The organism is Paenibacillus marchantiophytorum (genome assembly GCF_014640555.1).
In the GTDB taxonomy this organism is placed as follows: Bacteria; Bacillota; Bacilli; order Paenibacillales; family NBRC-103111; genus Paenibacillus_E; species Paenibacillus_E marchantiophytorum.
In genome coordinates this window covers 32036-89706 of the sequence record NZ_BMHE01000016.1, presented here as the reverse complement: position 1 = coordinate 89706, position 57671 = coordinate 32036, and the positions used below count along the sequence as shown (strand labels likewise).

At 47.3% G+C, this 57671-nt stretch carries 49 protein-coding genes and 1 pseudogene (1 of these 50 cut by a window edge); 24 read left to right on the top strand and 26 right to left on the bottom strand.

Features of this window, described 5'->3' with window-relative positions; genetic code table 11:
• Both IEY34_RS16825 and dgoD read left to right on the top strand, forming a co-directional pair.
• Window positions 1-443, top strand: partial view of a response regulator transcription factor gene (locus IEY34_RS16825; RefSeq protein WP_189013208.1) — the final stretch only. It extends 1174 nt beyond the left edge of the window; only the last 443 of its 1617 coding nucleotides appear in the window; its start codon lies off the left edge, out of view; it ends in the stop codon at window positions 441-443.
• A gap of 19 nt (window positions 444-462) precedes the next feature.
• Entirely contained in the window at window positions 463-1611 is a 1149-nt protein-coding gene (gene dgoD / locus IEY34_RS16820) for a galactonate dehydratase (RefSeq protein WP_189013207.1), read from the top strand.
• Between the two features lie 310 nt (window positions 1612-1921).
• Here the strand turns inward: dgoD and IEY34_RS16815 are convergent, their stop codons facing one another.
• On the bottom strand, window positions 1922-2344 hold the full coding sequence (locus tag IEY34_RS16815) for a hypothetical protein (RefSeq protein ID WP_189013205.1): 423 nt from the start codon (window positions 2342-2344) through the stop codon (window positions 1922-1924).
• A 19-nt stretch (window positions 2345-2363) separates the two neighbouring features.
• The gene (locus IEY34_RS16810; protein WP_189013203.1) at window positions 2364-2942 is read right to left on the bottom strand and encodes a hypothetical protein; all 579 of its coding nucleotides are present in this window, start codon (window positions 2940-2942) and stop codon (window positions 2364-2366) included.
• A 993-nt stretch (window positions 2943-3935) separates the two neighbouring features.
• On the opposite strand from IEY34_RS16810, the gene IEY34_RS16805 reads away from it, so the two are divergent.
• Window positions 3936-4673 carry an ABC transporter ATP-binding protein gene (locus IEY34_RS16805; RefSeq protein ID WP_189013201.1) on the top strand — a complete coding sequence of 246 codons (738 nt, stop codon included), beginning with the start codon at window positions 3936-3938 and terminating at the stop codon, window positions 4671-4673.
• 66 nt (window positions 4674-4739) lie between these two features.
• Here the strand turns inward: IEY34_RS16805 and IEY34_RS16800 are convergent, their stop codons facing one another.
• Both IEY34_RS16800 and IEY34_RS16795 read right to left on the bottom strand, forming a co-directional pair.
• A complete protein-coding gene (locus IEY34_RS16800; RefSeq protein ID WP_189013198.1) occupies window positions 4740-5573 on the bottom strand; it encodes a DUF72 domain-containing protein in 834 nt (277 codons plus the stop codon).
• A 339-nt stretch (window positions 5574-5912) separates the two neighbouring features.
• Window positions 5913-6107, bottom strand: a complete 195-nt coding sequence (locus IEY34_RS16795; protein WP_189013196.1) for a DUF4177 domain-containing protein — start codon at window positions 6105-6107, stop codon at window positions 5913-5915.
• Between the two features lie 1932 nt (window positions 6108-8039).
• On the opposite strand from IEY34_RS16795, the gene IEY34_RS16790 reads away from it, so the two are divergent.
• The 6 genes and pseudogenes from IEY34_RS16790 to IEY34_RS38135 all read left to right on the top strand — a co-directional run.
• A complete protein-coding gene (locus IEY34_RS16790; RefSeq protein WP_189013194.1) occupies window positions 8040-8267 on the top strand; it encodes a hypothetical protein in 228 nt (75 codons plus the stop codon).
• 179 nt (window positions 8268-8446) lie between these two features.
• Window positions 8447-9184, top strand: a complete 738-nt coding sequence (locus IEY34_RS16785; RefSeq protein ID WP_189013192.1) for an ABC transporter ATP-binding protein — start codon at window positions 8447-8449, stop codon at window positions 9182-9184.
• Between the two features lies 1 nt (window position 9185).
• Window positions 9186-10742: a permease-like membrane multi-spanning protein gene (locus tag IEY34_RS16780; protein ID WP_189013190.1), complete on the top strand. Its 1557-nt coding sequence runs from the start codon at window positions 9186-9188 to the stop codon at window positions 10740-10742.
• Window positions 10743-10775: 33 nt separating this feature from the next.
• The gene (locus IEY34_RS16775; RefSeq protein ID WP_229757691.1) at window positions 10776-11681 is read left to right on the top strand and encodes an ABC transporter ATP-binding protein; all 906 of its coding nucleotides are present in this window, start codon (window positions 10776-10778) and stop codon (window positions 11679-11681) included.
• Entirely contained in the window at window positions 11678-12667 is a 990-nt protein-coding gene (locus IEY34_RS16770; RefSeq protein WP_189013186.1) for a DUF2705 family protein, read from the top strand. Before IEY34_RS16775 ends, IEY34_RS16770 begins: the two co-directional genes overlap by 4 nt.
• A 519-nt stretch (window positions 12668-13186) precedes the next feature.
• Window positions 13187-14017 (top strand): annotated as a pseudogene (locus IEY34_RS38135) (transposase family protein); the annotation flags it as partial.
• Window positions 14018-14190: 173 nt separating this feature from the next.
• Here IEY34_RS38135 and IEY34_RS16760 read toward each other — a convergent pair.
• Window positions 14191-17568 (bottom strand): S-layer homology domain-containing protein, encoded by a 3378-nt coding sequence (locus IEY34_RS16760; protein WP_189013182.1) that lies wholly within the window; start codon window positions 17566-17568, stop codon window positions 14191-14193.
• Between the two features lie 193 nt (window positions 17569-17761).
• On the opposite strand from IEY34_RS16760, the gene IEY34_RS16755 reads away from it, so the two are divergent.
• On the top strand, window positions 17762-18859 hold the full coding sequence (locus tag IEY34_RS16755) for a winged helix DNA-binding domain-containing protein (RefSeq protein WP_189013180.1): 1098 nt from the start codon (window positions 17762-17764) through the stop codon (window positions 18857-18859).
• Window positions 18860-19252: 393 nt separating this feature from the next.
• Here the strand turns inward: IEY34_RS16755 and IEY34_RS16750 are convergent, their stop codons facing one another.
• The 4 genes from IEY34_RS16750 to IEY34_RS16735 form a co-directional block, all read right to left on the bottom strand.
• Window positions 19253-19993: a hypothetical protein gene (locus IEY34_RS16750; RefSeq protein ID WP_189013178.1), complete on the bottom strand. Its 741-nt coding sequence runs from the start codon at window positions 19991-19993 to the stop codon at window positions 19253-19255.
• 62 nt (window positions 19994-20055) lie between these two features.
• Window positions 20056-21474 carry a sensor histidine kinase gene (locus IEY34_RS16745; RefSeq protein ID WP_189013176.1) on the bottom strand — a complete coding sequence of 473 codons (1419 nt, stop codon included), beginning with the start codon at window positions 21472-21474 and terminating at the stop codon, window positions 20056-20058.
• Window positions 21468-22172: a response regulator transcription factor gene (locus tag IEY34_RS16740; RefSeq protein WP_189013174.1), complete on the bottom strand. Its 705-nt coding sequence runs from the start codon at window positions 22170-22172 to the stop codon at window positions 21468-21470. Before IEY34_RS16740 ends, IEY34_RS16745 begins: the two co-directional genes overlap by 7 nt.
• 235 nt (window positions 22173-22407) lie before the next feature.
• Entirely contained in the window at window positions 22408-24069 is a 1662-nt protein-coding gene (locus IEY34_RS16735; RefSeq protein WP_189013172.1) for a glutamine--tRNA ligase/YqeY domain fusion protein, read from the bottom strand.
• Between the two features lie 84 nt (window positions 24070-24153).
• Here IEY34_RS16735 and IEY34_RS16730 point away from each other — a divergent pair, with 84 nt between their 5' ends.
• A complete protein-coding gene (locus IEY34_RS16730) occupies window positions 24154-25383 on the top strand; it encodes an aminopeptidase (protein WP_189013170.1) in 1230 nt (409 codons plus the stop codon).
• A gap of 155 nt (window positions 25384-25538) precedes the next feature.
• Window positions 25539-26048: a hypothetical protein gene (locus IEY34_RS16725; protein ID WP_189013168.1), complete on the top strand. Its 510-nt coding sequence runs from the start codon at window positions 25539-25541 to the stop codon at window positions 26046-26048.
• Window positions 26049-26123: 75 nt separating this feature from the next.
• Here IEY34_RS16725 and IEY34_RS16720 read toward each other — a convergent pair whose 3' ends face one another.
• Window positions 26124-26936, bottom strand: coding sequence for a YybI family spore inner coat protein (locus tag IEY34_RS16720; RefSeq protein WP_189013166.1), 813 nt, complete (start codon window positions 26934-26936; stop codon window positions 26124-26126).
• 133 nt (window positions 26937-27069) lie between these two features.
• Here IEY34_RS16720 and IEY34_RS16715 point away from each other — a divergent pair, with 133 nt between their 5' ends.
• A complete protein-coding gene (locus IEY34_RS16715) occupies window positions 27070-27621 on the top strand; it encodes an NAD(P)H-dependent oxidoreductase (protein WP_189013164.1) in 552 nt (183 codons plus the stop codon).
• Between the two features lie 59 nt (window positions 27622-27680).
• Here the strand turns inward: IEY34_RS16715 and IEY34_RS16710 are convergent, their stop codons facing one another.
• Entirely contained in the window at window positions 27681-29123 is a 1443-nt protein-coding gene (locus IEY34_RS16710) for an amidase family protein (RefSeq protein WP_189013162.1), read from the bottom strand.
• 114 nt (window positions 29124-29237) lie between these two features.
• Between IEY34_RS16710 and IEY34_RS16705 the strand changes: the two genes are divergently transcribed.
• The 5 genes from IEY34_RS16705 (at window position 29238) to IEY34_RS16685 (ending at window position 33967) form a co-directional block, all read left to right on the top strand.
• Window positions 29238-30164, top strand: a complete 927-nt coding sequence (locus tag IEY34_RS16705; RefSeq protein WP_229757690.1) for a helix-turn-helix transcriptional regulator — start codon at window positions 29238-29240, stop codon at window positions 30162-30164.
• A gap of 95 nt (window positions 30165-30259) precedes the next feature.
• Complete coding sequence (locus IEY34_RS16700) at window positions 30260-30760, top strand: DinB family protein (RefSeq protein WP_189013158.1); 501 nt, start codon at window positions 30260-30262, stop codon at window positions 30758-30760.
• 170 nt (window positions 30761-30930) lie between these two features.
• Complete coding sequence (locus IEY34_RS16695) at window positions 30931-31773, top strand: SDR family oxidoreductase (protein WP_189013156.1); 843 nt, start codon at window positions 30931-30933, stop codon at window positions 31771-31773.
• A 62-nt stretch (window positions 31774-31835) separates the two neighbouring features.
• Window positions 31836-32657 carry an SDR family oxidoreductase gene (locus IEY34_RS16690; RefSeq protein WP_189013154.1) on the top strand — a complete coding sequence of 274 codons (822 nt, stop codon included), beginning with the start codon at window positions 31836-31838 and terminating at the stop codon, window positions 32655-32657.
• 251 nt (window positions 32658-32908) lie between these two features.
• Window positions 32909-33967 (top strand): ATP-binding protein, encoded by a 1059-nt coding sequence (locus IEY34_RS16685; protein ID WP_189013296.1) that lies wholly within the window; start codon window positions 32909-32911, stop codon window positions 33965-33967.
• A gap of 30 nt (window positions 33968-33997) precedes the next feature.
• On the opposite strand, the gene aroA is transcribed toward IEY34_RS16685, so the two are convergent.
• A complete protein-coding gene (aroA, locus tag IEY34_RS16680) occupies window positions 33998-35359 on the bottom strand; it encodes a 3-phosphoshikimate 1-carboxyvinyltransferase (RefSeq protein ID WP_189013152.1) in 1362 nt (453 codons plus the stop codon).
• A 111-nt stretch (window positions 35360-35470) separates the two neighbouring features.
• Here aroA and IEY34_RS16675 point away from each other — a divergent pair, with 111 nt between their 5' ends.
• A complete protein-coding gene (locus IEY34_RS16675; RefSeq protein ID WP_189013150.1) occupies window positions 35471-36370 on the top strand; it encodes a LysR family transcriptional regulator in 900 nt (299 codons plus the stop codon).
• Here the strand turns inward: IEY34_RS16675 and IEY34_RS16670 are convergent.
• The 7 genes from IEY34_RS16670 to IEY34_RS16640 form a co-directional block, all read right to left on the bottom strand.
• Entirely contained in the window at window positions 36367-36954 is a 588-nt protein-coding gene (locus IEY34_RS16670; protein ID WP_189013149.1) for a TVP38/TMEM64 family protein, read from the bottom strand. The two genes, IEY34_RS16675 and IEY34_RS16670, sit on opposite strands and share 4 nt — an antisense overlap.
• 316 nt (window positions 36955-37270) lie before the next feature.
• Entirely contained in the window at window positions 37271-39007 is a 1737-nt protein-coding gene (locus tag IEY34_RS16665; RefSeq protein ID WP_373291264.1) for a glycerol-3-phosphate dehydrogenase/oxidase, read from the bottom strand.
• Between the two features lie 133 nt (window positions 39008-39140).
• Complete coding sequence (gene glpK, locus IEY34_RS16660) at window positions 39141-40649, bottom strand: glycerol kinase GlpK (protein WP_229757688.1); 1509 nt, start codon at window positions 40647-40649, stop codon at window positions 39141-39143.
• An 18-nt stretch (window positions 40650-40667) separates the two neighbouring features.
• A complete protein-coding gene (locus tag IEY34_RS16655) occupies window positions 40668-41231 on the bottom strand; it encodes a glycerol-3-phosphate responsive antiterminator (protein ID WP_189013148.1) in 564 nt (187 codons plus the stop codon).
• Between the two features lie 159 nt (window positions 41232-41390).
• Window positions 41391-43367 carry a GTP-binding protein gene (locus tag IEY34_RS16650; protein ID WP_229757687.1) on the bottom strand — a complete coding sequence of 659 codons (1977 nt, stop codon included), beginning with the start codon at window positions 43365-43367 and terminating at the stop codon, window positions 41391-41393.
• 421 nt (window positions 43368-43788) lie between these two features.
• The gene (locus tag IEY34_RS16645; RefSeq protein ID WP_189013147.1) at window positions 43789-44355 is read right to left on the bottom strand and encodes a TetR/AcrR family transcriptional regulator; all 567 of its coding nucleotides are present in this window, start codon (window positions 44353-44355) and stop codon (window positions 43789-43791) included.
• A gap of 15 nt (window positions 44356-44370) precedes the next feature.
• Window positions 44371-45102 carry an MBL fold metallo-hydrolase gene (locus IEY34_RS16640; RefSeq protein WP_189013146.1) on the bottom strand — a complete coding sequence of 244 codons (732 nt, stop codon included), beginning with the start codon at window positions 45100-45102 and terminating at the stop codon, window positions 44371-44373.
• A 165-nt stretch (window positions 45103-45267) separates the two neighbouring features.
• Between IEY34_RS16640 and IEY34_RS16635 the strand changes: the two genes are divergently transcribed.
• Window positions 45268-46341 (top strand): M42 family metallopeptidase, encoded by a 1074-nt coding sequence (locus IEY34_RS16635; RefSeq protein ID WP_189013145.1) that lies wholly within the window; start codon window positions 45268-45270, stop codon window positions 46339-46341.
• 170 nt (window positions 46342-46511) lie between these two features.
• On the top strand, window positions 46512-46949 hold the full coding sequence (locus IEY34_RS16630) for a GNAT family N-acetyltransferase (RefSeq protein WP_189013144.1): 438 nt from the start codon (window positions 46512-46514) through the stop codon (window positions 46947-46949).
• Window positions 46950-47459: 510 nt separating this feature from the next.
• On the opposite strand, the gene IEY34_RS16625 is transcribed toward IEY34_RS16630, so the two are convergent.
• Entirely contained in the window at window positions 47460-48602 is a 1143-nt protein-coding gene (locus IEY34_RS16625) for a sensor histidine kinase (RefSeq protein ID WP_229757686.1), read from the bottom strand.
• Window positions 48599-49276: a response regulator transcription factor gene (locus IEY34_RS16620; protein WP_189013143.1), complete on the bottom strand. Its 678-nt coding sequence runs from the start codon at window positions 49274-49276 to the stop codon at window positions 48599-48601. The genes IEY34_RS16625 and IEY34_RS16620 overlap by 4 nt, the downstream gene beginning before the upstream one ends.
• A 228-nt stretch (window positions 49277-49504) precedes the next feature.
• Between IEY34_RS16620 and IEY34_RS16615 the strand changes: the two genes are divergently transcribed.
• Window positions 49505-49990 carry a hypothetical protein gene (locus tag IEY34_RS16615; RefSeq protein ID WP_189013142.1) on the top strand — a complete coding sequence of 162 codons (486 nt, stop codon included), beginning with the start codon at window positions 49505-49507 and terminating at the stop codon, window positions 49988-49990.
• 39 nt (window positions 49991-50029) lie between these two features.
• Complete coding sequence (locus IEY34_RS16610) at window positions 50030-50503, top strand: dihydrofolate reductase (protein ID WP_229757685.1); 474 nt, start codon at window positions 50030-50032, stop codon at window positions 50501-50503.
• A gap of 80 nt (window positions 50504-50583) precedes the next feature.
• On the opposite strand, the gene IEY34_RS16605 is transcribed toward IEY34_RS16610, so the two are convergent.
• A complete protein-coding gene (locus IEY34_RS16605) occupies window positions 50584-51123 on the bottom strand; it encodes a PadR family transcriptional regulator (RefSeq protein ID WP_189013140.1) in 540 nt (179 codons plus the stop codon).
• Window positions 51124-51239: 116 nt separating this feature from the next.
• Between IEY34_RS16605 and IEY34_RS16600 the strand changes: the two genes are divergently transcribed.
• On the top strand, window positions 51240-52721 hold the full coding sequence (locus tag IEY34_RS16600; RefSeq protein WP_308423028.1) for an MDR family MFS transporter: 1482 nt from the start codon (window positions 51240-51242) through the stop codon (window positions 52719-52721).
• Between the two features lie 607 nt (window positions 52722-53328).
• Here IEY34_RS16600 and IEY34_RS16595 read toward each other — a convergent pair.
• The 4 genes from IEY34_RS16595 to IEY34_RS16580 form a co-directional block, all read right to left on the bottom strand.
• Entirely contained in the window at window positions 53329-54123 is a 795-nt protein-coding gene (locus IEY34_RS16595) for an ABC transporter ATP-binding protein (RefSeq protein ID WP_189013138.1), read from the bottom strand.
• The gene (locus IEY34_RS16590) at window positions 54123-55037 is read right to left on the bottom strand and encodes an ABC transporter permease (RefSeq protein ID WP_189013136.1); all 915 of its coding nucleotides are present in this window, start codon (window positions 55035-55037) and stop codon (window positions 54123-54125) included. Before IEY34_RS16590 ends, IEY34_RS16595 begins: the two co-directional genes overlap by 1 nt.
• Before the next feature lie 71 nt (window positions 55038-55108).
• The gene (locus tag IEY34_RS16585; protein WP_229757684.1) at window positions 55109-56167 is read right to left on the bottom strand and encodes an ABC transporter substrate-binding protein; all 1059 of its coding nucleotides are present in this window, start codon (window positions 56165-56167) and stop codon (window positions 55109-55111) included.
• 213 nt (window positions 56168-56380) lie between these two features.
• Window positions 56381-57367 carry a Gfo/Idh/MocA family protein gene (locus tag IEY34_RS16580; protein ID WP_189013134.1) on the bottom strand — a complete coding sequence of 329 codons (987 nt, stop codon included), beginning with the start codon at window positions 57365-57367 and terminating at the stop codon, window positions 56381-56383.
• Window positions 57368-57671 lie beyond the last annotated feature (304 nt).

Below are 57671 nucleotides of genomic sequence, written 5' to 3'. Positions count from 1 at the left end.
GCGGCGACTACGAGAAAATGACAGAGGGGATTCCTTTTCGCACCGTCAACCAACTTCGCGATTGGTCTCTCCGCTCCTTGCAGCGCATGCGAGAGGACATGGACCAAGAAAGGCAGGACAGCCGGACTACCCTGATCAATGACATCCGTTCCTTTATCGAACAGCATCTTGCCAGCGATGTTTCTTTGCAATCCATAGCCGATCATGTTTATCTGCATCCGGTCTATGTATCGAAGATTTATAAAGTGGAAACCGGCGATAATCTAAGCGATTACGTGAGTCGTGTGCGCATGGACAAAGCCGCTTATCTGCTGAAAAACGGTCAGGAGAAAATATACGAAATCGCTACACAGCTTGGCTATCAGCGACCGCACTCTTTTAACCATGCCTTCAAAAAGCATTATGGAATGACCCCTCAGGAGTATCGTGACCACTATTCGTAACATGGAGAGGAAGAATCTGATGAAAATCACCAAACTGGAATTGTTTAAAGTACCGCCGCGTTGGTTGTTTCTGAAAATCGAAACCGATGAAGGGATTACCGGATGGGGAGAGCCTGTCGTCGAGGGCAAAGCCGATACCGTTGCTGCTGCCGTAAGAGAAATGAGCGACTATCTCATAGGCACAGATCCGATGCGGATCGAGGATATGTTTCAAGTGCTATACCGCGGGGGATTTTATCGGGGCGGACCGATTCTGTCGAGTGCCATCTCCGGCATCGAGCAGGCGCTGTGGGACATTAAGGGCAAGTTCTACAATGCCCCTGTATATGATTTGCTGGGCGGGGCGTGCCGCGATCGCACGCGTGTCTACTCTTGGATCGGCGGAGACCGTCCAAGCGACGTGGGGCAAGCCGCCAAGCTGCAGGTTGAGGCCGGTTTCACGGCGGTGAAAATGAACGCCACCGAAGAGATGCACTACATCGATTCCATCAGCAAAGTCGATGAAGCTATAGCCCGCATCGCAGCCGTACGTGAGGCCGTCGGCAAAGATGTCGGCATTGGCATTGATTTCCACGGGCGTGTCCATAAGTCGATGGCCAAAATCATCGTCAAAGAGTTGGAGCCTTACCGCCCGATGTTTATTGAAGAGCCTGTGCTTCCTGAGAATAATGAAGCGCTCAAAGAAATTGCCCGCTATACCTCGTGCCCTATCGCAACCGGCGAACGCATGTACACACGCTGGGGCTTCAAAGAGCTGCTCGCGCAAGGCATCGTCGACATTATCCAGCCAGACCTCTCCCATGCTGGAGGTATCCTCGAAACACGTAAAATCGCAGCCATGGCCGAAGCTTACGATATTGCAGTTGCTCCGCACTGTCCGCTTGGTCCTATCGCATTGGCTTCGTGTTTGCAGCTCGACATTTGCTCCCCTAACGCCTTCATTCAGGAGCAAAGTCTGGGCATTCACTATAATCAGGGCAGCGACTTGTTGGATTACCTGAAAGACCCTTCCGTGTTCCAGTATGAGGAAGGCTTCGTGAAGAATCTGACTGCACCGGGCTTGGGTATCGAAATCAACGAGGAGAAAGTCCGCGAAATGGCCGCAATCGGACATAACTGGAAAAATCCCGTTTGGCGTCAAGCGGACGGCACCGTTGCTGAGTGGTAGGTTATAACTTTGTGTGAAATTCACTTATTGTAAGTACACTCTACATTGGATCCAATTCCCCCAAATACATATTGCTTGAAATAGATCATTTAATAAAAGAACTCTTTGAATTATATTGATAATAAATTTTGTTAAAATGCATTTTCATTCATATTTACGCATAAATTGCACACAAATAAATCAATCGCATGTATTTACGGCAGATTACATTCGGGTGCAGCGGTTTTGAGGCATTTCTTTCAGCTACACTAAACAGCCTTTTCGCAATTATCACGAAAAGGCTGTTTGGTATTTATTTAGAAAAAACCTTTTACTCAAGATTTGTAAAACTGTCTAGACTTGGAGCTAATTTTACTGCCTTTTCAAGCGCATGTCCAAACTTTACTAGCTCACTTTTGCTAGTTTTTAACGGAAATAATATACCTTGATCTTCAAGAACCAGCAAGTATAGATCAGTACTGTACTCATAAATCCAGTGAAATTCAAGATGTTTTTCGAAGTGATGATAGTTTCCATTTGGTTTTTCTAATGGAAAATTTTTCATCAAATTAATAAAGCGAAAGAGAACTATATTTGTCCAGCCCATATCAATAGTTCTTTCAACTAGTTTATTTCTGTAGAAAGTAACACGAATTCTACTTCCCTCATACTCTCCAGGAATATGGTACAAAAACTCAAAATGAATATCAATTTCGGATGTATTTTCACGACCTCTAAGATAAACAACAGCCATTTTAGGTTGCCACCTTTTCCTATTCAAACATCCAATATCCAAATTTCCACCTGCCAGCTTTTATTCTACTGGCAGCTCCATCAGTGGATGTATCTTTATACACTGTAATAATGGTATTGTCAGTCTTAGCTAGTATTATTACAGTTTTAGTACCATAATCATAAAAAACTCTTGAGTCTCCTAAAGCATCATCAAATTTATCAACTTTAAATGGCCCACCTGAAGCACTTACCCCATCTAAAATTGTGTCAATCATAATATTTGTAATACCATCTTTAAGCGCCTCTTTAATAGCATGTGAAGTAATAGTTGTAGCAACACTTCTACTAGTAGCTACAACGCTAGTAGTTTTTGTTGCTTGAGTGAAAATCAATTGGATTAATTTGATAATCGGATTTCGGAGCTGAATTTTTTCATTTGAATTCTTCTTATCTTCTGAATCCTCTGACTTTTTCTCATCCTCTAATGCTTTCAATCCTGCTTCCAGTTTCTGATCGTGGAAGTCTTTTGTTGATGAATCCGTAGTTGCTCCTGCTGCTGGTAAAATAAATGTTACCATCATAGCAATAGTTAGTAATAGTGTAATTAACTTTTTCATAGTAATTATCCTCCTCTAAAACTCTAATAGTCAACTACTATATATTAACTTTATTTATATTTATTCCCAATAGTGCTATAGATTCATATTTTTCATATAACATATCGAATAAAGTCATATTACGTCGAAATAGTATGACCAGATTGAAGTATCATTACCTTCCATAATAGAGTAGAAGAAGGTGGTCTCACCCTCCATTGGGATGTTAAGGGGTATTTTGTAAACAAGAGTCATGATGGCTATGATTCTAATGGCAAAGAATTTTATAATCGTTATATGAAGAATTTTGAAAGTGGATATAGAAGAGATTAAGCCTTAAGAACAGTAAGACCCCACAATAAAATAATAATGATACGGCAAAACGGGGAATATAAGCGCGCAATTATTCTCCGAGCGCTATAGCAAGCTCAAACAAGAAATTGATAATATGAATAACGTGAGCGGACACGGGTCTTTTTCTACTGCGCAATTTTTTTTGCTAGGTTTGAAAAATCGGGAATTGTATAAAAACACGGTACTAAGAGGACAAGAGAAACTCTCCTATATGGTGTTTTTAGATGATTCCTTGTTCCATAGCACGAAGATCAAACTGGATTCAGGAACCACCTTTTCAAAAACAGATTTCATGCTTGGCCCCACTGACACAATCCCCTTGGAATTATAACCTCTAGTCTATCCTCCATCCGAGCCAGATTTTATGAATTTGGAGAAAGGAAAGTTTATGGTGAATCCATCATTCGTATAGCCAGAACGATCATAACCGAAGTGTTCGTCCATTATGCTTAGTGCTATTGTGGGGGGAATTTGGAATTATTACTCTAATAGCATATGGAGTACTATTTACAATTCATCAATATTGGAATTATTTGGTATTGGCATTGTCTTTAAATTGCTTGTTATTGCCTCAAGCCTTACCTTATTTTCCGTTATATACCCGATCTGGTTTATCTATAAAAGGTCACCATACACGTTAATTCAAGGAGGAGAAGCCTAATGGCGGCAATTGAACTTGTCCACGTATCTAAGATATACGGCAATTCCCAGAATTCCTTGACGGCCCTTGATGATTTTGTTGCTGTCATAGGCCCTTCCGGTTCAGGGAAAACAACACTTCTTAACATTATGGGCTGTATGGATACAACAACAAAAGGTGAATGCAAAATTCCAGGAAAATCTACGGTTGGTTTAAAAGATAAACAGCTTGTCGAAATTCAAAATCGCGTTGTGAGTTTTATCTTTCAGCACTATGCGTTGCTTACAAACTATAGCGTATACGATAATGTAACGCTTCCTTTTATAGAACTGAATATGAGTAAAAGAGAATGCAAGGAGAAAGCGCGGCATTATTTAAACAAGCTAGGAATCGAAGAACTTCTTCATAGCAAGGTTAAGCATTTATCCGGAGGACAAAAACAACGACAATTCAAAGTAATAGAGAAAAGTATCTCGGTAGACCGGACTTTTTTCTTTCATTTAAAAACCAATTTTCTGATCGAGTTGCAATCCGGAGATTTAATGGTTGAGATTTGGAATCCCAAAGGGAAACGTGTCTTTTATGATAAAGCTACTAGCGAGAAAACTTACATGAATGAATTTATAAGCAAGCCTCTAGAGGGAGTCTCGAAGGTAAAGTTTATCATTAATCCTCAAACGGAAGGAACATATCAATTTTTGTTTCGCAGTACTTCTGCTTCCTTGCTTGATGGGGGTAGGGATGATTGGTTTAAATAAATGAATTTGTTTGGTCTAGCCAAGAACCTTAAACTTAAATTTAAGGTTCTTGGCTATTTCTACTCATCAAAACAAATCCAGCTGCCTCGGCGCCAAGCCCTCGTAATCAACCCCCAGCATCTCCATGAGTTCCTTCGCATTCCCAGCCGCATGTCCTCCGGAATTGTTATTGAAGATCACACAAACCTCCCGCGTTTGCTTTTGCAGCTCCAGCAGCCATCCCTTCCATTCCTGCAATTCCCGCTGATTGTAGTTATACAAATACCTGACCTCACGCCAATTCGTCTCGCTATTTTGCACCCAGCCGCCGACATTGCGGCCATGGAAACGAACCATCGTCATCTCCGGATGCGTCACCTCAAGCACGGTCGGCACCGAGCCAATCCCTGCCTGCGGCTCATCGCAGATGCTGTGCATCCAGCCCTCACTGCGCATAAAGCTCAGAGTCTTCTCCCGCATATCTTCCGTGAACCAACTCTGATGTCTAAATTCGAGCGCTAAAGGAACATCGCCCATTCTCGCTTTGGCGTCGCGAAGAACAGCCACATTCGGCTTCGTGCAATCGAACCAAGGCGGGTACTGGAACAGCACAGCCTTGAGCTTGCCCGCTTCTTGAACCGGCCGAATAGACTGCATGAACACCTCAAACATCTGATCGATCCCGCCTTCAAAAGGGCTCTCGCCCCGCAGATGCCCGGTCATGCCTTGGTAGGCTTTAATAATGAAGCTGAAATTATCGGGTGTTTCTTGCAGCCATTTGAGATAGTTGCGTTCTGGCTGTATCGCGTAGAATGAACTATCTAGCTCCACGATTGGATAATGAGCGCCGTATTCACGCAGCTTGCCTCTGCTGCCGCCTAGTTCGTGGTCGCCCCAGCCGGATAGGCCGATGTTGATCATAATGAATCCTCCTCCCAAATCTCATCTATTTCTCAGAAAAGTAAGATATATAATTCCTATCTTGACAAAGGAGGGGTTCAAAATGCAATTCTTTAACTCATTAACAAAAAAACAGCATCGGTCCCTAAAAAAGAACGTGTCTGGGTCCTTGTTGGAGCCTGCTGCTATAATTCCTAAACTCGGATAGTAATAAATGTATTGGGGTCATACACAATTGAGTTGGCCAAACAGCAGACGCCGAAAGCCTATGCCGGAACAGGCACGTATGGGCTCTCGGCCTTACTTATCCACCATTAATCCACTATGAAGATGAAGAGCAGCTATGATGGAACCCTGATTTCAAATTTTCCTTTGAAAAACAGCGATAACCAATCTAGAAGCTCCTTGAATCATGTTAGTATCGAAGCATGAAATTAAACTCCATCCGAGCTCGCCCAATTTGTTTAACTCTAAATCGAATTTCCCAATCTCCAAGTCCCCTCCAGAAAATCCTGTTGTTGCAAATTTTAAAGTTTTGTATTCATATTTGTCCATAGGGATCCTCCATACCAAGACGCATCTTACATGGCAATAACTGTCGATAACAAGATGTGTTTTCGTGTAAGAGATCTTTGCAATATTTTTTATTACCACTTTAGCATACATTTATTTGACAAGGAATTCATTATACAATATCGCAACTACTATCCTCTCAATAACAGTGGTAGAGTTATCGGATTCGGAAACGAAAAAGGGAGTATTAGGGGAGAATTGGCTATAAACTACTTTTGATTTCCCCTGTATAGGTGAATGCTGTTAGTAAAATTCAAAGGTGTATGAAAGGAAATGATGCATCCGATGGATAAAAGATGACAGCACCATTTACTCCCAAAGCAAGTTAGACTTTGACCCTACCGAAACCTTTCGCAAAGACAAAGTGTTCCCGGTCTACTTGCAGACTCGAGGGTTCCATCCAGCCCCACACTTTTCCAGCACCCAGATACAGCCCCATATCACCTCAGTAGCAACCAATTCTTTTGGAAGAAACACCTGATCCCGCACGCCAACTGCAAGCTACGATAGCTAAACTTACCATAGATGTTCTTTCCTAAGTGACATTGGATATCTATGTATCGTCTTTTGACGACTATTAATAGAGGTTGTTGTCTCTCTTACTCTCTTGGGCAGAGACTGCTACAATCCTATCTTTCCTCATCCGGGCCAAGAAGGGTATGGTGTGATCGTTGGATTACGCGAAAGCAACTAGTAGTTGATCCTGGAGATAACGAAACTGTAAGTTACCCTTCCAAACCGTATTTCTGGCGAAAAGTTACAGGATCCTCGTTGACTTCTTTGGGGTAAAGTTCAATCTATTGTTTGAGTTCTACTTTCGATTTAACCCTAAGATAGCGAAGCATTTGTTTTGTCATTTCTTCAAAGAAGGAATCAATGACATTCCTCTAAACCCTTGCTTGGGAGCAAAAGTAAGATCAAACCGATCTGGAAGGTCCTCTAAGTAATCATTCGTTTTTTGGGAGATATGTGGGAGTGGTTATCCAAGATAATCTGAATGCGCAATTCAGGCTTATAGTTAGAAAATTGAAGAACTCACAGCTCCGGTGACGTTCCTCTGCGGATCCAATAACTTCACCTGTGACTAAATCAATGCCTGCAAGATGACATAGTGTGCCGTGATGCTTATATTCAGGATCATGGCCATTCTTCGGATGTTTTCCAGTTACTGGTGGTAAATCGTCCGCTTTACTCTCGATCGCTTGAATGCCTGTCCTTTCATCGTAGGGCAAATATACATCACAAAGGGGCTGCAACTCTTGCGCCATTAGTAGCCGGGATACGCTGATTGATGACATCGGACCAAACAATCATGTCTCTCTTTACATGCATTCTCTCGAACATGATTGGCCATGAGTTTCAGGCAGGCAAAAGAGAACGCTCAGGTCCAACTGGGGTATGCTCAGGCCATCTGCATAGCTAAGCAGCATGCGCGCTCTCAACAAGTCGGTTTTCTTCTGTTCGTGCCTAGCTGATTTTCTGGAGCATGCCAACAGTAAGGATCAGTTTCTCTTTTTTTGATTGAAATGGCATCGTATCTCTCCGTTGGAATATGTCTATTGTGAGTATGCCATAATCACACTTTTAGCAGCTATATTATTTCAGGATCGTATACTAGCATGAATTTGGAACTATATAAGATGAACTCATAATATTTCTCACAGAATCAGGTTCAAACACTTAATATACAAAAAATACATTATTTTGAAATAAATGAAATTTAAAGGAAACCAAAGATAATTAAAGGAAAAATAAGGAAACTATTGAAATATCCGATAAATCTACGGATTTCGACCTTTTACTTGAGTTATAAATAGGATTAAAATTACATTTGTCGAGACAATGCCCAAAAATTGGGATATTCAACTAATTGTGCACAATTACTGAATCTAAAAATGGAAAAGGGTGAGCGCATTGGTTGCAGCATTAGCAGCACTACTTAGATTCATTTCAGGTGCAGGTTCAAAAGCCATCAGTTTTATTACTTCTGCCTTTAGTGTCATTTGGAAGTATGGCAGTGCAGGGGTGCAATGGGTAAAAGATAATTGGTTGAAAATCGCTACAGTACTTGCTCTATTTAACGATGTTGTTGATTTTATCAATTGGATAACTGACGAATTAAAGGCGTTTTTCGGTTACTAAATCAATTTTTTAAAAACGAAAGAGCGAGAAATTCCTAAAAAAGAATTTTTCGCTCTTTTGTCATTTTATAGTGTATAATCTAAATTATACCTAAAGTTTGCTGTTGAACCGAAAGAATTAAACAGTGCAAAATCTAGGTTTAAATTAATTATTTTAAATAATAGGTGGGACGATCTAATATGTTAACAATAGAAAAAGTTACAAAAATATATGATAAATTTAAAGTAGTAGATATAGATAAGCTTAATGTTCCGAGTGGTACTATTTTGGGATTTCTCGGAAAGAATGGAGCAGGGAAAACAACTACAATTAAGTTAGTTACTGGCATGCTTAGACCGAATACGGGATATATAAAAATCAATGGATTCGACGTACACACTCAACCTATGCACGCAAAAAAACTTATTGGTTATTCCGCAGATAAAGCTAATGTCTACGAGAAACTAACATGCAGAGAGTTTTTAAGATTTATGGCAAACTTATATGGAGTAAAAAACTCATCTAAACTTGAAGATGAGATTTGTGAACTTCTTGAAAAATTTGACTTAACTGAAAAAGCGGATAATTACATTCAAAGTTATTCTCACGGAATGAAAAAAAAAGCATCCTTACTAGGAGCGTTGATACATAAACCTAAAGTACTTATTCTTGATGAGCCAACTGACGGCCTTGATCCACAATCAATTAAAGTTTTAAAGGACATCATACTAGAAAGAAAGCAAGCTGGTGCCACTATTTTTTTATCTACACATATTCTGGAGGTCGCTGAAAAGCTTTGTGACTTAATTACTATAATTAACAAGGGGAAAATATTATTTACTGGTACCCTTTCTGAACTGAAAGAAAGTATGGGGAAAGATTCGTCTTTAGAAGAAGCTTTTTTGGAAATAACAGCGGATTTGCAGGAGGGCAAGTGAAGTGTTAATAAGTTATTTAAGGTTAAGAGTAAGTTTGCAAATAAACCGTCTTAAGCAGAATAAAATTGAAGAAAATGCCGGCACTGTTGCTGGCTACATGATACTTTTTTTAATTGTATCCGTTTGTTCTTACTTTTTACTAAAGTTTTCAGCGCAGGATAATAAAACAATTGTAACTCTTAGCGTTTTTTCAATCCTAATGATAATAAGCATTCCCAAGACTTTTAATGTAATATATCAGCAATACTTTGAATCATTAGACAGGGAGATACTCCTTTATATTCCTATATCACATAGTGCTGTTGTATTGATTAGATATGTTGAAGCTCTGTTGAATTTATTTAAGGTATATTATTTGCTGTACCTTCCCCTACTTGTTACGCTTGTTTTCTCAGGAAATATTACTATATTATCCTTACTGTTCTGTATTATTGGATTACTTCCAATAAATATTATTATTGTTTCTCTTCTGAAAATTCTTATAGTTATTTCATTTTGGGTGTCCCGTGGTAAAAATATAAAGAGCACTGTACTAACGTTATCTGGAGTTATTACTGCAATTGTTTATATAATAATAATTTTCTTTTCATCACAACTGACTCAGATTTTCGAGACAAAGACACCTATTTACAAGTTTTTATTAATTCCCATTGAACTATATGCTAATTTTTTGTCTGAGTCAGAAATTCGGTTTTATATAACATGTTTTTTAAAGATTTCGTTAATAAGCATAGCAATATTTGGAATTGCATACTTTTTAACTATCAAGGCATTAATTAATGGCATGTTGGTGGAATCGAAAGAAATAGGGAAAGAAGACAGTAGAATATCAAGTAAAAAGAAATTACTTTCTCAATTATTCATTCAGTATCTCCCTAGCATTTCACAAAAAGATATACGCTACTTGTTCAGAAGTTTCGAAAATTGGAAAGGAGTAGTATTTCCTATATTCCTTTGTTTGCTCTACGAGTATAAATTCGATTCCATACAAAGTAAACTAGGAGTTTATTCCTTACTTGCATTTCTGTTAATTTGGATTGCACTTTCATTGTCTTTCAGGGTTATTGTTTTAGAGGGTGGTTGCTTTTATTTACTGTATAACTCTCCAATTAAGTATATAGATATATTAAAAGAAAAGGTCTTAACAGTGTTATTAATAACTTTTCCTATTTTGTTTTTGGTTGAAATTACGTTATTTATCGTTCATAAGTGGTCGCTAATAGATATTTTATTTTCAATACTATGGTCGTTAATAACGCTAGTATTGTGCTCGGTGTTTTGCATTTCTACTCTGTTGAAAGAAGCCAGATTTGAAACTTCGGGGATACAAGTGGATTTTCGTATAAGTTTAAAGATATTTCTTTTGCTTATCTTTTCTCTTTCGCTTTGGAGTCTATTACTTTATGGAGAATATTATGTAATGTTTAATATTTCTGGATATTTAGTTTTAAGATTCATATTGTCACTGTTATTCTTGATAACTGGGGCAAAGGCTTGGAAATTATTTGTAAAGAAAGTCTCTCTGGGTATTAGCGAAATTAAACATGATATTTATTAAAGGGTAATGTTAATGTGGGAAGGAGGAAATACGATGATTGAAATTAAAAATTTAACTAAAATTGTGGGTAATCACAAAGTTATAAAAAACTTAAATTTGGAAGTTAAAAAAGGTGAAGTATTTGGACTATTAGGGCCTAATGGCGCTGGCAAAACAACTATTATAAGAATGATTGTTGGCTTGGTAAGGATTACTTCAGGTGAAATAATTTTGAATGAGAAGAATATAACTACTGAATTTGAGGAGGCCATAAGGGAAATAGGTGCAATAGTCGAAACTCCTGATTTATATAAATATCTAAGCGGTTATAAAAATCTTGAATTATTCTCAAGAATGTACAATACGCTACCAAAGAATTGTATTCATGAGGCGGTAAAACTGGTCGGGCTTGATAATAGAATTCATGATAAAGTAAAGACATATTCTTTAGGGATGCGTCAACGACTAGGAATCGCTCTGGCTTTACTGCATAAACCCAAAATACTTATACTTGATGAACCAACTAATGGGCTTGATCCTGAAGGCATTCATGAAATGCGAACTTATTTGAAGAAGCTGGCTATTGAAGAAGGAGTGACTATTATTGTTTCAAGTCATCTTCTTTCAGAAATGGAATTAATGTGTGACAGATTTGCTATCTTAAAGCAGGGTGAGCTTATTAATATCTATTCAATGAATGAAAAAAGCGCTCAATCAAGATATTTTTATGACATGGGAAATCATGAGAACATTAGTAAAGCTAGGGTTCTACTACGAGAGCGAGGATTTTCTTTTGACGTGGAGGGAAATGGTTTGTATGTCAATGTAAAACGAGAAGAAATACCAACAATTAACGAGATTCTCTTTTTGGAGGGAATACAGGTATTTGAAATAATTGAACAAAGAAGGACTCTCGAAGACCATTATTTAAGTTTAGTAGGAGGGAATACAATTCGATGATGAGGATTCTCAGTTTAATTAAGCTTGTACATAATGAGAATGTTAAGATCATCTATCAGTTTAAAACAATTGTTATGCTTATATTACTGACTGCATTGGTTGGAGGTTGTGCAGTATTTTCAAACACTGAAACAAATCACGATTGGAGAAAGAATGCAAGGGAACAAATTGAGCGGGCAGAATCAAATAAAGAAAAAGCAATTAAAGAAATTGATGAAAATAGAGAAGATGAAAAAAAAAGGAAAATAAACGAAGTTAATCTATCAATCTATGAAGACAATTTAAAGATACTAAATTATTCAATTGAAAGAAATATACCTTATGGAGTACAAACAACGTGGAAGTTTGCCTACGATGCTCAAATTTTTATAGGTTTAATTATAGTATTTATGGTTATACAGACAGCAAATATAATTGCAAACGAATATTCATTTGGCACAATAAAGCAGTTGATGATAAGACCTTTTAAACGTTGGAAAATACTCCTATCTAAATATCTCACCATAGTTGTTATTAGTACTGGTTTTTTATTATTCTTATTTGCAATTTCTTTTGGTGTTGGATATATAGCTTTTTCTGGAAATGGTCAAGGTTCTGTTGAACTTGTCTTGAATAGTGTAGGAGAAGTAGTAGAAAGAAATGTCATGGAATATACGCTTACAGCATATTTATTTGGTTTAATTGAGATAGTACTGCTAACTTCACTTTCTTTCATGTTTGCGGTGCTTTTCAAAAATGTTACCATATCCATTACGTCGTCTATCGTTCTTTGGCTAGGTGGTTCAGTGGCGAATAACTTTCTAGCAAAGTATTCTTGGTTCAGGTTTCTTTTATTTCCACATCTTAATTTAAAGCAGTACTTACCCGGTCAAATTCCAATTATTGAGGGAATTACAATTACTTTTTCAATTTTTATATTATTTCTTTATTTTCTCATATTCATCACAACAGCTCTAATTGTATTTTCAAAAAGAGATATCTACTAACCCAATTTCTGCTGCATAACTAGTATATCTTGGTACAGCAAAGTAATCTACTTAGATAATGTTGAATTTGAAGTTAACTTGAAGTTGGGATTTTCTTTCCAAAATTCGTCGTTCTTCATTGTTGTGCAAGTGAAAGGTCATTTCGTTGTGCTATTGAAAAACAAGCCAAAGTTAGTCAATCGTTTAAAACGCACCCGGGAGCAACTTTTTTATTGAAAGGAACATGCTTGTATGAAAAATAAAAATTTTATGTCGAACTTACTCACTTTTATTATTGTAATTGGAGTTATTTTAGTCCTATTGCGGATAATAGCTGGATTTTTCGGGGTACGTGTACCCTGGGATAAATAATGTCAACTGACGCTTCGCCCCCTGAAATGCTGTCGTATACGATTGTTATTGCTATTTAAACCTGAATTTCGAAAGTATCACTCTATAAAAAATATGAAAAGTGCTCCAAATCTTTGGTAGGAAGGTGTTTTCCAAGACAACATCGCCAAAGAGAGGAGCACCTTTAATGTGAAGTGTACCACTCCTATCAACAAACTCAAGTCCAAATTTACGCTACAACATGCAACTAGCTTCGGTAGAATGAAAGTGTTCTTAGTATACCTCGAAAAATCAATCTTTCCTCGGCGCTTCAGCGCATTTCCGGTGTTGAGAAGAATAACTCCCTATTCCGGCACACCACATCCTGCTTTATACAATCGCCGAATGGATTGTCGGCTGCGAGCGACTCTTTTACTTTCGCAAGCTACAGCACGATCCGCTTATCAAACGCCTTCTAGGTGGACGCTGTCCCCACCATTCTTTGCTGTACAAGGAACTCGTACATTTACGCAAAACTGTCCCACCCTGCGTTTGGGCTTAAGGAGATTAAATCATTAAGGCATTCGTCCCGTCCTACCTTCAGAGCTCATTGTCGATTTAGACTCAACATTGGAAACGGTCTAAGGTCATCAAGCCTATGCCGCAAAGAAACGACTTCTCACAAACCTGGCCGTAAAAGTTAACATCCGTTACTGGCTTTTAAAGGGCAGTCCCAGATTTGTTTAAATGCGGTTCTCCGAGCCGGTAATACTCACTCTTCGACGGATGCCGCCTGCTTCAAGACAACCTCTTGGAAGACACCTCGCCGCGTTGCCGTTATTCGTAAAACATAGGTGGTCGAGGATGGTCAATCCCGTATGGTTCTGGATACCGCAGGCACTACGAGGCCATTGTGACTAATCTGGAGTGTGGCGGTTCAATAATCAACGCTGTTGCATGGAAAACCACTTCAAGCAAGCGAACGAGATTGACTTTCTCGTTAAACTGCTCGCCTACAACTTGTATGAACGATTCAAACGGGATTGTTGCGACTCGATCCATCAAGGATATACAATCGACAGGCCGGATAGGCCGATGTTGATCATCGTTGTTCCTCACCTGCCGTTGTTTTCCTATATTTTACCTTTCCGCGAGCGTGGGGACAACTAAAAGGCCCATCCCGGCCGGGTGGCGGGGATGGGCCTTTTCACCATTTATTCAAACGTAATCGTAAATTGTGAATCTTGCACCTGATTTAATTGACCAGAAATCATATACTTTAATCCACTAATATAATATGAATTTGCACCTACGAACGGGTTAGGCTCGTTCGTAATATTCATTTTAAAATATGTTTCACCATTGATCGTAATAGTTTCAGCTGTTGGTCCATTAGGTGAACCAAATACCCCAATTTTTACGCCTGAAATGTCTAATGTTCCCTTAAGCGAAGAAACACCTGCAGCAAATACATCGTCATCCCTCAGCTTTAGTAATAAGAAATTTGCTGAACGTGAAGCTTTAGGCATTACATACTGATTTAAGCCAGTCGATAATTTTACAAGGTCTCCATACACCTCGTTAGATACTGAATTATAAGGTTTAATCGCATCAATCTGTAGAGCCAGAGGTGTCTTAAACGAAATTTCGGTTGATGCTGAGCAACCTACATCATTGCAGACTTTAACTCCATACGTATAGTCCTTATTTGGCTCTAACACACCCAGACTATACATAACTGCCAGTGGAAAAACAGCTACTTCTACACCATTTTTATAAATTTTGTACGTAGTTTTAACTTCCGGATCACGCCAGCCCAGATTCCACCAAATAGATGTGGCTGTTGAGCCAATATTTTGGACTTTTAAATCTGTAACAGGTTTAGGTGCTGTATGTAGGTAGATTCCCACAACTTGGAAAGGTTCTCCTGAAGCGATGGTAAACTTATTAGTCTCATATCTTGAATATTCTTTTCCCTTAGAGACAGAAATGGAATATGGTGTACCTGGTGTAATCTGATCAAAACTATAAAATCCAACTGCATTCGTTTGAGTTGTTAAATTGGTTCCAACAAGTTCTACGGTTGTATTCGAAATCCCCCGCAACCCTGATGATTCCGTCTGTTCATAGACAAATCCCCCTACAATACCCGGAACGTTGACACCCGGCAAGGGAATCTGTGCTACTGGTGCAGAAATCGGCATAGGGCATGTTGTCGATGAGCAAGTGTTTGTTACATTTCCTACGAAAGATACTTGAGTATTCTCCTGTTTATAAGAAACGTTGTAAGTCGTTCCACTTTTTTGAGTGTTTACCGTTAACAAAGCATACTGAGTCAATTGTGGGTACTGTGAAACTTTCTGGACTTGCAGTCCATTATCGAACTGGAAGTCTGCTGAATTGGAATTCGCTACAGGATGATTGAATTCAACCAAAACCAAATCATCACGTAAGCTTATCATGCTTTTAACCTCAGCCTTATATTGTTTGACCGTAATATCGAAATACTTATTTATCGAGAAGGATTTCTTGAAAAAACTAGCTATTACTTTTACCGCTGCATCTCCTGCTCCCGATGCCGGTCTCTTAATTGGACCAAATGGAGAAACAAGATCTGGCCGATCTGTACGCCAAATAGTTGTTATTTCCATGCCACTTAATTGCGGGAAGGTAAAGGCTTGTGTAACTGAAGAAGCTAAGTCCTCTCCTTGGAACTGTAATTGCACGTCTTTCACTTGTTCTTCGAATGAAATTCTTTCAAGATCATATTGACCAGTAATCTCAAAATCAAAAGCTCCAAATTTCTTGGCTGTTGCCACTGCATTTTCAGCTAAAGTTATTTTATCCCTGTGAGCAGAAATATCTGAACCGTAGCCAATAACCGTTTGAATCGCTTGATTTGCAAGCTTAATTGCCTCTGATTTGACTTGATTACCAACTTCCAACATCGGATTATTTTTAGATAGGTTCCATACGGTCTCAGGATCACCAGTAAGCGCAATAGTCGTATCCGTCGTAATTGCTTTTAAGTTAGTCCCCGCTCCGAGTTGGAGTCGTGTACCTGTTAATCCGCTTTTCAATTTTAAGGATTTGATTACGGTTGGAAGCGCATTGCCTACGCTTGGAGGATCAATCTGAATCGTCGTATCCGGCGCCTCCACAGTGATTTCCCCGTCAATATTCCCTCTAAATCTAACTTCTTTTCCTGTTGCCGCGGAAAGAATCTTGATTCTCCCCAGGGTTCCATCCATAGCGGAGGATTCTAGAACAGCCTGAGAACTCACTTCTGTATCTGTGACGACAGTCCTGCCTAAGACAACAACACGCACGACTTGATTTCCATTATTTATCGCATTTACTCTAAGTAAATGAACAAGCGTATTTAATAATTTAATCGAGCTAACAGCTCCAGAGCGAATTTCTAAATTTTGCACAGTAATGTTATTAAGCGTAACTTCACCGGTTGGACCCGGATCAACGGTTAGATTTTCAACAGTTGTTGCACCGCTCGTTGGACCATATGTACCAGAAGCACTAATGGTAATTGAAGTTAATGCCTTGCCGCTAGCTAGCTGCTGAGCCACTGTGGGCGCTGCAGGCGCTCCGCCTCCGCCAAAACCACCACCACCACCACCGCCGCCAAAGAATGCGGCTTCTGCGCCAATCAAAACTTGATCTACGGCTACTCCCTTATATGAAAGCTTGTAGGAAGTATCCTTCTTTTGAGCGGAAGTTGTTAAAACAACAATGGATTTGCTGCCTGCTTTAAAGGCAATGTCCACTACTTTTAGATCCTGATCAAAAGCAAATTCCTCTTTGGAAATCGTCGTCAACTCGGACGAAAATGTCACTTCTACGCTCGTGTTGTTCACAACAGACACCGATTTAATCGGAGACGGGTGCTGGGCTGCAGCCAATTTCTTCGCTTTATCTACATACTGAGAAGCATGCTGCGTGAATTCATAGGCTAGTCTTGCCAAAGCTTGGCGCTCAGCGTTATCTTTGGGATTAAACCGGCTGCTCCCATTTCCATCATCAGAGCCGCTGATAAAGCCGATTTGGGAAGCGAGGGCGACATGCCCTTGTGCCCATTCAGCAATTTGCTCTTTGTCAGCAAAAGCGGCAGATGCCGTCAATTGGCTGGCGGTTTTCTCCAATCCAAAAGCACGAATAAAGAACACAACCAGTTCTTCACGCGTCACGTTAGCATCTGGTGCAAAGGTCGTTGGCGAGGTTCCCTGTGTGATGCCAGAAGCCACCAAAGCCCCGACATAGCCACGATACCAACTGGATGTATTTACATCGCTGAAAGACTCTGCTTTCGCAGCATCTTCTTTCAGACCTAAGGAAAGAACAAGAATTTTGGCCAGTTCTGCTCTCGTGATCGCTTTACGCGGTTGAAAGCTGCCATCTGCGTAGCCCGAAATAATGCCTTTGGCTACAAGCGAATCAATCTCTGTTTTAGCGTAGGAATCTAGCGTATCACCGAGATTCGTTTGTGCATCTGCTGAAGCAGATACGGGGATAATGACGCTAAACATCATTGTCAAAATAAGTAGAAAAACGGTCCATCGAGATTTACGTATTGTCATTGCCATTCCCCCTGATGAGTATAAAAAACTAGTAAACTTTAGTAATTATACTAGATTTTAAAGGGAATGATAGGAGTATTAAGGAAATTTTATAATTCCTTTATGGATGCAATTCCTTCAACCCTGACAGATAGTTGTCAGGGTTCACACACTATACTGAACTTACTACTCTCCATCAAAGGATCGTGTTCCTATGACATTTACTTTAAGCACCCGAGCGCTAAACCGAGCCCTGCTCGCTCGGCAACTGCTCTTAATCCGCTCGAACTTGCCCGTTCGCGCAGCGGTCGAGCATCTGGTCGGGCTGCAGGCCCAGGCTCCTAACCCACCCTACGTGGCGTTGTGGACTCGGCTGCAGCACTTCCGGCATGAGGAGTTGTCGCAGCTCCTCATGGATCGGAGCGTTGTGCGCATCGCTCTCATGCGCTCAACGCTCCACCTCGTCACGGCAGACGACTGCGTGACGCTGCGCCCGCTCCTGCAGCCGGTGCAGGAGCGCGGCTTGAAAGGCGCGTTCGGCAAGAAACTCGCCGAACTGGATCTGGACGCGCTCGCCGCCGCCGGGCGAGCGCTCCTGGACCAGCAGCCGCTCACCTTCAGTGAGCTCGGCAAGCGCATGCAAGCCCTGTGGCCGCAAAGCGATGCCACAGCCTTATCGCAAGCGGTGCGCTGCCGCTTGCCGCTTGTTCAGGTGCCGCCGCGCGGCATCTGGGGCAGCAGCGGCCAGGCCGCCCACACCACGGCGGAGGCTTGGCTGGGCCGCCCGCTCGCCGAAGGCCCAGACCTTGCCGCCATGCTGCTGCGCTACTTGGCGGCCTTCGGACCTGCATCCGTCAAGGATATGCAGGTATGGTCCGGGCTTACTCGGCTGCGCGAGATCATCGAGCAGCTGCGCCCGAGCTTGCTCACCTTTCGCGATGAGCAAGGCCAGGAACTGTTCGACCTCCCGGACGCCCCGCGGCCGGACCCAACAGCCCCAGCCCCGCCGCGCTTTCTGTCGGAGTTCGACAATATGCTCCTGTCTTACGAAGATCGCACGCGCATCCTTGCAGATGAAGATAAGCCTCTGGTCTTCACTGAGAATGGCATCATTCGCGCCACACTGCTGGTTGACGGATTTGTTTGCGGTATTTGGTCGGTAGCACAGAAGCGCCAAACAGCCACCTTGACCATTACGCTATTTCGACCCATCGCGGAAGAACAACTAGCGGCTATCCAGGCCGAAGCTGCCCAGCTGTTTGATTTCATCGCACCCGATGCCCAAACAAGGGACATTCGCATCTCATACTAAGAAAAACCTAGCCTGCGGCAGGTCATCCAGTCCATGCACCTTGAGGCAAACCCAAGCCCCCCAACGAACTCAATACCCTATATTCGGTCAAAATCGCCCATTCTGAAATTCTAATGAATCCCTGATTTGTTATTTCAAGCAAATGATCACCTTCCCGCCTAAAATTTGCTCTATAGCGTTAATCCAGTTCATTAAATCGCCAAAGTAGCTATTTTCCGGTCTATAAGCATGCTACAGTTCATTAGATGCCCTCTGAGACCAAAAACCCCTAAAGCGAAGTCTGCGGTGGACGTCAGTAAATACGGGGAAAACTTCGCTCACCCCAAACCCATAAACAATTGTGGTAAAAAAACAAACCCCGAGATCACCCTCGAGGTTTGTTTCCGAATCCAATTATTTCTGAGCTTTCTTCTCCCATTTCGCTTTCAAAGCACTCTCAACTTCAGCAAATACTTGCGCTGTCGTTTTGCCTTCCGTGGAGATGCCCAGCTTCGCTGCTTTCTTGTTTACAGCTGTTGCTTGCTTAGCTTCTCTTCCAGCCTTTAACGCTGCACGTATTTCTTTAGCTGTCAAACCATCGGTTGCAATGCCCGCTTTGACCGCTTTTTCTTTCAGCCTCGTTAAACCCGCTGCTTTCAGCTCAGCCTCGATATCTTTGTTGGTTTTGCCTTCCGTGCTGACCCCAAGCTTCACTGCTTTGTCTTTCAGCTTTGCTTCGACTGCATCCTTGATGGCAGCTTTCAATTGCTCCGTCGTTTTGCCTTCCGTGCTAATCCCTAGCTTCACTGCCTTCTCTTTCAGCTTTGCTTCGGCCGCATCCTTGATGGCAGCTTTCAATTGCTCCGTCGTTTTGCCCTCCGTGCTAATCCCTAGCTTCGCAGCTGCTTTGTTCAAATGCTCCGCCTTTTGAGCCGCAAGCGCAGCTTTAATCTCGGTTTTGATTTGCTCATTGGTTTTGCCGTCTGTTGCTATGCCTAGCGCTTGCGCCTTATCTTGCAGCAGCTGTTTCAGAGGATGTGATGTACTTGTTGTCGCAGCTGTCTTGCTTCCTTGTGCGCTTTCGGCAAAGGCTGCCACCGGAACGGATAAAACAATTGCACCCAACAATGCTAAGCTTGTTAACTTTTTCAACATAAGTATCACGCCTCGATTCGTTTCGTCTATGTTTACCTTACGAACCCTATCTTACTGGATAGTTATGTCATAAGTTTGTCATGCGGCGAAACATTCGCAGCGGGCAGAAAAATTTTAAAAACAGTCCCCGCCTGAAGCTTGGACTCAACTCTTATCGACCCGCCATGCGCTTTAATAATATGCTTAGAGATCGTTAAACCGAGACCAGCACCAGATATGTTGCGGCTCTCATCCGCTTTATAAAAACGATCGAACAGATGCGGCAGCTTCTCCGGCGCGATACCAGGACCGTTGTCCCAGACCTCGATCCAGCGCTCGTTTTTGGTCTTTTTCACGCGAATCCCTGCTTGGGCTCCTTGATCAATATGGTTGATGGCATTATCCAGCAAATTAATGAACACTTGCCGCAGCCGATCTGCATCTGCCATAACCATGTAAGGCTCCTCAGCCTGCGCATGCAGCTCGATGTCTTTTCCTTTCGCCTTCATCTTGAGCTGCGTCACGACAAACCCGATGACTTCCGTGACGTCCATCGCTTGCAGATTCAGCTTCACCTGCTTCTCCTCAAAAGATGACAGTTCCATCAGATCATCCACCAAACTGCTCAATCGCAGCGTTTCTTGCAGGGAAACTTCGATGAATTCCTTCGCATCTTCCGGTTCCACCACCCCGTCAGTGATCCCTTGCAAGGAAGCGCGAATCGTCGTCAGCGGTGTCCGCAGCTCATGGGAGATTTCCGAAAGGAATCGCTTGCGCCCTGCTTCTACCTTCTGCAGCTTACCGGCCATCCGATTCAGGGAGCCCGATAATGAGGCGATTTCATCCTTGCCTCTGACAGGAACCCTCCCGCTGAAGTCCCCTAATGCCAAGGCTTCCGCAGTTTTACTCATCAACTGAATCGGCTTCACAAAATGTCTCGAAACAAAATACAACACCGCTATCGCCAACAAAGCAACGGATATCGCGGTTACAAAAATCGCCTTATTGATTCCATTAATAGTCCCTTGAATGCTAACAATCGGCGTATATAGGAAAATGCCCCCAATAACACTGCTATCCTGAACAACCGGTCGTCCAACGATAAGCATTCTGATCGCATTATTTTGCGAAAAATTGCTCCGTACCGTTACCTGATTACCCGCCAGCACTTTATCCACCCATTCCTTGCGCGCAGGGGTTTCGCCAACGGATTGAACTTTATCCAAATTCGCTTTGGGATGCTTAATTACCGCAACACGGACGTTGGATGATCGCTCAATAGCACTGATTTGCTTCCGGAAATCTTTCAACAGTGTCGAACCATCGAGCAACCCTTTGGCCAGCTCATCCACTTGCTCCACCTTTTCCAACAAAAGCTTCTCGCTGCGCTCATACGTCTGCTGATTCATGGTATAGCCAATTGTTCCGGAAATGGCCAGAATAGATACAATGGTGATCGACATATAAACAAATAATAGCTTTCTATAAAAGGAATTCAGCATCCTTCAGGTCCCTCGAACTTATATCCTACGCCCCAGACGGTGCGGATGGCCCAGTCATCTTTGCGCTCTGTGAGGGCAGACAGTTTCTGCCGCAAGCGTTTGATGTACAAGTCGACGACCCGATCCTCGCCTTCGAAGTCCCAACCCCATATCTTCGCTATGAGATCTTCACGCGTGAACACTTGATTCGGATTGCGCATGAAAAATAGCAGCAGCTCATACTCCTTCTTAGGCAAAGCTACGGACTGCCCTTCAACGGTGACTTCGTGAGACAGCACATCGACGCGCAAGCTGCCGACTTCATAGATGTGTGAAGGCGCGGCCGCTTCCGTCCTAAGCTGTGTTCGGCGAAGAATCGTAGTGACGCGTGCCACTAATTCATTCGGGTCAAAAGGTTTCACCAAGTAATCGTCGGCGCCCATTTGCAAACCCTCGATCCGCTCGTCTACGTGACCTCTTGCCGTCAGCATCAGAATGGGCACATCGCTTTTCGCCCGAATCATCTGACAGACCGACCAGCCGTCCCGTTTGGGCAGCATAATATCAAGAACGATGAAATCCGGGCCCAATTGCCCGAACTGCGTTAACGCCTGCTCGCCATCATGGGCCGTAACCACGAGATAGCCACTCTTCTCCAAATACAGCTTCGTAATTCGGCAAATATTAAGATCATCATCTACGACCAGAACGGTATTCATGCAGGCGGCACTCTCCTCAGCGACGTGTGTCTATGTATGCTACATGACTTCGCGTCATGCGGCTTGTTTTCGTCCTTCTCTACACAAATAGTACAGGAATTTGAATTTGAAGAATAGCTTAACTTCTCACTCTGCCTGTTCTCAGCCGTCCACCTACTAGACCCTCTAAAACAGAAGAGGCTGCCTCGCAGTCATTTTGGACTGTTGAGACAACCTCATCGGGATGGTTTCCTGCTTATACTTCAAACGAGCTTTTCAGAGAGACAATCAAGTTGAACACCAATTGTTCACTTGTTGTGTGTTTGGGATCGACGTTGAAATAGCCATGGCGGAAAAATTGGAATTTATCCAGCGGCTTCGCTTGCTTCATGTTGTCTTCGACGAAACCTTTGACGATTTGCATGGAGTTCGGGTTCAGGTTCTCTAGGAACGTAGCATTCTCGTCCTCCGAGTCGTCCAGAATAAGTGGTTCGTACAAGCGGAACTCCGCAGGTACGGCGCTTTTCGCGTCGACCCAGTGGATCGTTCCTTTCACTTTACGGCCTGTGAAGCCGCTGCCGCTCTTCGTTTCCACGTCATACGTGCAGTGAAGCTCAACGACGTTGCCGTTCTCATCCTTCACGAAGTCATTGCATTTAATGAAGTAAGCATGTTTCAAGCGCACTTCGTTGCCGGGAAATAAGCGGAAATATTTGTTCGGCGGATTTTCCATGAAGTCGTCTTGCTCGATATAGATCTCGCGGGAGAACGGAATTTGGCGATTGCCCATTTCCGGATTCTCGGAGTTGTTCTCGGCTTCCAGCATCTCCACTTGATCCTCAGGATAGTTGGTGATGACTACTTTCAGCGGGTTCAGCACGCCCATGGTGCGCAGCGCCTTTAATTTCAGATCCTCGCGGATAAAATGGTCCAGCATCTTCGCGTCCACCGTGCTGTTGCTGCGGGCAACGCCGATTTCGCGGGCGAAATTGCGGATCGCTTCCGGCGTAAAGCCTCTGCGGCGCAAGCCGGAGATGGTCGGCATCCGCGGATCGTCCCAACCGTCAACGGCTTTCTCGTCAACGAGTTGTTTGAGCTTTCTTTTGCTCATCACGGTATTCGTCAGGTTCAGACGGGCAAATTCGTACTGTCTAGGGACATTCGGCATCTCGCACTCGCGAATCACCCAGTCGTAGAATGGACGTTGATCCTCGAATTCCAGTGTACAAATGGAGTGCGTAACGCCCTCAATCGCATCCTCAAGCGGATGAGCGAAAGCGTACATCGGATAGATGCACCAAGCATCGCCTGTATTATGATGGTGAGCGTGCACGACACGATACAGAATCGGATCGCGGAAGTTGATATTCGGTGAAGACATATCGATTTTGGCCCGAAGGACTCGCTCGCCGTCTTTGAATTCTCCCGCACGCATGCGTTCGAACAAAGCAAGATTCTCTTCTACGGAGCGATCACGGTGCGGACTGTTCGAACCTGGTTGCGTCAGTGTTCCACGCATTTCACGGATTTGATCGGCTGTTTGGTCATCCACGTATGCCAAACCTTTGCGAATCAACACAACCGCGCGTCTGTACATCTCCTCAAAATAATCCGAAGCAAAGAACAATCCGTCCCATTGGAAACCTAGCCACGCTACATCTGCTTTGATGGATTCTACATATTCCGTATCTTCCTTAACTGGATTCGTGTCATCGAAGCGCAGGTTCGTCAGACCTTTAAATTCATCGGCAAGTTCAAAGTTAAGACAAATCGATTTGGCATGCCCTATATGAAGGTAACCGTTCGGCTCCGGGGGAAATCGGGTAACGATCTGGCTGACTTTGCCTGTTTTCAAATCTTCGTTTACAATGTTCTTAATGAAATTGGATGGAGTGCTTGTTACGCTCTTCGTTTCCATATTCCGCCAGCCTTTCTCCCACAGGTTAAAGTTTTATTTTCTATCATACACTAAATCTTAGTAAAATATAAAGGAGCCGGTCAGATGGAGACATTCGAGCATTATTTAGATAAATATGCAGAACTCGCAATACGAGTAGGATTAAATGTTCAAAAAGATCAAACGGTGGTTATTATGACCCCCATCGCCTGCGCCGATTTCGTGCGAAAACTAACCAAAAAGGCATATGACGCCGGTGCCAAAGATGTCGTAATCGACTGGGACGACGATGAGGTCAAGGCTCTGCGGATGAAGCATGCACCTGAATCCACTCTCCGGGAATACCCAATGTGGCGGGCGAATGGCATGGAAGAAATGGCTAAGGAAGGCGCAGCCTTTTTACAAATCTATGCCCCTAATTCTGATTTGCTCAAAGATGTTGATCAAGAGCGCGTCGCCATCTCCAGCAAAACGACGGCCACTGCGCGTGAAGGATTCTTGAAGTATCTGCGCAGCAACCAGGTCAACTGGCTGATGGTTTCCTATCCGACAGCGGAATGGTCCGCCAAGGTGTTCCCCGAATTGAACGAACAGGAGCGCATCATCAAACTCTGGGAACAGATTTTCAAACTGACACGCGTTGATAAAACAGATCCGGTCGCCGCTTGGAATGAGCATATTGCTTTGCTGACGGCGAAACAAGATATGTTGAATGCGAAGAGGTTCAAGCAGCTGCATTTCAAAGGCGCAGGAACCGATTTATACATCGAATTGGCTGCCAAGCATCTGTGGGTGGCTGCAGGGAGCAAGTCCAAGGCGGGAACTTTCTTCATTCCCAACATTCCGACCGAAGAAGTTTTCACGATGCCTGCTCGCAGCGGCACGAACGGAACGGTCCGCAGTACATTGCCGCTAAGCTACCAAGGTTCGTTAATCGACGGCTTTACCTTGACATTCGAGAACGGCCGCGTGATCGAAGCGACTGCCGAGGTCGGGCAGGAAGTGCTGAACAAGATGCTGGATATGGATGAAGGCGCCCGTTATTTAGGCGAAGTGGCCCTTGTGCCGGATGATTCCCCAATCTCGAATTCCGGGCTGATTTATTACAACACCTTGTTCGACGAGAATGCTTCCTGCCACATCGCCCTTGGCAACTCCTACCCATTCACCATTGAGGGCGGAACTACGATGAGCGCGGAGGAATTGGCTGCGAATGGCTACAACAAAAGCCTCATCCACGTTGACTTCATGATCGGCTCTGCCGATATGGAGATCGACGGCCTCTATGAAGATGGGACGCATGAACCTTTGTTCCGCAAGGGCAACTGGGTATAAGCTGCCTTGTAATCTACCTATATAACCTCCAATTACTACTTGCAGAAGTGGGGTTGGAGGTTTATTTACAATATTTGACGAGCTATGTTAGTATGATATATATTACAAAATCATTTGATAGACATAGGAGAGTAGACAGATGAAGACGGACCTATGTGGACAAGGTCAATTACAAAGAAGGTGAAGAAAATACCACCTCTGCCAAATACACGGTAACCGTTAATACGGTCAAACCTATTTCTACTACTGAAATTGAGGCTCTCGGCTACCGCAAACCAGAAGCTAATGCCTTAATCGAATATAAGTTAATCGATATTTCCTTGAAAGTAGACAATGCCACCTTCAAAAAGGGCAGCAAAACGGACGCCTATTACTCTGATCAGTATTTGTCTCTGTACACACCGAACCTCTGGGGAAGTAAAACCTCGGATGGAAATCATATTATTGGCGGGAATGCAAGCGGATTTGAAGGGTCTCTGGACAAAAAGATTCATGATGCGCTGCCCGATTTCCCGAAAGTAAAAGAAGGCGAATCCAAATCCTATTCCGCTTCCGGGAAAATCATTTTGCCCGTGATTAAAGGACAAGAGAACTATCTTATTTTTAAAAGAAGTGACAGCACGCTTGAGTACGAAGATCTCTATATTTATTTCAAACTGCAATAATCCTATCCTCTTGTAAAAAGCTAAAAGAGGCTGACTCAAAAGGTTCAAACCTAGAGAGCAGCCTCTTTTGGTCAATTAACGAGGGCTGTTGGGCAAATTTTTGACAACGGCTGATTTCATCAGTACCCATTTGCCTTTTTTCCATTTCCATATGGAAGTGGCGTATCCAATCGTATCCGCATTGGCGATGCCAGTAATACGCTGAATGCCCATCAATTCGCAGATGCCGTCATTGTCCTTATCAATCGGTTTCAGGGCTCCGTAACCGTCCACATTTACGATGAGCGGCTTGACCACTTTCCCGTCTTTGTAGACGCCGAACTTCTCGTAATCGTCCTTGCGATCGCTGAGATCAATGAGGAACGATTTGCCGGTTTCTTCGATCTTCAGCTTCACCTTATAGTTGTTTTTGAAGGTGGATGTGACGCGAAGCGGCTCAGGCAGTGGAATGGCGGTAGGAACATCATTCTTCAAAGAATAGATGTAGTAGTAGGAAAGTCCGCCACTCCCCCCCGTTTCCGCAGCGACATAGATTTGCGGCAGCTTGTCCCCGATGAAATCGCAGAACGCCATATACGGATTGTAACCGCCTTCGAGCGGGATAATGACCTGCTGCTGCGCTTGTCCCGATACAGCGATGTACAATTTATCAAAGTATGGGCTGCTGGTATCCGCCTTCGAACCGAATAGAGAGACGATGTCCGGTTTCCCGTCACCTGTCACATCAATCTCTCTCGTCTGAATCAGCTGCCCCTGCTGCGCAGGTGCAGCAGGAGGCGGGAGTTCTTCGGCAGCTGCGAATCCCCCACCCCAGAGGAGGAGGCTGCTGATGAGCAAACTGACCGCTGTTTTATGCACGGTAACGGGTGTAAACTTTCTAAATTTCATTCTAGACTCCCCTTCGCAATTGAATTCAGCTTATTATTTCAAAAGTTACCAAATCGTATGCTTACTGGGCGCGTTGACTTTTGATAAATATAGCTATAGGATTTTGTAGATCACTATAGGGGAGAGATTAACTATGAAAACTTTGGTTATTGTAACACATCCTAACTTATCCGCCTCGCGTGTAAACCGCCGTCTAGCGGAAGAAATGGAAAAGCAAGCACATGTAACCGTTCACCGCCTATATGACGTTTATTCCGATGAGCAAATCGATGTTGCAGCCGAGCAGAAGCTCTTGGAAGCCCATGATCGCATCATTCTGCAATTCCCTTTTTATTGGTATAGTTCGCCCCCTTTGCTCAAAAAATGGCTGGATGCCGTCCTCACTTATGGCTGGGCTTACGGCAGCGAAGGAGACAAGCTCCATGGCAAAGATTTGCTTATCGCCATCTCCACCGGCGGTCCAGAGAAAGCCTACGCGCCAGGAGGCTACAATCATTACACTTTGCCTGAGCTGCTGCGCCCTTTTCAAGCTACGAGCAACCTCATCGGCACGCATTACTTGACACCGTACTCGGTCAACGGGGTACACCAAGTCACCGATGAACAATTGGACTTATCGGCCAAAGCATATGTGACTAACGCGCTGGACCCAGAGAATTCACCTCATTTTAAAGCCGGGCATTAATACGAAGAAGAGGCTGCCCACAAGGTTCTCAACCTTGTGGGCAGCCTCTTCTCGCGCACCTACAACACTGGAGCCTTCCGATAGTGAGTTGCCTGCTCGAAAGCGTAAGCCAACTTAATCAGCGTCGGCTCGCTATAAGCCCCAGCAGCGAACATGACGCCCATCGGACCTGCTTCTGTAAAGCCAGCCGGGACGATCAAGAGCGGATAGCCCGCTCTCGCCGCGATGTCCTCTCCTTCATCCCCCGGAAAGAACAGAGCATCGAGTCGATGCTCGGACAGTACATGATCAATACCCTGCGCTCGGGTGAGATTCTGATACTTGCGCAAGCTCTCGTGATAGCTTTCTTCCGTCAGCGTACCGCTCGTCTCTTCCGACCAGATCAAAGTATCCTGCCCGTAGACCAAGGCTTTATCAGCATGCTGATCATTGTAAGCAATAACTTCTTCCAAAGAATGAACAGATAGAGAGGCATCTAACCGAGCCAGGTAATCGTTCAGATCTTTTTTGAACTCATGGCGCAGGACATCGAAATTCCATTTCTCTCGCTCACAAGGGATGGATACGGGATCAACGATGACCGCCCCCTGCCCCCGCAGGACGTCGATAGCTCTCTCCGCCACGATGCGTTCATCCTCTTTCAAATTCTGATAGAACCACCGGGGAATACCGATTCTGGCGCCTTCAAGCCCCTTTTTATCCAAAAAGGACGTATAATCTCTAAGACTCTTCCCTTCGCTCGCCAAACTCAGAGGATCTCGTTCGTCGACACCAGTTAGAGCACCCAATACGATAGCCGCATCTGCCACTGTCCGCGTCATCGGTCCCGGTGTATCCTGCGTATGTGAAATCGGAATGATACCTGCTCGGCTAATTAAGCCTACGGTTGGCTTTAAGCCAACTATGCTGTTGCGATGCGCAGGATTCACAATTGAACCCGATGTTTCTGTCCCAATTGAAGCAGCAGCAAAACAAGCTGCAACCGCAGCGCCTGAACCTGCACTGGAGCCACCCACATCGAATTGGCCCGGGCCATACGGGTTTAGCACCTGACCGCCTCTGGAGCTATAACCCGAGGGCATCGCTACGGCCATGAAATTGGCCCATTCCGTCATGTTCACTTTCCCTAGCAACACAGCCCCTGCCTCCCGCAGCTTGGCCGCTACGAAGGAATCCGCTGAGGCTTTCGAGTCTGCTAGTGCCAAAGAACCCCCACTAGTATGCATACGGTCCCCTGTGTCGATGTTATCTTTGAGCAGGATAGGAATGCCATGCAAGGGGCCGCGAGGGCCTCTTTCCTGACGTTCAAGATCCAACTGCCTGGCTATCTCCAGAGCGTCTGGATTCAGTTCCAATACAGCATGAATCTTGCTATCGTAGACTTCTATTCGTTTTAAATACAAATGAACTAACTCCACGGCATCGCTTTCGCCCCGTTCCATCGCCTGCTGCAGGATACTGATGTCTGCTTCCACGATCCAATCAACCGATTTGCCTGTCATCGCTAAATCCCTCCATTTCCCATTTGTAAACAATTCCCTGTTCCCCTCGTTTTTCCTTTCCGATTTGGGTTATTATGATAGATAGGATTGAAAATAATGATGAGGTGTCTGTCTTTGAAAATAGATCGTCTGCTTGCCATCACGATGCTGCTTTTGAATCGAAGAAGAATTAGCGCATTGGAACTATCTGAACGCTTTGAAGTCTCCTTACGCACCGTCTATCGCGACGTTGAGGCCATTAACCAAGCGGGAATTCCCATCGCTTCTTATGCGGGTTTAAATGGCGGCTATGAAATCATGGATCAATATCGACTGGAACGCCAGTTTCTCTCCCTCGAAGAGCTCCAATCCATCATTGTCGGCCTCAAAGGAATTCGTTCCACCGTAGGCGATCAGGAAGTCAGCTCCTTGCTCGATAAAGTTGGCGCGCTTGTTGCCAAATCGGAGCATCACTCCTTGCATGATCAATTGGTCATCGATATGAACCCTTGGCGGGGTGGCGATCATGAGAAAGTGAAATTAAATACACTTCGTACCGCTATCAAAGAATCCAGACAAATCAGCTTTCAATATATTTCTTCGCAAAGCGAGCAGTCCGTGCGAACAGCGGAACCCCTGAGCATCGTGGCCAAAGGATTCGGCTGGTATTTATATGGATACTGCTTGCTGCGGGAGGATTTTCGCATTTTCCGCTTATCCCGGATGAAGGAACTTAACGTGCTCTCCCAGACGTTTGAGCGGAAAACAGAGACGATTGAATCGCTTCATCACGGCATGGGCAACCGAGACCCGGAATCCCTCATTACACTCGTGCTTCATGCTCAGCCTAACATCCAAGCGCAAATTGAAGACTACTTCCAATCGCAACAGATTGATTATCAGTCTGACGGTTCGATGATCGTTACCGCTAGACAACCTGATGATCCTTGGCTTCATGGCTTGCTGCTTGGATATGGTCCAAGCGTGCTCATCCTGGAACCGCTCCACCTTGCTGCTGCCATCAAAGAGAAGGCCGAAAAAATTGTTCAACTCTATTCATGACCACTGACACTATGTTGTCAGTAGAGTTTGTCTATACTGAATCTATGGCTTACGATGCCAGTTAACCTGTCGAAAAACCTTAAGGAGGCCCACACATGTTCACAACAATTCAAGATTTCGTCAACGAATGGACCCGAGAAAATCAATCGACCCAACGCGTGTTGGACACCCTGACAGATGCTTCACATAGCCAAAAAATCGCCCCTGATTTCCGCTCGCTAGGACAGTTAGGTTGGCACATCGCGACTACAATTCATGAAATGCTTTCACGCACGGGGTTAACGTTTGACCCTCCGGGAGGTGAACATCACGCTCCTGCTTCAGCCAAAACTATCGCTGACACTTACCGTGCTGCTGCTGCCGGGTTAACGAGTGCCATCCATTCCCAGTGGACAGATGAATCCTTGGCTGAATCCGCCGATATGTATGGTGAACAGTGGAAGAACGCAACGACACTGCGGATTCTGATCTCCCATGAGATTCATCACCGTGGTGAAATGATCGTTCTTATGCGTCAAGCCGGTCTTCGTGTACCGGACATCTATGGTCCGACTCGCGAGGATTGGATCGCACAAGGCATGGAGCCTTTGGTTTAACAACTGGATAACCGCCTCGGGGCTAACCCTTGGCGGTTTTTTTGTTGCCTTGCTTTTCCGTACATCAAACCTAAACTTCGTCACGCCAACAGACAATGCAGACAATGCAGACAATACAGATACGGTATCCATCAGCTATAATGGAATAAAAATACAAAGGAGGCGTCCGCATGCACAATCAAACTGTATTGATCACTGGAGCCAACTCCGGAATGGGGCTGGCAACCACCGTCGCCCTTGCACAACAAGGCGCTCATGTCATTATGCTGTGCCGCAGCAAGCACAGGGGAGAACTGGCGCTAGCCGAAGCGAAGAAGCAAAGCGGTTCCGAACGCATGGAGCTCATGCTATGCGACCTGGGCTCACTCGCAAGCATTCGCGCGTTCGCCGAGGCGTTCCTCGCCAAGCATCCGGTGCTCGATGTTCTGATCAACAACGCCGGTGTCGTCACCGTGAAGCGGCAAACCACGTCTGACGGCTTCGAAGCCATGACGGGCGTCAATCATTTGGGTCACTTCCTGCTGACCAACCTGCTGCTTGAAGCCATCGTCCGCGCTCCGCAGGGGCGGATCGTGAATGTCTCCTCCGGCGCCCATAAGATCGGGCGCTTCGACTTCGACAACCCGTACCTGATGCGCGGGTTCACGGTGTGGAGAGGCTATGCGCAATCCAAAATTGCGAATATCTGGTTTACCCGTGAGCTGGCCCAGCGACTAGCGGACACGACAGCCACGGTCAACGCGCTGCATCCAGGCGCGGTCGGCACGAACCTCGGTGTCAATCGCGACACCGGATTCGGGAAGGCCGTGTATCGGTTGCTGCGGCCTTTTTTCCTGACGCCGGCGCAAGGCGCGGAGACGGCGGTTTATTTGGCAACCAGCCCGGATGTGCGGACGGTCAGCGGCGAATACTTCTACAGGAGCAAGACAGCTCCTGTTTCAGCTCGCGCCCAAGACGGCGAGATGGCGCGTCGCTTCTGGGCTTGGAGTGAAGGCGAAGTCGGCATGAAGTGAGCGAAGAGTAAACAATCAATCCCCCATGCTATAATGGAATTAATATCTAAGGAGGCGTCCGTATGCATCACCCAACCGTTATTGTTACCGGAGCCAACTCTGGGATAGGACTGGCAACCACCGTCGCCCTAGCCCGCAAAGGTTCACATGTTATTATGCTCTGCCGCAGCAAGCAAAGGGGTGAGCTTGCGCTGGCCGAGGCGCGACAGCAAAGCGGATCCGATCGCATAGAGCTGATGCTTTGCGATTTAGGGTCGCTAGCGAATATCCGCGCCTTCGCCGAGGATTTCCTTGCCAAGCACCAAGTGCTCGATGTGCTCATCAACAACGCCGGGGTAATCACCAAGAAGCGGCAAACAACATCCGATGGCTTCGAGGCCATGACAGGCATCAATCATCTTGGTCACTTCCTCCTGACCAACCTGCTCTTAGAGGCCATTATCCGTGCGCCGCATGGTCGGATCGTGAACGTCTCCTCCAGCTCCCATAAGAACGGGCGCTTCGATTTCGATAACCCTTACCTGACACAAGGATTCAGTGTGTGGAAAGCGTATGCGCAATCCAAAATTGCGAATATTTGGTTCACGCGTGAGTTGGCCAAGCGACTAACGGGCACCACAACCACGGTCAACGCCCTGCATCCAGGAGCCGTCGGAACGACCATCACCGATGACATGTTCATGCTCCGGCTGCTTAAACCATTTTTCCTGACGCCGGCGCAAGGCGCAGAAACAGCGATTTATTTGTCCACCAGTCAGGACGTACAAACGATTAGCGGCGAATATTGGTATAAGAAAAAAATAGCGCCCATCTCGAAGAGGGCGCAAGATGCAGATATGGCACATCGCTTCTGGACGTGGAGTGAACAGGAAGTTGGCTTATAGGCAGCCAATTGCGAAACAAAAAGACGGACAAACGCTATTCGTAGCATTTGTTCGTCTTTTTGTTATCGATAGATTTGCCGAATAACGCTGGGTCCCTGGACATCGGGAGCATTTATTCCGTTGTATACATTTTCTAATCGCTATGTTATTATTTAATTACGTAATTACGTATTTAAATAATAACTCATGAGGTGATCCAATTGACAGTACCACGGGATTATGGAGCCGAACTAGATGCCTTGCAAACACAAATGAATATGCTCCAACAGAGCATCGGAGAATTCATGCAAAGGCAGGAAGAGACGAGTAAATTTACGGCCCAACAACAGCTGCCGGACGCGGAACAAGGCAGAGTCTTTTACTCGGGACAATTCCAGAGCGGGCCTACTCATTATCGCTGGGAGCCGCAAGAGAGAGGCGTTAGTCAGCTTCTGCACTTGGATAGTGATAAAGCAGCCAAAATCCTCGGCGCTCTGGGCCATAAGCAGCGTCTAGATATTTTGCGGACCGTTCTTCAAGAGCCGCTTACCGGTCCAGAGCTCGTCGAGCGTCTGAATATGGGAACAACGGGACAACTTTATCATCATATGAAAGCATTAGCAGGTGCCGATCTGCTTGTACAGGAAGAACGCGGCGGTAAATACGTAGTTCCCGGCCATCGCGCACTTCCGCTCCTTCTCCTGCTTGCCGCGACAGCTGATTTATTCGATACCAGTGATTTCCTTGATATGTCGGAGGTCAGAAATAATGCACGTCCCTACTTGGGTGCAGCCGATGATGGTTATGATCCCCATCTCCTCTTGTGGGCTGTGGTCGAGAACAGCATTCTGGAGCATTTGCACGGGACCAGTACCGAGGTCCAGCTTTTCCTGCACCGTGACGGCAGCGTAACCGTTGCAGATAACGGTCGAGGCATCCCTGTTCAGGCGCTTCCTGGCGTAGACCATCCCCGGGTTCAAACCGTTCTCACGGACATGAATCGACTTAGCGCCAGTGCCTCATTCTTTGCACCCGGCAGCGAAAAAGGCATCAGTATGCCCATCGTCAACGCGCTGTCTCTCAAGCTTTCGGTTGAAATTCGCCGTGACGGACGTGTGTTTCAACAATCCTATAAGCACGGCATCCCCCAAAGCGAGCTGCAAACGGTCGGTTTCACCAATGAGACCGGAACGCGTGTGACTTTTTTGCCGGATTTGGACATTTTCCCTAAACCATTTGATCGCAAGGAATTGGAGAAACAGGCTGCAGAAATGTCCGTTCTGTATCCGAAACTACGCCTTCAGGTGCTGCTGGATGAACCAACAGCTTAAACCAAACAGGCCAATCAACAACTTGCTTCGTTAGGCATAATCAAAATCGACTCCAACGCCGAGATCACGCCAGCGCTCATAAAAGTCCGGACACGTTTTGGAGACGCAGCCCGGGTCCATCATCTGCACGCCGTCAACCCGCGCACCGATTAGCGATAGCGCCATCGCCATCCGATGGTCGTCATGAGGATCAAGCAGCGCTGGTTGCGGCTGGCCGGGATGCACCGTCAAGCCGTCTGCGTGCTCCTCCACTTCAATGCCCAGCTTGCGAAGCTCCTGACAAATTGCCGCAATCCGATCACATTCATGGTGCCGAATATGGGCAGCGTCTATCAGCGTAATCGGCCCATCCGCGAACGGGGCTAACGCAGCAAGCGTGAGCGTTTGGTCGGACCATCGCTGCATGCTGACCGTGAATCCTCCCTTGAGATTGTCTGTGCCTTGCACTTCCACAAAGTCAGCGCCGCTTGTAATGGTGCAACCCATTTGCTCCAATACCTGCAATAGTGCAATATCTGGTTGGCGCGTCTGCGCCGAAATCCCCTCAATCCGGATCCGGCCATTCGTAAGTGCCGCGAGAGCCCAAAAATAACCACATGTCGATACATCAGGTTCCAAGCACAGTGAACGCGCCTCATAGACCCCTGGTCGAACCGTTATCACTTGTCCATCTTCCTGAACCTCCATTTTTGCACCAAATGCCCGCATCATATCCAGAGTCATTTCGACATAATCACGCTGCACCACTTCACCGTCGATTCGAATGCTCAAAGCTTCTTTGGCATAAGGAGCTGCCAGCAATAAACCGCTAATAAACTGACTCGAAACCGCACCAGATATTGCAACTTCTCCGCCATTCAAACCGTCCGCCAATAAAGTGAAAGGGACGCTGCCAGGGTTTGCGCCATATTGAATAACCGCCCCCAAACCGGTTAACGCATCTAACAGAGCTGTCAGCGGCCGCTCGCCCATGCGTCGGCTTCCCTCTATCAGCCACTCCCCTTTGCCAACCGCAAGTACGGCCGGCAAAAAGCGGGCAACCGTTCCAGCAGCGCCTACATAAAGCGAAGCATCAGCAACCGCCCACTTTCCCGCATTGCCGTGAATCGTCACATGCTCACCTTCATCTTCAATAACAACCCCCAATGCCCTCAGCGCCTTCATGCACCAATAGGAATCATCACTTTGCAAGACACCCCGCAGCACAGTCGTTCCTCTCCCAAGTGCGGCAATCAGAAGTGCGCGATTCGTGAAGCTTTTACTGCCAGGTATCGATATCGTTCGATCCAAACGACCTTGCATTCGCGATAGCCTTACCTTCTGCTCTACGTGATGCTGCGACCAGGGAGACCTTGCCTCTCTATCAGGTTCATGTGCACTCGTGATTACCATTTTGCCGACACCCTCTCCAATTGATCTTATCGAATAAGCTCATTATAATAAGAGGATTAGTCATAAATGAAATCGCCAAATAAGCACCTTCCCATAAAGGAGCTCTATATCATGATCCACTTAGAATGGTATCGTATTTTTCTACACGCGGCCAAAGCAGGCAATTTAACCAAAGCTGCACAAGAGCTGTTCATCACCCAGCCTTCTGTAAGCTATGCTATCAAGCAAATGGAGCAAGCTTTATCTCTGAAGCTTTTCCATCGTCAGTCCAAAGGCGTAGAGCTTACCGAAGAAGGGAAAGCCCTGCTGATTTATGTCGAACAATCCTTCGCCCTATTGGATGCAGGTGAGCGTAAAATGACCGCGCTCAAGCACCTCACAGGCGGCGAGCTGCGAGTTGCAGCCAACGACTCCTTGTTCAAACACTTCCTGTTTCCCTATTTGGATACGTATCATAAGCAATACCCGGACGTTCGAATCCGCCTTTCCCACGGTAAAACATCCGAGATCACCCAGCGGGTCAAAGAGGGCGCGATCGATTTCGGCCTTATCCATCTACCGACGGTCGAGGAGCCTCTTTTGAACGTTCAGACCATCATGACCCTGCAGGATTGTTTCGTTGGCGGCGAAGCCTATCGTCACCTCGCTGAACAGCCGCTTACAGCTCAGGAAATCAGCCAATTTCCGCTGCTGCTCTTATCTGCCGGAAGCAGCACGAGACGTTTTGCCGAGCATTGGTTCTCCCAGCAAGACGTCGATATCCAAGCAGATATTGAGTTAGGCAGCATCGATTTACTCATCGAATTTGCCAAGCTCGGACTGGGTGTCGCCTTCGTTTCCCGCTCCTATGTTACGCAGGAACTAGCGGATGGTCTCCTTCACGAGCTCAAGCCAACTGTCGCCATACCCACACGCTCTATCGGGATCGCAACCCGCCAAGATATCTCTCCATCTCTAGCCGCGGCCAAATTCCATGAGCTGCTAGCTGCTGGCGAACCCTTTTTCACTTAGGCAAAATGCCGCTCAATTCTTTTGCTAATGACCATTGAAACTCCCACGAAAGCAACCACATAAGCAATCTCGTAGGGATGCTCCAGAAACCGATTCAGATCATGGCCGATAAACGAAACCGACATCACCATAACCGCTTTGCCTGAGGCAACCGCAACCAGAAACGATCGAAATCTCATCCGTACGACAGCCGCAGCCATGTTAATGACCACAAAAGGGCCTACAGGAAACAGGCTCAGCAAAAAGACATAATTAAAAGCCTGTCTTCTCGCCCAAGATAGGCTCTTTTGCACTTTGGGCTTTTGTGCCCAGCGCACGAGGTAGGGATGTCCCGATACCTTTCTCACGATGAGAAAAGTCACCAAACAGCCGCACACAATGCCGATCCATGAGTATAAAAAACCAAGCCAGAGCCCATATACAGCCGCATTCACGCTAATAATGACAAGCGTAGGGAGCGGCGGAACGAATGATTTCATAAAAGGGAGAAGAAGACCGGGCAACGGACCCAAGGAGCGGTACTTGTCCAACCATAAGGACAAATTTTCTTCGGTGAAATAAGATAAAATCTCTGTGATTCCCATGTGTGTCACACCTACTCTGTTTAGCCAAATTAGCGACGGTGTGAGCCGTCGTCTATAGGCATGATAGCATATTTTATAGTGTAGGAGTACAACTCTTACACCTAGAAAAAGCCTCCAAAGCTACTTTATTGCTGCTTTGGAGGCTTAATTTTGTCTAATATGTGTGCAAATAATTCGGAACAAATATACATTCCCGAACGTCGTTCCCGCTAGGAAAACATTGTATCTTATTCCAAAATAAAACAAATAAAAATTAATATTTCTATATTTTGTGATTATATGCCATCCAATGAACAGCAAACTTTTCGCCAGAAGCCTAAGCCTCCAGCGGGTTCACCGCCTCATGCAGCAGCAGCTCCAACTCGGCTGCATAAGCCTTAGCCTGAGCTTCGTCCCAGCCGAAGCGCTCTGCCAGGTAGGCGCCCACCGGCGCCTTCCACTTCTTGGCCCACGCGATGTTGAAGAAGAGGGCGCCCGTCCGGCGGATGAAGAAATCCGCCGGCTTCACGACCATCTCGCGCTCCATCGCGTACACGAGCGCAGCGAGCACAGCGGCGGGCATGCCCCGCTGCGCCGCTTCAGCCTGGTGCTGCTCCAGCAGCTCGAATACGGCGTCCACGTTGGAGCCGTAGCGGTGCGCTAGCAGCGCAGCTTCGCTCTCGGTCAGCCCCAGCCGCTGGCCTTGGCTGATCTTGCCTTGCAAGAACGGCGCCAGCTTCGCGGAGCCGCCCACCTCGCCGCCGGAGATCGGCAGCGTTCGGGTGCGGCTCGCCGGCAGCGCCGCCGAGACCGTACCCTCCGTCAGCAGCATGGCGGCGATCTTGTCCACGACCGACTCCGCCATTTTGCGGTAGCCGGTCAACTTTCCTCCGGCCATAGAGATCAGGCCGGACGCAGACACGAAGATTTCATCGCGCCGCGAAATCTCGGAAGGGTCTTTGCCCTCTTGATGGATCAGCGGGCGCAGCCCGGTCCAGCTCGATTCGACGTCAGCCTCCGTCAACCCGAGGGACGGGAACATCTCGTTCGCGGCGCGCAGCACATAAGCGCGGTCCGCGAGCGTGATGCGGGGATTCGCGATATCCCCTTTGTAATTGGTATCGGTCGTCCCGATGTACGTTTTGCCGTCTCGCGGAATGGCAAACACCATCCGCCCGTCCGGCGTATCGAAATAAATCGCCTGCCGCAGCGGAAACTTGCTCTGATCGAACACCAGATGCACCCCCTTGGTCAGGTGCAGCGTCTTGCCTTGCTTGGATCTATCCATCTCGCGCAAGGTGTCCACCCACGGACCTGCGGCATTTACAATCTTGCTCGCGTACAGCGAGTAAGACCGCCCGCTCCCTGCTTCTGCACCCGCTCCACTGCCGCCCATCTGATCCACAACCCGCACGCCAATCAGCTTCCCGTTCTCAACCAGCAGCTCCTCCACCTTGGCATAGTTCACGGCCAAAGCGCCCAATTCGACGGCTTTTTTCATCACTTCAATGGTTAACCTCGCATCATCTGTCCGGTATTCCACATAATAACCGCCGCCTTTCAGATCCTTCTTCTTCAAAAGCGGCTCGTGGGAAAGCGTCTGCTCCGGACGAAACATCTTGCGGCGTTCAGACCTTTTGACACCTGCCAAGAAATCATACACACGCAGTCCAAGGGACGTAGACAACTTCCCGAATGTGCCCCCTTTGTAGAAGGGCAGCAGCATCCACTCCGGCGTCGTGACGTGAGGGCCATTTTCATAAACAATCGCTCGCTCCTTGCCGACTTCCGCCACAACCTTCACATCCAACTGCTTCAAGTAGCGCAGCCCGCCATGAACTAATTTGGTCGAACGGCTCGATGTCCCGGCAGCGAAGTCCTGCATCTCAATCAGTGCCGTGCGAAGCCCTCTACTTTGCGCATCCAAGGCAATTCCTGCGCCCGTGATACCGCCGCCAATAACGATTAAGTCCAAAGGCTGTTCCGACATAGCCTGCAGCATTTGAGTCCTATTTAACCCGCTGAATCCGTGTGTTTCCGTCGTTGTATGTGTATGGTTCTGTCCCATTGCCATCTCAATCTCTCCTCGCGTTTATCAAAATAAAAAAGCCACAACACACCTAACACGTTCACACGTGTAGGCCGCTATGGCTTCTCCTAGTCTCCAACCGAATATTAACTTGTTATAAGTATATCATTGCTATTGATTATTTGAAAGCCATTGCGGCATTTACTGCTTTTTTCCAGCCGCTGTACAACTTCACTTGCTGTTCCTTAGCCATCGATTGGTCGAAAGCCTGATCCACCTGCCACTGCGCGGCAATCTCCGCCTGATCCTGCCAAAAGCCGACCGCCAAACCGGCCAGGAAGGCCGCGCCAAGCGCCGTTGTCTCACTAATCACAGGACGCTCCACCGTAACACCCAGCATATCGCTTTGGAACTGCATGAGGAAGTCGTTCTTCACAGCACCACCATCGACACGCAGCTTGGTCAACTGAATACCGGAATCGTCCTCCATCGCCTGGAGCACATCCTTCGTTTGGTAAGCGAGGGATTCGAGCGTTGCGCGAATGAAATGTTCTTTGGAAGTGCCGCGCGTCAATCCGAAAATAGCTCCCCGAACATCGCTGTCCCAATAAGGAGTACCTAGCCCAACGAAAGCAGGCACGACGTACACACCGTCAGTCGAAGCCACCCGCTTCGCATAGTCTTCCGTATCCTTGGCCGATTTAATCATCCGCAGCCCGTCACGCAGCCACTGAATCGCCGATCCTGCCACGAAAATACTGCCTTCCAGCGCATACTCGACCTTGCCCCCGAGCCCCCAAGCAATCGTCGTCAAAAGCCCGCTGCGCGAAGGTATCGCGTGATTGCCCGTGTTCATCAGCATGAAGCAGCCTGTGCCATAGGTATTCTTGGCCATGCCTTTTTCGAAGCAGGCTTGCCCGAACAAAGCAGCCTGCTGATCTCCTGCCGCACCAGCAATCGGAATCGCTGATCCGAAGAAGAGGCTTTCCTGCGTATAGCCATATATCTCAGACGACGAACGAACTTCCGGGAGCATCCCAGCCGGAATGTCCAGATGAACGAGCAGCTCCTCATCCCATTTCAACTCATGAATATTGTAGATGAGCGTACGCGAAGCGTTTGAATAATCCGTCACGTGCGCCTTGCCGCCTGTCAATTTCCAAATCAGCCACGTATCCATCGTGCCAAAGAGTAGTTCTCCACGCGACGCCTTCTCTCGAGCACCCTCGACATGATCCAAAATCCATTTGATTTTGGTCGCTGAGAAGTAAGCGTCAATCAACAGTCCTGTGCGTTCCCGGAACAAGTCGCTCAGCCCCTGAGCCTTCAACGTTTCGCAAATATCAGCGGTTTGACGAGACTGCCAAACAATCGCATGATACACAGGCATGCCCGTGTGACGATCCCAGACAACCGCCGTTTCGCGCTGGTTCGTGATACCGATTCCTGCAATTGCCGCAGGCTGTACACCGGATTCGGATAAAACAGCTGCCATGACCCCCTGAATAGAAAGCCAGATTTCATTGGCATCATGCTCCACCCAGCCTGGCTTTGGAAAATGCTGCTTAAATTCCTGCTGCGCGGTATGCACAATATGCCCTTTTTGATCAAAAAGGATAGCTCTAGAGCTCGTAGTTCCCTGGTCGAGGGAAAGTATATAAGAGGGATTCATCCCTGTCGCTGTCATGGTCATGCCTCCAATTGTTCAAGATCGCTTGTGATAGTGCTCCCACAATTCCGTTTGTGACGTAGTCACCGCGGTCGCCCCGGCTCCTAGCGCTTGCTCCACATCCTCGACAGACCGAATGAGGCCTCCTGCAAAAATAGGAATCCCCGCTCGCTCCTTCACTTCCCGAATGATATGCGGAATCACACCGGGCAGCACCTCAATATAATCAGGCTGCGTTCTCTCGAGAAGGGTGTAGCTTTTGTCCAAAGCACTGCTGTCTAGTAGAAAGAGCCGCTGAATAGCAATCAGACCATTCTGTTTGGTCTTCGTGATCACATTCCCGCGCGTCGAGATAATGCCGGCAGGGCGAATGCTTTGACATAAAAATTCAGCAGCGTACTCGTCATTCTTGAGTCCTTCGATCAAGTCCGCATGCAGCAGCAGCTTCTTCCCGTTGGCACGGCCCAAATCGACAATATTCTTCAATTGCCCGATGTGGCTATCGAGCAGCACAATATAGGTAAAAGACGACTTGAGCAGCTTCTCCAAATCCTTCATTTTCTTAATCGCTGGTAAAATGCGCTGCGTTTCTAATGACATGGCCCTCGCCTCCTTCAAAACAATAAAAAACTCACCAAGAAGTGCCAATTATATGCAATTGGCGTTTCTTAGTGAGTCTCCCGATCTCCGTCACAGTGTATTAACTTACCCTCATTGTACTGAGGGGGGTGCCTGCTGTCAATGCACAAGATGACCCTTTTATGTCGACAGCGCTTTGCGTACTGCCAGAATATACTTGGACTGGTCGAGTGGATTCACGCCCCGCCTCCTGCGCTCGGCCTGTACATCGGGCGGACTCGGCTGATACCCTCCGAAGGATGACGTTATCACGCCTCGGCCGCCAGACATGGCGCTGAGCTTCACTGGATAGTCCAAAGATGTGGCCACAGGCAGCTTGCCTTCCACGACGAAACGGTCGCCGCTAATCTGCGGCGGATCGAAGATCGCGCGCATCTGCACCAGATCGCTGAGCACCTTGCCGCCGTAGACTTCGGGTACGGTAATGCGCACTTGCAGCATCGGCTCAAGCAGCTTTGTGCCTGTCTGGGCGAGGCCCTGCATTAGACCCATTGGCGTAGCGACAGCGAAGTCGAGCGGATGGGTGTGCCACACATGGTGCTCGCCATACGTGAGCGTGACTTTCAGGTCGGTCACTTCCCAACCGAGCAGACCTTGCTGGAGCGCCTCCGGCACGCGGCGCTCCACTTCATTCTGGTACTGCACGAGCAGCTGCTCGCCGCGTACCAGCGATTGATAGACGAGCCCGCTTCCCGGTTCACCGGGCTCGATGTGAAAGCGCAAGATCGCCCAACACGGCATGGGCATCGTATAGGCGATGAAGCCTTCGCCTGATTGCGAGGGGGTTTCTTTGTAAATCACGGAAGGCTGATCGAATCTAGCCTGGAGTCCGAATCTGGAAGCGAGCAGACTGGTCAGGATCTCCAGCTGAATTGCGCCCATCACCTTCACGTGGAGCTCCCGCTCCTCTTGGAGCCACTGCAAGTCAAGCAGCGGATCTTCATCCGTCAGCTCCTGCAGTGCAGCAACTAGCGCAGGATACTGCGCATTGTTCTCTGCATGCACCTGTACCGTCAACAGCGGAACTGCCAACTGGGGAGCAGGCGGAACAGCGTCCGGTTGGCCCAGAACGTCTCCGATTCGCACCTGCGTCAAACCGCAGACGGCGGCGATGTCGCCCGCCCCCACGAACCCAATATCCTCGGCGCGGCGGCCGTCGATTCGGCGGATCTGGGTCACCTTCTCCTCCACGCCTCGCGTGTTGTTGAAGACGGTGTCCCGGTTGCGGATCGCCCCCTCATAGAGGCGGACGTAAGCCATGCGCCCCATGGTCTTGTCCCGCTCGACCTTGAACACCACGGCCGAAAGCGGCTGCTCCGCGCTGCCGCTCGGCCCGGGCAAGTAATCGAGGATGGCTTCCAGCAGCTCCTCGATCCCGATCCCTTTGCTGGAGGCTCCCACCAGCAAAGGATAAGCCAGCCCCTGCCGCGCATAATGCTGCAGGGTTGATTTCACTTGGCGTGCCGGGATGGGCACGCCTTCGATATAGCTCGCCAGCAGCGGCTCGTCGAGCTCGGAGAGCTTTTCGACCGCAGCGGCGGGGTCGAGATCCAGCACGTTCACCGCACCGCGGAACGTGTCCTCTATACCGAGCGGCGCATGAATCGGCACCGCCATCGGTGTGAGCTGCTTGTGAATCTCCTCCAGTACGCGTGTCAGATCCGCGCCAACACGATCCATTTTATTCACATACAGCAAGGTTGGAATCTGCAGCGACTTGAGCGCATGCCAAATCATCTCCGTTTGCGACTGCACGCCCTCCACCGCTGACACGATCAGAATGGCTCCGTCCATCACCCGCAGCGCGCGCTCCACCTCCGACAGGAAATCCACATGCCCCGGCGTATCCACCAGATTAATCAACGTATCCTTCCACGAAAAAGCCGTCGTCGCGCTGCGCACCGAGATCCCCCGCTCCCGCTCCACGTCCATAGAATCCGTCTGCGCGGTCCCGCTATCTACACTACCCAAGGCCCGAATCCGCCCGCTATGATAAAGAAGATGCTCCGTTGTCGTTGTCTTTCCCGCGTCGACGTGAGCAAAAATCCCCACATTCCTTCGCAAAACCGATAATTGCTTACCCTTATCGTCCATCATTCCAATGCTCTGCTCCTTCTACCTCTCAGCCTTATCCTCCTATTATACTAAAAGCGTGTTCAAAACGATAAACCTGCTTTGCTCCAAAATGCGCAACCTACAGCTGCAGCTGTCGTATCTACTTTCATTTCCTTGCTAGTGAAAGCAGTACGCCCCATATAAGAGCCTTTGAAAGCTCCTATTCATGCAAATTCTCTATTTTCAGCCTATTTAGAAGCCTCCAGAGACTCCTATCCCTGGAAAGGGTGAATTTTGACAAGCCATTTCTGCAAATAAAGGCCCTTAGGGTCTTCTATTTGCCTTGAGCGGCTACTTTTCTAGGGAATAGAAGCTCTCAGAGACCCCTATTCTCTAATAAAAAAGACAGCCACAGATTGCTCCGCGCTGCCTATCCAACTCACTCATCTACTATTTCACCTGTTCAACTTGTAACCGACAATCCCCTCAAGTAAGTCGTCAAAAGCCTCCTCAAGCTCTCATTACGCTCCAACCCCATACGGAAGCCATTCTTCATCTCCAGGGATGAGAAGCCATGCACGATGCTGCGGAATCCGCGCACAACATGCAAAGCATCCTCCTCACTCAATGAATACGACGCCAGAAGTCGAAGAATAAACATCACCACTTGCGTGCTCGCTTCCTTGACTTGCGGATCTTCTAAATCAGGCAGCGCCGCCATAGCATCATATAAACCCGGTTGATTGCGGGCAAAATTCACGTAAGCGAAGCCAGCTGCCAACAGTGCCTCATCCCCCGATTTGCCGATCACAGCATCGACCATCGCCGCCTTGATATCTTGTAAACTCCGCTGCGACATCAATCTCCTGAGATCCGGCAGTCCTTTAATATGGTTGTAAAGTGAGGGTGTCTTCACATTCAATTTGGCGGCTAATGCAGCTAAAGTCACTTGCTCGATCCCCTGCACGTCAGCAATTTCAATTGCTGCTTGAAGCACGGTTTCCGTATCTAATCCTTGTCGAACGGCCATGCTGCTCCCCCATCTCTAAATGCTTGCGATTTCAATTTGAAAATTCTTCGACGCTTCATCCACAGCCTTATCCAACATCGCTTGCGGCTGCACGATCATCTGACCGTGACCGACGGCTATCAGACTTGGTTTCAAGGCCCGCAGTTTAACTGCGCTTGCCAGTGACACTTCTTTGCTCCAAGTTGCCATGGCCGGGAACGGAAACCAGAATTTCACCACACCGGATACAGCAAATCCGCCGCGCACTTGAAACGCGTCGCCCGCAATCAACGCACGGCTGCGTATATCCAAGAATGCCATCATTCCCGGTGTATGTCCAGGCGCCGCTACCGCTTGCAAAGAGCCAACCCTATCGCCATCTTCCAAATAAACATCCGGTTTCGTTTGGATCGCGCCAGGTTTAGGCACGGCCCCTTTGATCGGCTGGTTCGGCTCGCCAGCTTCCAGCTCTTGATTCCCAGCCAGCAGCTTTCCATCTCGGCGAGAGATATGCACGATGGCTTGCGGCAGCGCCTTTTTCAAACCATCTAGTGCGCCGATGTGATCCCCATGAGCGTGAGTGAGTACAATGCGGGTAATGGGTTTCCCTATCTTGGAAGCAGCTTCCAGGATGCCATTGACACTGAATGGCATCGCCGCATCAACCAAAGTTAGCTCTTGTTCTTCCTCGACCAAATAACAATTAACGGGGAATATGTTTGGCATAAAAGCAACTTGATAGACCTGACCGATTTGCGTGATTTTCATAATAACGCCTCCTGTTTACTATTTATATTAGTAATATAACTAATGTCATTAGTTTAGTCAAGGGTCAGTTGTGCATTTATCGCTTTCGGCTTCCCTATGTTAAAATAATCCTCATACTTTGTTGCACAGCCAGAAGATCACACTTGATAAAGCGAGGGAATCCACATGAATACAGAAACTTTAGAACTGTTCCGAACTCTGACTGAACTTCAGGCAGCGCCTGGGTTCGAAAGAGAGATTCGCACTTTTGTACGCGGCGAATTGGAGAAATATACACAGGAGTTCGTCCAGGACGGACTCGGCAGTTTGTTCGGCATCCTGCGCGGCGATGAAGCCGGACCGAAAATCATGGTTGCCGGCCATTTCGACGAGGTTGGCTTCCTCGTCAGCGGCATCACCGAGCACGGCACGATCAAGTTCCAGCCGCTCGGCGGCTGGTTCAGCCAAGTGCTGCCCGCGCAGCGCGTGCAGATCATGACCCCGCAGGGGCCGATCATCGGTGTGATCGGCTCGGTGCCCGTCCACTTGCTGGACGAAGCGTCACGCAGCAAGCCCGCAGACATCAAGACGATGTATATCGACATCGGCGCGGAAGACAAAGCCGATGCGCTCGCCATCGGCATCAAGCTCGGGCAGCAGATTGTTCCCATCTGCCCATTCACCCCTCTGGCCAATCCGAAGCGGATTATGGCCAAGGCTTGGGACAATCGCTACGGCGTCGGCCTGGCGATTGAGCTGATGAAGGAGCTTCACGGTACGAAGCTCCCGAACATCCTGTACGCAGGCGCAACCGTACAGGAAGAGGTTGGCGTGCGCGGCGGACGCACGGCGGCGAATCTCATTCAGCCGGATTTGTTCTACGCGCTGGATGCCAGTGCCGCCGGGGATATGACCGGCGACCGCAATGCTTTTGGGCAGTTGGGGCGCGGGGCGCTGCTGCGTATTTTCGATCCCACGATGATCACCCACCGCGGGATGGTAGAGTTCATTCTGGATACGGCGGAGACGCATAAGATCCCGTATCAATACTTCATCTCCGCCGGTGGGACAGACGCTGGTCAAGTGCACGTGCAAGGCACCGGCATTCCTTCCGCCGTCATTGGCGTCTGCGCGCGATACATCCACACTTCCGCGTCTATTCTCCACGTAGATGATTATGCCGCCGCGAAGGAACTGCTCATCAAACTCGTCCAAGCGAGTGATCGCACGACCTTGAACACGATCCATGCGGGCGTGTAATCCATCTATCATCTTTTACATAAAAGATTGTGCAGAAGTCATTCTGTTCAATCTTTTTTTGTGTCACCATCGATTTTTTCGCTAACGCTATCCAACAAATGTAGAACTTATGTTCCAATATATGGTATAATTACAGAAACATAGGATACTAGAAAGAAGGCTATTTATTTATGACTTATATCATTCGTGAAGCTACATCCCAAGATACCAAAGAAATCAGCTCTTTTATTTCAGAACGCACCGGGAAAACGATATCCCCTTTGCACATTGAGAACAGGCTGCATTTTATGCGGGAAAATCCCAATGAATCCCTTTATGTATACGAGGAAAAGAATCAAATTCTGGGAACTTTGGGCTTTCGCGTTCGGCAAAGCGCAGACACTATTTTTAAATACAGCGAAATCTCTGTAATTTCAGTCAACGAAGCCAACAACCCCCCAGCCGCTGCAGATAAATTAAAAAGCTATGCCGAGCAATTAACCCAGAAGCACGACTGCACAGGGATGTGGTGGATCTCAGGTTCCGAGAAACATGACGAGTCCCGCGCTGACCGTGAGCCTCTTGGTTTTCAAGAAACAGGATACAAATTCGTTAAGCGTTTTTTATAGCCCACAGTGAATGAGGAGATCAACTGATGGTTGATATCCAAAAACAACGTATACGCGAGGATTATAAAGGAAATGTAAAGCCAGGCTCCGCAGAACCCTTATAACTAAATATTCTGAATATTTACAATATTAAAATAATAGATTAGTATAAGGACAAGCTTACTTGAAGGACAAGCCGGACAGATGGTACGGCATTCGGAGAGTAGCGAGGATACCCTAACTAAGGAAGGGGATAGTCCAATGGACCACGTTAGCGAAGCATGTCCACTTTTCCTTCAAACGACAGAAGAAAAGGTGCGGGAACGGTAACGTTCATCGGACATGTGGGAATCCAACCGGTAAATGTGATTAGCGTTTATTCGAGGAAAGGATCCGTAAGTACGTAATGTCGTAATTTCAACGTCAGTTGGTTGATTGGAGTGTGTGTAGGTACAATTGAATACTATGAATGAACCTTAGGGGCCTCCGGTTATCTCAGATAAGCGGGGGTCCCTATTTGTGTTCAAAAACTTAGTTGGGTAAGGACAAACGAACAATGAACGTCGTCGTCTTCTCCGGTTCACTTTCTACGGCAATCGAGCCTCCATGCATATCGATGATCTTTTTCACAATAGACAAGCCCAGTCCATTTCCGCCTGAAAGTCGGTTTCTCGACTTATCCGCCTTGTAGAAGCGTTCAAATATGTGGGGCAGATCCTCCTCCGATATATGGATGCCATTATTGGAAATACGAACAATCGCTTCTTCCCGGCTTGCCGTGATATGAACGCCTATCGTACCGCCAAATGGCGCGAATTTAATCGCATTATGAATCAAATTTGTCCATACCTGACTAAGCAAGTCAGCATCCGCCGATAAAGCGACTGCCTCTAATTCGATGTCCATCTCAATTTCTTTATCCACCCATTGTGGTTCACAAGCCAGAATATGATTGCGAATTTGCTTGTCTAACCGGTAGCTGGTCGGTTCAAAAGGATGATGCTGTGACTCTAGTGAGGTCAGCTTGAGCAAATTATCGCTAAGTTTCGAGAGCCTTGTACTCTCTGCTTCAATAATCTCCAGATAGTGCTTTCGCTCTGCCGGGGAAATCTGCTCATTCTGCAGCGCCCGTGAGAAACCGCTGATAGAAGTAAGCGGAGACTGGATCTCATGGGAGACATTGGATATGAATTCCTGTCTCATTTTCTCCAACTGCCCCAGCTCGACTGCCATGTTATTAATAGACTCTACCAATTCGTTGAAAGGCCCATTATCGTGCAAGTCCTCTTCCACAGAAACATTGAAATCTCCTCGTGACATGCTGCGAATGGCCGCAATCATTTTTTGGAAAAAGATCATTTGTTTATTGCGAAAAAACCGACCCATAATGGCCATGGTAACGCCCCAGAGAAACATCCCGCCTATCGAATTAATGAGCTGCACGACAACCTCTGCAGGACGCATGTTAAGATAGTCATATAACCAAGAGGTTCCGTAGAACAAAGCGAGCCAATACCCAACAATCAGAGTAAACATACTAAGAGCAAATAGGAAGCCCCTAATAAATTGCATGGCGGAATGCTTGGTCATCGGCTTCTTTCTGCGCTCTCGGCGCCCCTTGCGCCATTCTCGCTCTGCTCTCGCATCTTGCTCCTGGCGCTTCTCCCCGCTCATGATCGCAGTACCTCCATTCGATACCCTAGCCCCCTGATCGTCGCAATGCGAAAAGCATGCTGCTCCTCCGGGAAGCGTTCCCGCAGGCGGTTGATATGGACGTCAACGGTACGCTCGTTGCCTTCATAATCAAAACCCCAGATCTGCTCGATGAGCTGATCACGGGAAAAGGTTTTTCCTGGGTAGCTCGCCAGCTTATAGAGCAGTTCGAATTCTTTGAGCGGCAGGGTGACGCTCTCGGAGCCGGCTGTTGCTTCGAAGGTTTTGCGATTCATGCTGAGATCGCCGACCTGCACGGTCTGGGACGAAGCAATTTTATAGCGCTTCAGCAGCGCCTTGACCCGCATGGCCAGCTCCACGGGCTCGAAAGGCTTGACGAGGTAATCGTCTGTGCCCAGCTCGAAGCCCTTGACCTTCTGCGAGGTCTCACCTTTGGCGGTGAGCATCAGCAGCGGGAGATCATAGTGCTCCCGCAGCTCCTTGCACAGCTCCCAGCCGTCCATATTGGGCATCATGATATCCATGATCACCAGATCTACCTGGACGGTCTCGAGCAGTTTCAGCGCTTCTGCGCCGTCCGAGGCTTCGACAACATCGAAGCCCTCATTCTGCATGAATACGCGGATCAGTTCGCGGATATAAGGATCATCATCAACAATCAGAATTGGAGCCATCTGCCTCAAGCCTCGCTTTTTTTAGAATCTTCGCCGGATTGATTTTAACCTTATTTTAGCATACAATGCTTGGCTTACTTAGCTACTGCCGGTCAATGCACTTAGCATACGCGACTTTTATAAACTGAATTTAAACCATTTCGAATTTTTGTTAGGCAAGGACTTTTTTCGGGAAAAACTTTGTGATACATTTTGGAGAAAGGAAACCATTTGGGGGTATTCACGGATATGGTCAATCAAGCCTATACGGAATTCAAAAGTCTTTCTTCCAGCGAAGCAGAAGCTGCGTTCCAAAACGATGTTCAGTCGGAGGGCTACTCCGGCTTCAGAAGGCTGCTCGACGGCCTTACAGAGGCCATTAAAACGGCTTTGGATGCTGACATGGCTGAGATCGAAAGCGCGGTCAGCAAAGGCAGAAGCCTATTCCCGGAACCTGTTCAATTCAGTCCGTCGTGGGAATATGTCTGGGCCGAACTCGAAGCAACGATCGCGGCCAAACGGCATGCGCTTACAGCCATTGCGCCAGCCGATCGCACAGGAGAGTGGCAGGTGATTATGGATAATCCGAACGCCGTGCAGGAAGTCGTTTGTTACCCAGGGCTCGATTTCCTGGATGCGGCTTATTTATATGCGTACTTCCGGCCCCAGTTGGAAAAATCGGAGTATATTCGCTTGCAGAAGATTCAAACGGTTATTCAGGATGTCGGCAGTTGAAAAGGCCTTTACATACAGCAACAAAGGAGGAACGATTGCATGATCATTTCAATTATCGCAGCAGCTTCCATGAACGGCGTCATTGGCATGGACGAACTTATTCCCTGGCAGATCCCTGGGGAGCAGATTCGATTCAAAGAACTTACGCTTGGGAAATCGGTCATAATGGGGAGAAAAACATTTGAATCCATTGGCAAGCCCTTGCCGCGGAGGAAGACCGTCATCATTTCTAGAACGGTGCAAATTACAGACACGAATTGTGTAACAGTGAAGTCCCTCGAGCAAGCGCTCGAACTTTTGAAGGACGAAGACGAGATTTTCATCGCCGGTGGCGGAGAGATATATAGAGAAGCGCTGCCGTTAGCGGATAAACTGTATTTGACAGAGGTAGAGAAAGAAATCGCGGGAAATATTTATTTTCCGGCATTCGACAAAGAATCCTTCCAATTAACCTACAAACAGCCAGTCAACGGAACGATTCCATATACGTATTATACCTATGAAAGAAAATAACAGACGTGCGGATCGGCTAAGCCTTTGTGCCCTTTAGGAGGAACCACTCAATAACCCCCGTTACATTCACCACTCCTCTCCTAGTGTAGCTTCTTCTTCATCCACTCGCACCAAGTCAGATCTGCGTCGACCTTCATCATCGCTTTTCGCACAAGAACATAAGGGCCGAATTGTAGATCTGTGATCTCCAAATCCTCCAGATCCTTGCCGCTCTCTTCTTTGAATTTATCGAACAGTTGATTGAAGCGCTCTTTTTTCTTTACATAATACACTTTGCGATCTGCAAGCAATTTCAACGCATGTTCTTTATCTACGAGGCTGATGCAGTAAACTTTCAACGCTAGTTCATCGCGAAAAACAGGATCATCCGTTGGCTCCTTAATCCAATGACGAATGGCTTCCTTGCCAAGGTCCGTTATCGAATATACCTTTTTATCCGGTTTATCGGACTGCGGGACATGCACGAATGCTACATACCCCTTCTGCTCTAATAGAGCAAGGAGTGGGTAAATTTGGCTGTGCTTCGCTTGCCAGAAAGGCTGAATATGCTGCATAAGTTCGTAACCTGTACGGGAATGCTTGGTTAACAGACTAAGTAAGCCATAAGAAAGGGTATTCATAGACACTCCTTTAATATGTCATTATTGACATATTAGATCTTTGGTAGTATGATGATTTTCATTCAAATTATAGAGAATCCGGCGAAGAAGTCAATGGATGGAGTGGAGGCAACACCTTGAGTAAGGATGATTTACAGCAAGTCCGATTCTGGCCTGTTATGATTGCCATTTTTTTCGGATCGTTCGTATCAATCCTGAGTATGAGCACGATAAATATTGCCATACCGATTTTGAGCGAGCATTTCCAAACCGATTTAAGTAAGATTCAGTGGACGATTACGGGCTTCATGCTCGCGAGCGGCACCATTGCCCCGATTACCGGCTATTTCGGTGAACGGTTTAGCTACAAGCGTTTATACGCGTTAGCGCTCGTTGGTTTCACGGTCTTTTCCTTTTTATGCGCCATTTCTTGGGATGCAACTTCGCTTATTGCTTTCCGTATCGCACAAGGGGCATTCAGTGGTCTCATTATGCCTGCTACGATGACGATTGTCTACCAAGTAATCCCTCGCGACAAACAACCTATCGCGATTTCCTTATGGTCTTTATCGGCGATGATGGCTCCTGCGATCGGTCCAACGCTAAGCGGATGGCTTTTGCAAAATTGGAGCTGGCACTGGTTGTTCCTCATGAACATCCCTGTCGGTCTCGTCGCTATTTTCTTAGTTTTGAAATTGATTCCTTATTACCGTCTTTCCGTGCCCAAAAAATTCGATCTCATTGGCTTGCTAACTGTCGTTATCAGCAGCCTTTCTTTGCTGGTCGCTTTCTCCCAAGGTCATGCCTGGGGTTGGGGATCGAGTAAAGTTATCGGCTTGTTCGCTCTCGGATTCGTCGTCCTTCTCCTCTTCATTTGGAGAGAGCTAACGGTAGAATCACCACTGTTAAATATTCGTCTCTTACGCAATACACGTTACTCGTTAACGCTTATTATTTCCAGTATTGTGACCATTAGTTTATATTCCGGGACTTTTTTAACGCCTATTTTCTTGCAAAATATTCAACATGTAACCCCGCTGGATACAGGTCTGATTCTGCTTCCTGCATCACTGGCCATGGCGCTGTGCATGCCGATTGTAGGGAAACTGTATGGCATTCTCGGTCCTCGCGTCCTTATGTTCAGCGGAATTGCGTTGATCGCTGTCGGTACGTTAACGCTTAGCTGGTTAAGTGTAGACGTATCTCGCAGCTATATTCTGTTCTGGATGATCGTTCGGAACATCGGTATTGCCCTGGCGACCATGCCTGCGAGCAATGCGGGTATGGAACAAATTCCGCGGACCATGTCCGGCCATGCCACATCGATCAGCAACTGGGTTCGCAACGTCTTCGGCTCGTTCGCCATCGCCCTCTTCACATCGGTTCTGTCATCCAAAACCGCTTCACATACGACCGAGTTGGTTAGCAGCGGCATCAAAGATAAAGTGGTTATAGGCACACACGCCTTCACCATGAGTGTCAATGATGTTTACTTGCTCGCAACCTTCATTGTAATCGTCGCTTTGCCGCTTACTTTATTTATCAAAAAGCGGCCGATTGAGAAAGAAGATCCAGCAGCGATTAATGCCGCTATTAAATCTAGCGCAGCTGCTAAGTAATATTTTGAAAAGCCTCACTATACTCAGATGTATATCGGTGGCGTAGGTTCTGGAGGAGAAGGCGTCACTGATTAAAAAGCAGCAGCTGGGGCCAATGCCCGTGCTTATCATTGTAGATGGAGGCTTGCCCAGAAGGCCAACGGACCGTGAGGCAATCCGCCTTACGAACTCAACAACCTTTATTTTATCAAAATGGTTCATCAAAAAAATCTAACGAATTCCCGATACGTTATTGCATGTAAATGATCATCATTCCGCCTAAAAACTGCTCGATAACGCCAATTCAGTTCATTAGATCTTCAAAGTAGCCAATTTCTCGTCTATAAGCATCATACAGTTCATTAGAATGACAGATGGATGGTGCGGGTCGGAGTTTCAAGTGGTCGGGAGCTCAACGGGGTCGGGGGACCACGAGATCAGGGGATTGGGGGGAACGAGGGCTCGGGGGACTGGGGGCTGGGAGACTAGAGACTGGGAGACCAGAGACTGGGAGACCAGAGACTGGGAGACCAGGGGCTCGGCAGCCATACCGCCGTTTCCAGTATCCGCCAACATGGCAAAAAGGCTGCTCCCCAGGTTTTCAACCTTTGGAGACAGCCTTTTTGCTTTATCCCAACACCACGCGGTCATCCGCCAGCTTGGTGCCGCTTATGTTCTCGAACTCACCGAGCAATTGCTCTACGGTGAGGTCCTTTTTGCGTTCTTCGGTCACATCAAGGATGATGCGGCCTTTGTCCATCATGATCAGGCGGTTGCCGAGTCGGATCGCCTGCTCCATGTTGTGCGTGACCATCAGGGTGGTCAGCTTCATCTCGCGCACGATGTCCTCGGTCAATCGTGTGATCAGCTCCGCGCGCGAGGGGTCGAGCGCGGCCGTATGCTCGTCAAGCAGCAGAATCTGCGGCTTGGTGAACGTCGCCATGAGCAAGCTGAGGGCTTGGCGCTCGCCGCCGGAGAGCAGCCCCACCTTGGCGCGCAGTCGGCCTTCCAGGCCGATCCCGAGGCGCTGGAGCTGTTCCAGGAACAGCGCGCGCTTGCGCGCGGTGACGCCGAAGCTGAGCCCGCGCTTCTTGCCGCGGGCATACGCCATGGCGAGATTCTCCTCGATGGTCATTCGAGGAGCCGTCCCCGCCATGGGGTCTTGAAAGACGCGGCCGATCCACCGGCTGCGCTCGTACTCCGGCAGGTGGTGAATGACCTCGCCGCCGATCCGCACTTCGCCGGCATCCGGCGTCATGACGCCGGAGATGACATTCATCAGCGTCGACTTCCCGGCGCCGTTGCTGCCTATGACCGTGACGAAGTCTCCGGGTTTCAGGTTGAGGTTAATCCCGATCAGGGCGATTTTCTCATCCGCCGAGCCAGGGTTGAACAGCTTGGAAACATTGGAGAGCTGAAGCATCAGCGTTTACCTCCCTTATTCAATTGCACAGCGCGAGCGATGAGCTCAGCCGAGCGCCGTTTTGCCATTGCTTTTTGCTTGATGGAGCGCTGAATAGAAGGCAGTACCAGCGCGATGATAACGATGATGGCTGTGATCAGCTTCAAGTCAGACGCTTTCAGCCATTCAACACGAAGCGCCAGCGCGACCACAATCCGGTACACGATAGAACCAAGAACAGCCGCCAGCGTCGCCCGAAAGACTGAACCAGCTCCGAAAATCGCTTCCCCAATAATAACGGAAGCAAGCCCGATCACGATCATTCCGATCCCCATCGAGATATCAGCAAAGCCTGATTGCTGTGCAATCAAAGCACCGGACAGCGCGACTAATCCATTGGACAAGCTAACGCCCAGGATCGTCGTGCGGTCCGTGTTCGCTCCGAAACTGCGGATCATTCGGGCGTTATCCCCCGTTGCTCGAAGCGAAAGCCCCAGGTCCGTATGCAAGAAAGCATCCAGCAGAAGCTTGAACACAATGACAATAATGAGCACGACCGTAATCGGCTTCATGGTGGAGAACAGTGTATCCGCGCCCAAAAGCGAGATATTCGGTTTTCCCATAATGCGCATATTAATGGAGTACAGCGCAATCATCATCAGAATTCCTGACAATAAGCCATTAATCTTGCCCTTCGTATGAAGCAAGCCCGTGCAGGCGCCGGCAGCAAGTCCGCCCACAAAAGCAGCCAAGCAAGCCAAGATCGGTGAATAACCGTGCGATATCATGATCGCAGCGATTGCCCCGCCTGTGGTGAAGCTGCCGTCTACTGTTAAATCGGGGAAATCAAGAATACGAAACGTGATATAAACGCCCAATGCCATTAAGGCATAAAGCAGTCCTAACTCGACGGCACCCACCATGGAATCCATCATCTGAATAACCTCCCTAGCTTTGAAAAAAGAGGTGAACGAAAGTGACGTTCACCCCTTTTGTGTCCTACTGCTTACTGAATGATGTTTTTCTCTTTATCTTTCACAGCATTTTTCATCGCGTCCGTAACTTCTACGCCTTGCGCTTTCGCTGCTTTCAGGTTCAAAATCAGATCCAGTTTCTCAGGAACTGTTACTTTCATGTCAGCAGGTTTTTTGCCATTTTTAAGAATTTCAACAGCCATTTGACCTACTTGGTAGCCATGATCATAGTATTTGAAACCAACTGTTGCGAATGCTCCCTTTTCAACCGTATCACGGTCACTGGAGAAGAAAGGCATCTTTTTCTCGTTGGCAATTTGAATAATTCCGTCTACACCGCTAACAACTGTATTGTCCAGCGTGATCAAGAACGCATCTGCGCGACCTACAAGAGATTGCGCCGCTTGCTTCACTTCGGAAGTGTTTGTTACCGGTGCTTTGATCAGTTTAATACCGTGTTTGGTAAGGGATTCTTCCGCGTTTTTAGCCATAATCACAGCATTCGGTTCGCCTTCGTTGATAACAAGACCAACCGTTTTGATTTTTGGCATGTTCGTTGCTACGAAATCCATTAATTGAGCTACAGCCATTGGATTCGTATCGGATGCTCCGGATACATTGCCGCCCGGTTTGTCTACACTGCTAACGATTTTGGCAGCCAGCGGATCCGTAACAGCTGCAAACAGAATTGGCGCTTTCTTCACTTGCTGCACAACTGCTTGTGCGGATGGTGTTGCGATCCCAAGTACCAAATCATTGTCCGCGGAGGCAATTTTTTGGGCGATGGATAAGTTGTTCGTTTGGTCGCCTTGAGCATTGTTGAAATCAACTTTCAAGTTCGTGCCTTCTACGATCCCGGCATCTTTGAGCGCTGCCAAGAAGCCTTGACGCGTTGCATCCAAAGAAGGATGCTCAACAATTTGCGAAATGGCAATTTTATAATTCTTCGCTGCTGCAGCTGTAGCTGCCGGTGCTGTCGATGCTGGCGTGGTAGCTGCCGGAGACTTGTCCGCCGCCTTTTGCCCGCAACCTGCTGCTACAAGCATAAGTGCTGCTGATAAAACGAGTGACGCGAGTGCTTTCTTTTTCAAATGAATTACCCCTCTCTACGTTCCCATTTGTTGACTTGGTCTCATTTTCCACTCATCACTTTAACGCTTTCGCTTGGCAAAGCTTGAGGATGCAGGACTGTGAGACACCCAAGTATTGATCACAATTAACCATAGTTTAATTGCCTCTTGGGTTTCCGTCAATTGTTTTATCCGCATATGTGTGTGATTTGTAAATATCTGGTGCAAGCGCAATCATAGCGATGGCTTCGCATAATAATCCTTCAGCAGCTCATCCATAACACGATTCGTCCGGGCAGCCGTAACCCCTGTGCTTGGACTTTGGCCAATTCCTCTTAATTCCTCAACAACCTTCGTAATCAGCGGCTGCTGAATATGTGGCGGATTCGGAATCTTCTGCTCCTCAATTTGACCATCGATTCGTTCTATGCGCAGATCATCGCCGAATGTGGAAAATGTGATTTTCCCCAGACTGCCAACGATTTCATTGCTATCCTTATAGGTGAATGTATTGAAGCCCCAGATGCCTGTCCCCATTACACCGGATTCAAAGGCATAGGTCGTCGTTACGATGTCCTCCACTTGATAGCGCTTGGACTGATTTCTAGCGAAGCCTTTGACATCTCCAATAGGGCCCAACAAATAATCAAGAATATCCAGCGTATGACTCGCCAAATCAACGAACAACCCGCCACCGGACAGCTCCGGCTGGATGCGCCAAGGCAATTCTTCGCCCTGCTTATCCTTCAACTGCTGCAAATAGGTGGTCTGCACAAAACGGACATCCCCTATTACGCCGCTGTCCAGCAAGCGTTTAATTTCTACAAACCTAGGCAGCCCTCTTCGATAATAGGCGACAAACAAAGGAACTTGCGCCTCTTCGCAGGCGGCTATCATCTCCAGACATTCCTGGTGATTTCTGGCCATCGGCTTCTCCACATACACAGGTTTCCCCGCTCTCGCAGCCAACAAGGCATATTCATGATGAAAAGCTGGCGGTGTCGCGACATAAATCGCGTTCACATCAGGATCATGAATCAGCGCATCAGCATCAGCATACCATTTGGCTACCCCGTGCCGTTTGGCATAGTCTTCGGCCAGCTCGCCATTACGCCGCATCACGGCGACAAGTTCGGAACCTTCTACTTTTTGCAGCGCCGGACCGCTTTTAACTTCCGTAACATCCCCGCAGCCGATAATTCCCCAACGTACTTGATCCATCGTTTCGCTCCTCCTAGAGGTAACTATTTTAGCTAATGAATACAGTATTCGACGTTCGCTTGTTGCTTCCTTTGAGGGTGTTTCGTTACTTAACATCCTTTTTCGAGAAAAGCGGCTTTGCCGCTCTAAGAGATGAGCGTCTTCATAGCTGTTTTCAGCAATCTAGCAGATGCTAGTTCCCTTTGGGCTTTGCAATGGCAGAGAGCGTCGCGTGAAAAGGAACTATGATCCGCTAAATGGCGGGAAATGGGGTAAACGTAGCATGAAAGGGAACTGAGATCCTCTATTTAAGCGGAAACTGCTT

Coding starts and splice junctions, on each gene's coding strand:
- IEY34_RS16635 (WP_189013145.1), top strand. CDS start 45,268: ATGAATACAGAAACTTTAGAACTGTTCCGAACTCTGACTGAACTTCAG.
- IEY34_RS16625 (WP_229757686.1), bottom strand. CDS start 48,602: ATGAGCGGGGAGAAGCGCCAGGAGCAAGATGCGAGAGCAGAGCGAGAA.
- IEY34_RS16710 (WP_189013162.1), bottom strand. CDS start 29,123: ATGACAGGCAAATCGGTTGATTGGATCGTGGAAGCAGACATCAGTATC.
- IEY34_RS16810 (WP_189013203.1), bottom strand. CDS start 2,942: ATGAAAAAGTTAATTACACTATTACTAACTATTGCTATGATGGTAACA.
- IEY34_RS16615 (WP_189013142.1), top strand. CDS start 49,505: ATGGTCAATCAAGCCTATACGGAATTCAAAAGTCTTTCTTCCAGCGAA.
- IEY34_RS16800 (WP_189013198.1), bottom strand. CDS start 5,573: ATGATCAACATCGGCCTATCCGGCTGGGGCGACCACGAACTAGGCGGC.
- IEY34_RS16675 (WP_189013150.1), top strand. CDS start 35,471: ATGATCCACTTAGAATGGTATCGTATTTTTCTACACGCGGCCAAAGCA.
- IEY34_RS16645 (WP_189013147.1), bottom strand. CDS start 44,355: ATGGCCGTTCGACAAGGATTAGATACGGAAACCGTGCTTCAAGCAGCA.
- IEY34_RS16620 (WP_189013143.1), bottom strand. CDS start 49,276: ATGGCTCCAATTCTGATTGTTGATGATGATCCTTATATCCGCGAACTG.
- IEY34_RS16610 (WP_229757685.1), top strand. CDS start 50,030: ATGATCATTTCAATTATCGCAGCAGCTTCCATGAACGGCGTCATTGGC.
- IEY34_RS16580 (WP_189013134.1), bottom strand. CDS start 57,367: ATGGATCAAGTACGTTGGGGAATTATCGGCTGCGGGGATGTTACGGAA.
- IEY34_RS16685 (WP_189013296.1), top strand. CDS start 32,909: ATGAATATGCTCCAACAGAGCATCGGAGAATTCATGCAAAGGCAGGAA.
- IEY34_RS16605 (WP_189013140.1), bottom strand. CDS start 51,123: ATGAATACCCTTTCTTATGGCTTACTTAGTCTGTTAACCAAGCATTCC.
- IEY34_RS16700 (WP_189013158.1), top strand. CDS start 30,260: ATGTTCACAACAATTCAAGATTTCGTCAACGAATGGACCCGAGAAAAT.
- IEY34_RS16750 (WP_189013178.1), bottom strand. CDS start 19,993: ATGTTGAAAAAGTTAACAAGCTTAGCATTGTTGGGTGCAATTGTTTTA.
- IEY34_RS16755 (WP_189013180.1), top strand. CDS start 17,762: ATGACATTTACTTTAAGCACCCGAGCGCTAAACCGAGCCCTGCTCGCT.
- IEY34_RS16655 (WP_189013148.1), bottom strand. CDS start 41,231: ATGTCATTAGAAACGCAGCGCATTTTACCAGCGATTAAGAAAATGAAG.
- IEY34_RS16815 (WP_189013205.1), bottom strand. CDS start 2,344: ATGGCTGTTGTTTATCTTAGAGGTCGTGAAAATACATCCGAAATTGAT.
- IEY34_RS16595 (WP_189013138.1), bottom strand. CDS start 54,123: ATGCTTCAGCTCTCCAATGTTTCCAAGCTGTTCAACCCTGGCTCGGCG.
- aroA (WP_189013152.1), bottom strand. CDS start 35,359: ATGGTAATCACGAGTGCACATGAACCTGATAGAGAGGCAAGGTCTCCC.
- IEY34_RS16805 (WP_189013201.1), top strand. CDS start 3,936: ATGGCGGCAATTGAACTTGTCCACGTATCTAAGATATACGGCAATTCC.
- IEY34_RS16715 (WP_189013164.1), top strand. CDS start 27,070: ATGAAAACTTTGGTTATTGTAACACATCCTAACTTATCCGCCTCGCGT.
- IEY34_RS16720 (WP_189013166.1), bottom strand. CDS start 26,936: ATGAAATTTAGAAAGTTTACACCCGTTACCGTGCATAAAACAGCGGTC.
- glpK (WP_229757688.1), bottom strand. CDS start 40,649: ATGACAGCGACAGGGATGAATCCCTCTTATATACTTTCCCTCGACCAG.
- IEY34_RS16650 (WP_229757687.1), bottom strand. CDS start 43,367: ATGATGGACGATAAGGGTAAGCAATTATCGGTTTTGCGAAGGAATGTG.
- IEY34_RS16760 (WP_189013182.1), bottom strand. CDS start 17,568: ATGACAATACGTAAATCTCGATGGACCGTTTTTCTACTTATTTTGACA.
- IEY34_RS16630 (WP_189013144.1), top strand. CDS start 46,512: ATGACTTATATCATTCGTGAAGCTACATCCCAAGATACCAAAGAAATC.
- IEY34_RS16590 (WP_189013136.1), bottom strand. CDS start 55,037: ATGATGGATTCCATGGTGGGTGCCGTCGAGTTAGGACTGCTTTATGCC.
- IEY34_RS16640 (WP_189013146.1), bottom strand. CDS start 45,102: ATGAAAATCACGCAAATCGGTCAGGTCTATCAAGTTGCTTTTATGCCA.
- IEY34_RS16785 (WP_189013192.1), top strand. CDS start 8,447: ATGTTAACAATAGAAAAAGTTACAAAAATATATGATAAATTTAAAGTA.
- IEY34_RS16795 (WP_189013196.1), bottom strand. CDS start 6,107: ATGGACAAATATGAATACAAAACTTTAAAATTTGCAACAACAGGATTT.
- IEY34_RS16670 (WP_189013149.1), bottom strand. CDS start 36,954: ATGGGAATCACAGAGATTTTATCTTATTTCACCGAAGAAAATTTGTCC.
- IEY34_RS16740 (WP_189013174.1), bottom strand. CDS start 22,172: ATGAATACCGTTCTGGTCGTAGATGATGATCTTAATATTTGCCGAATT.
- IEY34_RS16665 (WP_373291264.1), bottom strand. CDS start 39,007: ATGGCAATGGGACAGAACCATACACATACAACGACGGAAACACACGGA.
- IEY34_RS16770 (WP_189013186.1), top strand. CDS start 11,678: ATGATGAGGATTCTCAGTTTAATTAAGCTTGTACATAATGAGAATGTT.
- IEY34_RS16690 (WP_189013154.1), top strand. CDS start 31,836: ATGCATCACCCAACCGTTATTGTTACCGGAGCCAACTCTGGGATAGGA.
- IEY34_RS16735 (WP_189013172.1), bottom strand. CDS start 24,069: ATGGAAACGAAGAGCGTAACAAGCACTCCATCCAATTTCATTAAGAAC.
- IEY34_RS16730 (WP_189013170.1), top strand. CDS start 24,154: ATGGAGACATTCGAGCATTATTTAGATAAATATGCAGAACTCGCAATA.
- dgoD (WP_189013207.1), top strand. CDS start 463: ATGAAAATCACCAAACTGGAATTGTTTAAAGTACCGCCGCGTTGGTTG.
- IEY34_RS16695 (WP_189013156.1), top strand. CDS start 30,931: ATGCACAATCAAACTGTATTGATCACTGGAGCCAACTCCGGAATGGGG.
- IEY34_RS16745 (WP_189013176.1), bottom strand. CDS start 21,474: ATGCTGAATTCCTTTTATAGAAAGCTATTATTTGTTTATATGTCGATC.
- IEY34_RS16775 (WP_229757691.1), top strand. CDS start 10,776: ATGATTGAAATTAAAAATTTAACTAAAATTGTGGGTAATCACAAAGTT.